Origin of the sequence: Nocardioides sp. NPDC057767 (assembly GCF_042798275.1) — a bacterium.
In the GTDB taxonomy this organism is placed as follows: domain Bacteria; phylum Actinomycetota; class Actinomycetes; order Propionibacteriales; family Nocardioidaceae; genus Nocardioides.
In genome coordinates this window covers 1-45,235 of the sequence record NZ_JBHVKJ010000047.1, presented here as the reverse complement: position 1 = coordinate 45,235, position 45,235 = coordinate 1, and the positions used below count along the sequence as shown (strand labels likewise).

Sequence of the window (45,235 nt, the reverse complement as noted above, 5' to 3'; positions counted from 1 at the left end):
CGACAGTTTCGTCGCCCACAACTGCATTCTCGGCCTCCGAAAGTGAAGTCTCGGCGACTGCGTTAGGCGGCCTCGCCCTGCTCGAGCGTGCGGCGCAGCGCAGCAACATCCACGCCGAGGGCCCGTAGTGCAGCATGTCCTTCCCCTTCCGCCCGCAGAATGCCGAGCAGGATGTGCTCGGTGCCGATCGAGCGGTCCTTGAGCCGGATCGCCTCGCGCAGCGAGAGCTCGAGGGTCTTCTTGGCCTCCTTGGAGAACGGGATGTGCCCGCCACGTCGCCGTGGTCCGCCCTTGTCCAGGGCTCCGGGACCGAAGGCCTCCTCGACCTTCTCCCTGACGGCATCGAGATCGATCCCGAGGGCGGCGAGCGCCTCGGCGTCGTCGGGGCCGAGGTGGCCGTGGGCTTTCGCGATCTCCGCGCGCAGCCGATCGCGGTCGATGCCTGCCTCGAGCAGCGCCCGAGCGGCGGGCTGCTCGGGGTCGCCCATGATCGCCAGCAGCAGATGGTTGGTGTCGATCTGCATGTGGTCCAGCTCCCGGGCGACACCCTGCGCCTCGACCACGACCAGCTGGGCCTGCTTGGTGAACCTCTCGAACATCACAGCTCCTTCGCGTACTTCTTGTGGACCGCCTGCCGGCTGACCTCCAGCGCGTCGGCGATCTCCTGCCAGGCCCACCCCTGTCGTCGGGCGTTCGCCACCTGCAGCCGCTCCAGGGAGTCGGCGAGGCGACGCAGCGCGAGCGCGGCTCGCAGTCCGGTGCGTGGGTCGGCGCTCGCGGCCGACTCGGCGAGATCCTTGGCATCCGTCATGATGTCAATATAGGTTGACAACTCGCGTGTGTCAACCATAGTTGACACACGCGAGTGGAGCGGGACCCGAGTCACACCGATTCGCGGAATAGCCCCCAAATCGCCGAAGGTTAAGCAGTAGTGACCGACACCGCCAGCACCGAGACCGCCCTGAGGCAGGTCACCCCCGTCCGGTTCGCGATCGCCATGATCGCCCTCGCGACGGGTGGTTTCGCGATCGGTACGACGGAGTTCGTCACCATGGGCGTGCTGCCCGAGATCGCCGAGGGCGTCGGTGTCGGCACCTCCACGGCCGGTCACCTGATCAGCGCCTACGCGGTCGGGGTGGTGGTCGGCGTACCGATCCTCTCCTTCTTCGTCGCCCACCTTCCGCGCAAGGGGCTGCTGCTGTCGCTGATGGCGGCCTACGCGTTGTTCAACGTGCTCAGCGCCGCTGCGGTCGACTACCAGATGCTCCTGGTCGCGCGGTTCCTCGACGGACTGCCGCACGGCGCTTACTTCGGTGTCGCGACCATCGTCGCGACCTCGATGGCCGCCCCGAAGCACCGCGGCCGGGCAGTCGCCCTGGTGATGCTCGGGCTCTCGGTCGCCAACGTGATCGGTGTCCCGTTCGCCACCTGGCTCGGCCAGACCGCAGGCTGGCGGGCCCCGTACGCAGCCGCAGCCGGCCTCGCCCTGCTGACCGTGGTCCTGGTGCAGTTGTCGGTGCCGCACTTCCCGGGCGACCCCAACGCGACCGGCCGCAGCGAGGCCGGCCGGTTCTTCACCAACACGCAGGTCTGGCTGACCATGCTCGCCGGCGCGATCGGATTCGGCGGCATGTTCGCGGCCTACTCCTACATCGCGCCGATCGTCACCGGCACGGCCGGTCTGGCCGAGGGGGCGGTGCCGTGGTTCGTCTTCGCGTTCGGTACCGGGATGGTCGTCGGCACCTGGATCGCGGGGGAGCTGGCGCGCTGGTCGGTGATGGGATCGCTGCTGGCCAGCAGTCTCGGCATGATCGCGGTGCTCACGCTCTTCTGGCTGGTCGCTCCGGCCGGCTGGTGGCTCGCGCCGGTCGCCTTCTTGACCACAGCGGTGGCATCGGTGCTGGTGATCAACCTGCAGGTGCGCCTGATGGACGTCGCCGACGACGCGGTGACCCTCGGTGCCGCGATGAACCACGCGAGTCTCAACATCGCCAACGCGCTCGGCGCGTTCGCCGGTGGCATCGCCCTCGACGTCTGGAGCGTCCGCGAGGCGCCGCTGGTCGGCGCCGGCCTGGCTGCTGCCGGGATGCTGGTGCTCCTGTGGAGCACCAGCATCCACCGCCGCCGCGCCTAGAAGCACGCCGAGTCGGCCCATCTTGACGCAAAACGATGCCGAGTCGGCCCGTCATGACGGGCCGACTCGGCGAATCTCTTAGAGCTCCGCCTCGGCGCCAGGTGCGTCGGAGCTGGCCGCCTCGACCGCGGCGAGGAACCCGTCGGCCCAGGCCTTGGAGTCGTGGTGGCGGATGGTGTCCCACAGCCCGCGCATCCGGTCCTTGGCCTCGGCCTCGTCCATGTCGACGGCCTGGAGGAAGACCCGAACCATGTCGGAGACGTCGTGGGGATTGGTCAGCACCGCGCCACGCAGCTCGGCGGCCGCCCCGGCGAACTCGGAGAGCACGAGCGTGCCGCTCGTGCCGCGGAGACCGTGGACCGCGGCGTACTCCTTCGCGACCAGGTTGAGGCCATCGCGCAGCGGGGTGATCCACATGACGTCTGCGTTGGCGTAGTAGGCCAGCAGCTCCTCGAACGGGATCGGCCGGAAGTAGAAGTGGACCGGCATCCAGCCCATCCGCGAGAACCGGCCGTTGATCCGCCCGACCGCCTGCTCGATCTGGTTCTGCAGGGTCTTGTAGACGGTCATCTCGCCGGCAGCGGGCACGCACACCAGCACCAGGGACAGCTCGCCCAGCAGCGACGGGTCCTCGAGCAGTGCCCGCTCGAAGGCCTCGAGCTGCTGGAGCACGCCCTTGGTGTAGTCGAGCCGCGAGACGGCCAGCGCGATCCGCTGACCCTCGAACTCGTCCTTGACCCGAGCGATCGACTTCTGCACCGCTGGCGAGGCGAGGGTGTCCTCGATCCGCCTGGTGTCGACACTGACCGGGTTGGCGCCCAGGTGGACGCGACGCCCACCGACATCGATCACCGACGGCATGGTGTCCAGGCCGAGGGCGAAGCCGTAGGTCCGGAACCGGGGCGCCGAGTCCTCGGTCTCGACGACCTCGACCGGTGCCACGCCGCGAGCCACGTCGACGAAGTTCTCGACCTGGCGGGGGATGTGGAACGAGATGTAGTCGCACTGCAGCAGCGAGCCGATGATCTCGCGGCGCCACGGCACCACGTTGAACACGTCCGCGCCGGGGAAGTGGGTGTGGTGCAGGAAGGCGATCTTCACGTCGGGCCGCAGCTCACGCAGGTAGGCCGGCACCATCCACAGGTTGTAGTCGTGGATCCAGACGATGCCGCCGTACGCCGCCTCGGCCGCCGCCTGCTCGGCGAAGGCCTTGTTGACCCGGCAGTAGACCTTCCAGTCCTCCTCCTTGAACTTCGCGCGTTCCCAGAAGGTGTGCAGCAGCGGCCAGAACGCCTCCTTGGAGAAGCGTTTGTAGAAGACGTCGACGTCCTTCTTCGACAGCGGCAGCCGGGAGGCGACCAGGCCGGGGTAGAGCTTGGGGTCGACGACCGTGTGGGTCGCGAACTTGCCGCGTTTGGGGTCGTCGATCGACCAGGCGACCCAGGATCCGGTGCGCTCGGTGAAGAAGGAGAGCAGCGTCGGGATGATGCCGTTGGGTGACTTCGGACGGCGGCGCTTGACCTCTCCATCCTCGATCACCTCGTCGTAGGGGAGCCGGTGGTAGACCATGACGAGGTCGGACTTGCCCGGGTCGTCGGCGTCGTTCTCGGGGTCGTAGATGTGCTCGTCGTCGAGCAGGTTGAAGTGCCGGATCGCCTGCAGGATCCCGCCGGTGCCGGGGGAGGTCGCGTGGAACGTACGCCCCTTGCCGCGGGTCGCGTCCAGGAGCAGGTCCTCGGCCTCGCCGACGCAGACACCCGGGAACCCGATGTCGTACATCGACAGGTCGTTGAGGGTGTCACCGGCGACCAGGACGCGGTCCTTCGGGATGCCGAGGTGCTCGACGAGCTTGGTGACGGTGTGGCCCTTGTTGATCCCACCGGGCAGCACGTCGAGGTAGTGGCTGGCGGAGTAGAGCAGGTCGCAGCCGATCTCCGCCACCAGCGGCGCGAGGTCGTCGGTGACGGCCTCGGGGTCGCAGAAGTAGGAGACCCGGCGGTCCTGGGGAACGTTCTGCCGCACCAGCCCTGGCCGGTCGCCGATCTTCTCCAGCACGGTGAGCTCACCGGGCCACTTGGCCGCGATGTCCTGCTGGATGGGCTCGACCGCGAGCAGGTCGTGTCCGGTCACGATCGTGGCGCCGACGTCGCAGATGATGAAGTCGGGTGTCGGGATGGTCGGGTCGGCCAACAGCGGCAGCACCGACTCCAGCCCACGCCCGGTGACGAAGGACAGGAGTACGTCCTCGCGCCGGCTCAGCGTCTGGTAGAGCTTGACCTTCGCCTCGGGGTCGCCGGCTAGGAAGGTCCCGTCCAGATCGGTCGCGAGCAGCATGCGCGCGTTGGCAGCGGACGTGTGGTTCACAGATCTCCTCGGGGGTCGCCTGGCCTCGAGGCCGATTCGGCAGCTGGCCCGAGGCTGCGGACCCCTTGGAGGATCCGCGGGTCGACCAACCAGGCTAACAGGGGCACGTGTCGTGCAGGGAAAGGGCACTTGACGGACCATCGAATCCGCACTGAGTAGAGCCTCTCAGGAGGTCCACAAACTCGTAAGAAATTGGATGCACTTCTCCGGTAACCCAGCCGATGATCCGTCGTTGATGGGTCATGCGGATCCTGCTCGCGGACTTCCAGACTGCGGGCGACCATGGTCCTCGACGTTGATCACGGGGGGCGCCGAGGCCCATGGCCGGCACGCAGATCAGTGCCGCGGGCAGGATCCACTGTCATTTCGAGCCTTTCGACGACCGGCTGACAGAATGCGCACATGACCGGCAGCACCGCTCCCACGACTCGGCCAAGGGTCCTTTCCGGCATCCAGCCGACCGCGGACTCCTACCACCTCGGCAACTATCTCGGCGCGGTCCGACAGTGGGTCAATCTGCAGGAGGAGTACGAGCCGTTCTTCTTCATCGCCGACCTGCACGCGATCACGGTCGAGCAGGACCCGAAGGTGCTCCGGGAGCGTACGCGTCGGGCTGCCGCCCAGCTGCTGGCCGCCGGCGTCGACCCGGAGCGGTCCGCGATCTTCATCCAGTCCCACCTTCCCGAGCACGCCCAGCTCGGCTGGGTGATGCAGTGCATCACCTCCTTCGGTGAGGCCCGCCGGATGACCCAGTTCAAGGACAAGTCCGCCAAGGGCGGCGAAGGCGCGGCCTCGGTCGGTCTCTTCTCCTACCCGATGCTGATGGCCGCCGACATCCTGCTCTACCGCCCGGCGTACGTCCCGGTCGGCGAGGACCAGCGGCAGCACCTGGAGCTGACCCGTGACCTGGCGCAGCGGTTCAACAGTCGTTACAAGAAGACCTTCCGGCTCCCAGAGCCCTACATCCTCAAGGAGGTCGCGAAGATCTACGACCTCCAGGATCCGACGATCAAGATGTCCAAGTCGGCCTCGAGCCCGAGCGGCCTGATCGACATGCTCGACGACCCGAAGGTCTCGGCGAAGAAGATCCGCTCCGCGGTCACCGACTCGGAGATGGAGATCCGCTTCGACGAGGAGGCCAAGCCCGGTGTCTCCAACCTGCTGCGGATCTACTCCGCGCTGACCGGTGCCGACATCGACACCCTGGTCGGCAAGTACGCCGGCAAGGGATACGGCGATCTCAAGAAGGACCTCGCCGAGGTCGTCGTCGACTACGTCACGCCGTTCCGGGAGAAGACCTTCGAGGTCCTCGAGGACCGGGACTACCTCGACGGCATCCTGAGGCAGGGCGCGGAGAAGGCGGGCGCGGTTGCCCGCAAGACTCTGGCCGACGTCTACGAGCGGGTTGGCTTTGTGGCCCCCGCGGCGCCTCTGGGCTAGTAAGGTCGGCGCATGCGCACCATCGGTGTTGCCATCGCTATCCCGGAGCCATGGGCAAGTCAGCTCCAGGACTACCGGACGTCTCTCGGGGACGCGACGGCGACCATGATCCCGACGCACATCACGCTTGTGCCACCGACGGAGATCCACGAGGATCTGCTGCCGGACATCGAGAGCCATCTCGAGTCAGCGGCCTCGAGGGTCGCTCCCTTCGGTGTGCACCTACGCGGCACCGGCACCTTCCGGCCGGTCTCGTCGGTGGTGTTCGTGGCTGTGGTCCAGGGCATCTCGGGATGCGAGCAGCTGGCCAACACGGTCCGGCAGGGTCCGCTCGACCAGAAGCTCACGTTTCCCTATCACCCGCATGTCACGATCGCCCACGACCTTCCCGACGCTAGCCTCGACAAGGCTTTCGGTGAGCTGGCCGATTTCGAGTGCGAGTGGTCGGTCGAGGAGTTCCACCTCTATGTCCACGACGACGCGGACGGTTGGCGCCCGACCCGCGAGTTCGCACTGAGAGCAGCACTGACCGGTTGAGGCGGGCTCGGGTCCGCCCACGAACGACGGATGGGGACCTCGGGATGCTCAACAAAGAAAAGATCAAGGCGAAGATCGCCGAGCTGCGCGCTCGCTTCCCGGCGCTGGACCGGGTGGTGCGTACGCAGGAGCACTACGGCGAGGTGGGGGCCGCCCAGCAGGCCGGCGCGATCACCTACTTCGGCTTCCTGTCGACCTTTCCGATCCTCGCGCTCGCGTTCTTCGCCGTCGGCCAGATCGCCAAGGTGTACGCCGGTGCCGAGAGCGACCTCGTCGAGGCGATCGACCAGGTCCTGCCCGGCCTGGTCGGGGACAGCCCCGGCCAGCTGAAGATCGCCGACATCGAGCGCGCCGCCGGTGCCGTCGGGATCGTCGGTGCCTTCGGTCTGCTCTACGCCGGACTGGGCTTCATCGACGGGCTGCGCAAGGCCCTCGAGGCGGTCTTCCTGGTACCCGAGGAGGAGCAGCCGGGCTTCCTGATGGCCAAGGCCCGCGACCTGGCCGCGCTGATCCTGCTCGGGGCGATCATGCTGGTCGCGGTGGCGTTCACCGGCCTCATCCGCACCTTCTCGGTCAACGTCCTGGACTGGATCGGTCTCGACGAGGGCTTCAGCTGGCTGATCGTCCTGCTCACCCTGGTGCTCGGCTTGGGGGCCAACACCGTGCTCTTCTTCGCGATGTTCCATCTCGCGCCCCAGAAGGACACCCCGAAGCGTCCCCTGTGGGCGGGTGCGGTGCTGGGTGCGATCGGCTTCGAGGTTCTCAAGCAGGCCTCGACCCTGCTGCTGAACGCCACCCAGGGCCAGCCCGCCTTCCAGGCCTTCGGCATCGCCCTCATCCTGGTCGTCTGGATCCACTACACCTCGATGGTGATCCTGTACGCGGCCTCGTATGCGCATGTGAGGGCGACTCCGGCTGACTCAGACGGGTAGTCCAGGGAGTTTCCGTCGGTTTACCCATGAGTAACCGACGGAAACTCCCTGGACTACCCCGGGCGGAGGAGTGTTATCCACAGGACCGGGTTATGCAGATGCGGAACGTCTGGGGGTGGCGCACGCTCCTGGAGTGGTTCGACGACGCCCGCATTTCATGCCTGTGCCGCAGCGGCGGCGGGGGCTGGAGCTCGTGCGTCCGGTGCGAGTCGACCCGTCCGGCGAGGCCGGACCGACCGAGCGCCAGGCGCGCGGTCGGGGATGGCGGGCGGAGCAGCCGAGGGCTCTACGTACCTGCAGGGGTTGATGGTGACCTTGCGCAACAGCGGGTGCTGGAGGCGGCGACCGCGGTATCGGACGGCTACATCACAGGGTGGGCGACGTTCGCGTGGTCGGGGGCGCGGTGGTTCGACGGCACCGACCGCGATGGACAACCGGTTCCGGTGCCGATCGTGGTCCACGCACATCGCAGAGACCCTCAGCCCGGTTATGTGATCACGCAGGAGCGTCTCGCGCTCCGCCACTGTCGAGAGCTGGACGGGGTACGTGGCACCGATCCGACCCGTTCGATCGCGTTCGAAGCGCGCTATGCCCCCGATCTGGTCAGTGCCGTGGTCGCTCTCGACATGGCGATGAAGACGGACCTGGTCTCGAAGGTGGAGGTCGCCACCTATGCTGCTTCGCTCAACGGCTGGACTGGCGTCCCGCTGCTGCGCGAGGCCATTCCGTACGTCGTCGAGAACAGTTGGTCGCCGATGGAGTCCGAGATGCGCCTTCTCTGGGAAATCGAGCTCGGCGTCAACCGGATCGCCTGCAACCACCCGGTCTTCGACCTGGCCGGCAACCACATGGGTACGCCCGATCTCCTGGATCTCGAGGCGGGTGTCGTGGGGGAGTACGACGGCGCCGTTCACCTCGCCGGCAAGCAGCGATCGCGAGACATCGAGCGCGAAGGAGACTTCCGTCGTCTGGGCCTCGAGTACGTGACGATGGTCGCCGGTGATCGGCGCGACCCTTCGGGTTTCCTGCAACGTACGCACGATGCGAGGCGGCGCGGGTGGCAGAAACTCGGCCCACGACAGTGGACCATCACGCCACCGGCATGGTGGACGCCGACCACGACGGTCGAGCAGCGTCGCGCCCTGAGTGCCGATCAGCGTGCCCGCTACCTCCGCCTCCGGTCGGCATAAGGCCCGGAACAGCCCTGAGTTGGGATAGTCCAGGGAGTTCTGGTCGGTATACCGGGCAGTAATGGACGGAAACTCCCTGGACTATCCCGACCCGGGCCGCCCGCCAGGACCACGCCTGCGGATGAGAGAGTCGTGCCCATGAAGCTCGAGAAGACTGAAGGCGCGCTCCTCCTGGTCATCGGGATCTGGACGATCGCGATCTGGACCAACTTCGGCCGCAACCTCGTCAAGACGGCCACGGACCCGGAGCAGACCCGGCCGAAGCCCTACTACGTCGCTCACGCGGTGCTCGTGGTGGTCGACGTCCTTCTCGGGGGTCTGCTGGTCAAGCTCGGCGTGCAGCGGCTGCTGACCAGGGGATAGGCCTCACGCGGAGTCGGCCGTGTCGAGGTGGTCGACCAGCTCGGTGAGCTGGTCGCGGAGCGCGAGCGCCTCGTCACGGGTGATTCCCATCGACTCGCCCAGCTGCTGCGGCACCCCTGAGACCTGCTCCTCCAGCGCCCTGCCCTCGTCGGTCAGGCTGACCAGCACCCGGCGCTCGTCGCCGGGGTCGCGGTCGCGGCTCACCAGCCTCGCGGTCTCCAGCCGCTTGAGCAGCGGCGTCAGCGTGCCGGAGTCGAGCCGCAGGCGCTGGCCGAGAGCGGTCACCGAGAGTGGTTCCTCGCTCTCCCAGAGCACCAGCATCACCAGATACTGCGGATAAGTCAGCCCGGTCCCCTTGAGCAGCGTCACGTAGCGCTTCGTGACGGCTCGGGTCGCTGCGTACAGCGGGAAGCAGAGCTGCAGGTCGAGCGCGAGCTGCGGATAGGTACGTCCGGACACATCCATCAGTCTACTCCCTTGCGCTATTAAGTTGTGCGCAATATAGTTGCGCACATGACACCTCTCTACACAGCCACCGCAGTCAGCACCGGCGACGCCCGCAACGGCCACGTCCAGTCCACCGACGGTCTCATCGACGCCGACGTCCGCGTCCCCAAGGAGATGGGTGGCGAGGGCGGTGCCACCAACCCCGAGCAGCTCTTCGCCGCCGGCTACGCCGCCTGCTTCCACTCGGCGCTCAAGCTGGTGGCCGGCAAGGCCAAGGTCGACATGACGGACTCCGAGGTCGTCGCCGACGTCAGCATCGGCAGCAACGGTGAAGGTGGCTTCGGCCTCGCGGTGCAGCTCGAGGTCACCATCCCCGGCGCCGACGCCACGACCGCGCAGCAGCTCGCCGAGCAGGCCCACCAGGTCTGCCCCTACTCCAACGCCACTCGCGGCAACATCGAGGTCAAGCTCACCGTCGCCTGAGTTGCTGTTCGTCTAGGTATGCAGGCGAAGCGACACATCCCATGCGGAGTTCCGCATGGGATGTGTCGCTTGTGCTGCATACCTAGACGAAGGGACACACTGATCTCGACACGTGGCGGCGTCGCAAAGCGCATTGGGCCGCCCTCCAGACGGAGGGCGGCCCAATGACGTTCGAACCTGGGTGTCAGCCGAGGATCATCGACTTGCGCAGGTCCTTGTTGAGCTGCGAGATCACGTCGAGCGGGATCTCCTTGGGGCACGCGGCGGCGCACTCACCGATGTTGGTGCAGCCACCGAAGCCCTCGGCGTCGTGCTGGCCGACCATGGACTGCACGCGGGAGTAGCGCTCCGGCTGGCCCTGCGGCAGCTCACCGAGGTGGGTGATCTTGGCGCCGAGGAACAGCGAGGCCGAGCCGTTGGGGCAGGCGGCGACGCAGGCGCCGCAACCGATGCAGGTGGCCGTGTTGAACGCCCGCATGGCCTTGTCGCGCGGAGCCGGCACCGAGTTGGCCTCGGGGGCCGAGCCGGTGTTGGCCGAGATGTAGCCACCGTTCTGGATGATCCGGTCGAACGCCGAGCGGTCGACGATCAGGTCCTTGACGATCGGGAACGACGCGGCGCGCCACGGCTCGATGGTGATCGTGTCACCGTCGTTGAACGAGCGCATGTGCAGCTGGCAGGTCGTGGTGACCTCCGGGCCGTGCGCCTGGCCGTTGATCATCAGCGAACACATGCCGCAGATGCCCTCGCGACAGTCCGAGTCGAACGCGACCGGCTCCTCGTCGTTGTGCAGGAGCTGCTCGTTGAGCAGGTCGAGCATCTCGAGGAAGGACATGTCCTGCGAGACGCCGTCCAGCTCGTACGTCTTGAGCGCACCCTTCTCGGACGCGTTGGCCTGCCGCCAGATCTTGAGGGTGAGCTTCACTTGTACGACCTCTGCTTCATCTCGATGGCGGTGTAGATCAGGTCCTCCTTGTGGAGGATCGGGGCGCCGTCCTCGCCACCGAACTCCCAGGCCGCGACGTAGGCGAACTCGTCGTCGTGACGCAGCGCCTCGCCGTCCTCGGTCTGGGACTCGGCACGGAAGTGGCCGCCGCAGGACTCGCGCCGGTTGAGCGCGTCGATGCACATCAACTCACCGAGCTCGATGAAGTCGGCGACACGGCCGGCCTTCTCGAGGTCCTGGTTGAGGGAGTCGGCCGAGCCGAGGACCTTGACGTTGGTCCAGAACTCCTTCTTGAGCTCACGGATCAGGCCGATGGCCTTCTTGAGGCCCTCCTCGGTCCGCTCCATGCCGCAGTACTCCCACATGATCAGGCCGAGCTCCTTGTGGATCGACTCGACCGAGCGGGTGCCGTTGATCGACATGAACTTGTCGATCCGCTCCTGGACCGACTGCTTCGCCTCGACGACCGCCGGGTGCTCCTCGGAGATCGGCTCGAACGGGCCGTCGGCGAGGTACTCGCGGATGGTGTTCGGCAGCACGAAGTAGCCGTCGGCCAGACCCTGCATCAGCGCCGAGGCACCGAGGCGGTTCGCGCCGTGGTCGGAGAAGTTGGCCTCACCGGTGCAGTAGAGACCCTCGATGTTGGTCGAGAGCTCGTAGTCGACCCACAGGCCGCCCATCACGTAGTGGACGGCGGGGTAGATGCGCATCGGCAGCTCGTAGGGGTTCTCACCCGTGATCCGCTCGTACATGTCGAGGAGGTTGTCGTACTTCTCCTCGATGGCGGCCTTGCCGAGGCGCTCGATCGCGGCACCCAGGTCGAGGTAGACACCGCGGCGGAACTTCTTCACCGAGCCGTCGGGCTGGGTCTCCTCGACCTCAGGACCGACGCCGCGGCCCTCGTCGCACATGTACTTCGCGGCACGCGAGGCGATGTCGCGGGGGACCAGGTTCCCGAAGGAGGGGTAGATCCGCTCCAGGAAGTAGTCGCGGTCCTCCTCGGGGATGTCGCGCGGGTCCTTGGCGCAGTCCTCGGCGTTCTTGGGCACCCAGATGCGGCCGTCGTTACGCAGCGACTCCGACATCAGGGTCAGCTTCGACTGGTGGGCGCCGGTCACGGGGATGCAGGTCGGGTGGATCTGCGTGTAGCAGGGGTTGGCCATGTAGGCGCCCTTGCGGTGCGCGCGCCACGTGGCGGTGACGTTGGACCCCATCGCGTTGGTCGAGAGGTAGAAGACGTTGCCGTAGCCGCCGGTGGCGAGCACGACGACGTCGGCCAGGTGGGTCTCGATCTCGCCGGTGACCATGTCACGGGCGATGATGCCGCGGGCCTTGCCGTCGGCGACGATCAGCTCGAGCATCTCGTGACGCGTGAACTGCTCCACCGTGCCGGCCGCGACCTGGCGCTCCATGGCCTGGTAGGCGCCGATGAGGAGCTGCTGCCCCGTCTGGCCGCGGGCGTAGAACGTACGCGACACCTGCACGCCACCGAAGGAGCGGTTGTCGAGCAGACCGCCGTACTCGCGGGCGAACGGAACGCCCTGCGCCACGCACTGGTCGATGATGTTCACCGACTCCTCGGCGAGGCGGTAGACGTTGGACTCGCGGGCGCGGTAGTCGCCGCCCTTGACCGTGTCGTAGAAGAGCCGGTAGGCCGAGTCGCCGTCGCCCTTGTAGTTCTTGGCGGCGTTGATGCCGCCCTGGGCGGCGATCGAGTGGGCGCGACGCGGGGAGTCCTGGTAGCAGAACGACTTCACGTTGTAGCCGGCCTCGCCGAGCGTCGCGGCGGCGGCGCCGCCAGCCAGGCCGGTGCCGACGATGATGATCGACAGCTTGCGGCGGTTGGCCGGGTTGACCAGGCGGTTCTCGAACTTGCGGGTCGTCCAGCGCTCCTCGATCGGACCGGTCGGAGCCTTCGGGTCGACGAGCTTGTCGCCGAGCACGTAGTAGCCCGCGGCGTCGTCGGATTTCTGGACCGGTGCCTCGTTGGTCGGGGTGAGGCCGGGCAGGTAGTGGGTTCCAGCAGCCATGTGTCAGATGTCCTTACGAGATGACGCCGAAGACGGTGAACAGGGGGACCAGCGAGAAGCCGCCGGCGACCACGATCGCGACGACCCAGCCGGCGACGCGGGCCCTGGCACGCGACTCAGCGGTGTTGGTGAACCCGAGCGTCTGGATGGCGCTGAAGGTGCCGTGGTGCAGGTGGAACGCGAGCGCGAGCATCGCGAGCAGGTAGATGATCACCATCCACCACTGCTCCGGCTGGAAGGCGTTGATCAGCAGCCGGTAGGGGTTCTCGGTGACGTCGGCAGCCTGTCCGCCCGCACCCACGTTGATCTTCACGATGGTGAACTGGAGCAGGTGCCAGACGAGAAAGAGGAACAGCGCCACGCCGCCCCAGCGCATGGTGCGCGAGGAGAGCGACGAAGCCTTGTTCTTCTTCACCGCGTACTTCACCGGGCGCTGCGTGTGCGCACGCTTCGTGAGCGCGATCGCCGCGCCGACGTGCGCCACCAGCGAGGCCAGCAGCACCACGCGAATGATCCAGAGGAGGCCGCCGTACGGCAGCATCGGCTCCCCGAACGTACGCAGGTGCTCGGCGTACTCGTTGAAGGCAAGCTCGCCGCTGAAGGCTTTGAGGTTGCCGTACATGTGCACCAGCACAAACAGGATGAAGACGATGCCGCTGGCCGCCATAAGGAGCTTCAGGGCGATCGTCGAGCGCGTCGACCGCGCGCCTTTGATCAGAGTCGTGGTTGCCACGGCACGCACGCTACTACCCCTCAGACCCGAACTTGTACGCAGGGAGTATGTGACATTGTCGTCTCTACCTGGGCGGGCGAGGTTACCGATGAGTATCGTTATTGTGAGTTAGGCAAGCCTAACAGCAGGTCCCGCGCTCTCGGTGGCGACGGCGTGAGATTGTGAGGTCCGGGCGTCGTCCAGTGTGACCAGACGGGTCAAGAGCTCGTCGACGGCATCGGTCCACGCGCGGGTCGCGGCCAGCTCTCGACCGCGGTCGCCGAGCATGCGTCGACGGGGGTCGGAGACCACCGAGGCCACCGCGTCGGCGAGCTCCCGGCCACGCGCCGGGTCGTAGAGCACGCCGGTCTCCAGGTGCTGCACGATCTCGGCCGCGGCGCCGGCGCGCGGAGCGACCACCGGGAGCGCGCTGGCCGCGGCCTCACGCAGGATGTGGCCGCATCCCTCCTCCTCGCCGGGGTGCACGAGCACGTCGAGCGAGGCCAGTGCGATGGCCAGGTCTCCGGTGCCCAGCGGCCCGGTCAGCTTCGCCTGCGGGACCCGCTGCTGGAGCCAGTCGCGCTGAGGTCCGTCGCCGATGATGACGAGGCGGATGCCGGGCACCGCGGTGAGCTCGGCGAGGCGGCGTACGCCATGGCTCTTGGCCAGGTTTCCGGCGTACCCGACCACGACCAGAGGGGTGGGGCGAGACTTCGCCCTGGACCAGCGGCGGTGGAGCCAGTCGTCGCGCAGGCTGGGGGAGAAGGCGGCCGTGTCGACCCCCGGCTCCCACACCTCGGTGTGGACGTCGATCGCCGCGAGCACCCGGCGGAGCCATTCGCTTGTGACAAAGATCTCATCCGCGTACGCGGCGATCGAGGCGCTCCAGGTGAGCGCCGCCTTGGGCGAGATCGGGGACTGCTGGACGACCAGCGTGGTCGCCTCGGCGGCCGTCGGCGAGGCCAGCGCCCTGCGGCCCAGGCGCCCCGGGTCGAAGCTGACCACGACGTCCGGCTCGAAAGACTCCAGGGCGCTGCGTACCTGCTTGCCGGTCTTGGCGATCGGCGAGACCCGGACGACCCGGCTGTTGCGGTAGACCGAGAGGCCGGGGCCGGGCGCGATGAAGCGCACCTCGTGACCCGACTCGATCATGCGGTCGGCGATGGCCTTCACCGTGGTTGTGACACCATCGATGGTAGGAAAGAAGCTCTCGGTGACCAGCGCCATCTTCATGGGACCAGCGTCCTGCCCGGGGATGGCGAGTGCGCGACACGTGCGTTGATCTGGGATGAACCATCGGCATAGTGGCAGGCTTTCGCGCGACCGGGCGGGCCCAGTCATGGCGACCAGTAGATGACCAGTGTGATGAGGACAATCAGTGGCGGTATCCAGACGCGTCCGGGCGTTTTCGGCGGCACTCGCGGTGGCCGGAGTCGTGGGGATGTCGGGCTGTGGCCATGCGCCGACCCAGCGGCCGTCCGGCGACGGGGAGTCCAACCAGCCCGCGACGGCCACACCGGCCTTCGAGATGCCGGTGGAGAAGCCCAACCTGCTGATGATCACCGTCGACGACCTCGCCACCGTCGACATGGACTACCTGCCGAGCGTCGAGAAGCTTGTCGGTGAGAGCGGTGTGACCTTCACCGACGCGGTCGCGCCGACGCCGATCTGCGTTCCGGCCCGAGCCTCGCTGCTCTCGGGGCAGTACGCCCACAACCACGGTGCCCACACCATCCACGGCCCCGAGGGCGGCTACCCGTCCTTCGACGACTCCGAGACCCTGGCCACCTCGCTGCAGGACGCGGGCTACACCACGCTGTTCACCGGCAAGTACCTCAACGAGTACGGCGAGGCGGGCAGTGAGCTCGACATCCCTCCCGGGTGGGACGAGTGGCGCGCGACCGTCGACCCGTCGACCTACAACTACCTGGGCGCGAAGTTCAACGTGAACGGCCGCCTGGTGAGGCCGAAGGGCTACTCGACCACCGTCATCACCCAGCAGGCGCAGGCGGCGCTGCGGACTGTGCAGAACGATGGGAAGAAGCCCGGGGCCACGGCGAAACCGTGGTTCCAGTGGGTCAACTACGTGGCGCCGCACATCGGCGGCCCGACGGAGAAGGGCGACCCCAAGCAGCGCTTCCCCGGCACCAAGGGCGCGATCGGCGTACCGGTGCCGGACCCGCAGGACCGGGACGCGTACGCCGACAAGCCGATCCCGCAGCAGCCGAACCTGTTCCCGGAGGGACGCAAGCAGTTCCCCAAGGGGTCGCCGTCACGGAAGAACCCCTCGCAGGTCGAGAAGGACGCCTACGAGCTCTCCTACCAGCGGCGGATCGAGTCGGCGCGCAGCCTCGACCGCAACATCGCCTCTCTGCTCGGTGGGCTGAAGAAGAGCGGCGAGCTGGCGCGCACGCTGGTCGTCTTCACCTCTGACAACGGGTTCTCGAACGGCTACCACAACTTCAACGGCAAGCTCTGGTACTACGAGGAGTCGCTGCGCATCCCGGTCCTGATGAGCGGGCCCGGCGTGCCGAAGGGGCGCGAGGTCGCAACCACGCTCACCAACCCCGACATCGCCACGACGCTGCTCGCCGCCGCCGGCGCCGACGACCCGCACGAGCCCGACGGCGTCGACATCCTGCCGTGGCTGCGGGCGCCCGAACAGACGCGCGTGGTGCCGATCGAGGCGTGGCCGACCTCCGACGGCACCTCGCGACTCTGGTCCGGCGTACGTGTCGGGCGGTGGACCTACGTCGAGCTGACCACCGGTGGTGTCGAGCTCTACGACCGCACCACCGACCCCTACGAGATGAAGAACCTCGCCGAGGACCCGGGCCATGCCGAGACGGTCTCGCGGCTGGCCGACCTGACCGAGAAGTATCGCGACTGCGTCGGTGACGACTGCCCCAAGGAGATGTACGCCGCCGACCGGCCGCTCGACCTCGACGGCCTCTAGTCGCTCTTGGGTGATCCCCACCTGATCCCGATGTGGCAACCACGCCGGATTGCCGCATCGCGTCACGGATATTTCATCTGTCTGCCGTGGATTCGGGCTGCAGACGGACAATCACGCGCCACCTCGTTCGGATGGACTTGTCCAGACAAGTTCCCGGTGCCCGAGCACCGTGACCGAGACGAGGAGACCGATGATTCCCATCAGACGATCGTGGGGTGCGCGGCTTGCCGCAGGCGCCCTCGTGACTGTCGCGATCGCGGGTGGCAGCACCGTCGTCGCCCAGGAGCGCGCCGAGGCCGACGGCCCGGCCTTCGCGCTGCTCGACGAGCAGGTGCGGCTGCAGGACGCCCCCAAACCCAAGGCCGCGGTCGGTGAGACCTTCCGCATCCCCGAGCCCGTCCCCACCGAGGAGAGCAGCTCCTTCCGGGCCGGCGACTACGTCGTCTCGGTGACCTCGCCCGACGGTGTGACCGCGGAGATCTCCCCGACCGGCTCCGTGAGCGACCCGGTCTACGAGTTCACCCCGCAGACCCCTGGTGACTACCGGATCAGCTACTCGGCCGTCGGCGAGAACGGCGCCGTCGACTTCGAGGACTTCGAGGTCGTCGCCGGGAACGACGCCGAGGTCGAGAAGGCTCGTGCCGAGGCCGCGCGGCGCACCGCCAACGACAACCAGCCGCAGGTGACCTTCGGCTCGATCGGCGACATCCACAACGAGTGGGGCGACCTGGACAAGGCCTTCGACCTCTACCACGCGCAGGACCTCGACGCCGCGCTGTTCGTCGGCGACCTGACCAACAACGCCACCGCGGGCGAGTACGCCGGCCTGAAGGAGGTGCTCGACCGCCGTCTCGACGAGAACGGCGACGGCAAGGACGACATCTCCCTGGTCGCCGCGCTGGGCAACCACGACGTCGGCTCGGGCATGACCGGCTACGACCTCTTCACCCAGTCGACCGGTGGTCAGCGGCCCAACGCCGACTACGTGATCAACGGCTACCACTTCATCACGGTCTCGCCCGGCTCCGGAGAGCTCGACGAGGAGACCGGCCGGCCGACCCAGCGCAGCACGGGCAACTACGCCTACGCGCGCGACTGGCTCCACACCCGCATGGCCGCCGCGACCGCCGAGCACCCCGACCGCCCGGTGTTCGTGCTCGTGCACCACCCCCTCAAGTGCACGCACTACGTCTCGAACGAGTGGTACGGCGCCGGCCTCTCGGAAGGCTGCGGCGACACCTTCGAGTCGGTCTTCGACAACTTCCCCCAGGCTGTCGTCTGGGGCGGGCACATCCACACGCCCAACAACATCTCCACCTCGATCTGGCAGGACGGCGGCTTCACGACCGTGAACGCCCCGCCGCTGGCGTACTTCGAGATGGAGAGCGGCGTCGACAACGACACGACCCCGAACGACGCGGGCGACAACGCACAGTCCTCGGTGGTCGAGGTCAACGGCAGCGTCGTCAAGGTCAAGAACTACGACCTGCAGGCTGGCCAGTGGATCGACCAGACCTGGACGTGGGACGTCGAGGAGGCGGTCAAGAACCCGCAGCGCAACTTCCCCTACACCGACCGGCGTGCAGCCAAGACGGCTGGCCCGAAGTGGCCTGCCGGGGCGGCGGTGACCGTGTCCGACATCAAGGAGGACACCGCGCAGGTGTCGTTCCCGCAGGCGGAGCCGGCGGCCAACGACGTCCAGGACATCGTGCACCTGTACCGCTACCAGGTCGTCGACAAGGCCACCGGTGCCACCGTCGCCGACTTCAAGCAGTGGTCGGGCTTCTACATCGTTCCGCTGCCGGCCTCCCGTGGCCACGCCCTCCGCAACCTGAAGGGCGACACGGCCTACGAGGTGCGCGTGACGCCGTACAACACCTGGGGCAAGGCGGGCGGATCGATCTCGGCCAGCTTCAAGACCGCTCCGCCGCCGCCTCCGGTCGACCCGGCCGACTACCTCGACTACCAGGACTTCGAGTCGGTGGTGCCTCACCTCCAGACCGGGGTCGAGCACAACATGCCGGCGAACGCGAACGTCCTCGGCTGGACCAAGACGACCCCGGCGGGCTGGACGATCACCAACTCCCCGGACATGCCGACGGGGACGCAGGAGATGAACGGCTGGTCGCTGATGACCAAGGCGTTCTGGCAGAACGGTGACGACCAGGACCGCAGCGGCTTCACGCTCGGCCGCAACGTCGTGGCCGTGGCCGACCCCGACGAGTGGGACGACGTCAACGACCCGGAGAGCCGTGGCCGCTTCGACTCGACGCTCACCACGCCGAGCGCGCCGATCCCGGCCGGGACCTCCCGTGTCTACCTCGCCTGGGACAACCACTACCGCGAGGAGGAGCCGCAGGAGGCCGAGGTCACCGTCGAGTACGACACCGGCCAGAAGGTGCAGCTCGTCCACTGGACGCCGGCCAACACCCCCGACCTCAGCCAGGGCAACAAGACCGTCAACCTGCCGGTCGACGTGCCGGCGGGCGCGACCTCGATGAAGGTCAGCTTCCGGCTCTTCAACGCCATGAACGACTGGTACTGGGCCATCGACCACGTCCGGCTCGACACCGAGCCGATCATCTGACCCGCGGGAGGTCCGCCCGGTATCTGCCGGGCGGGCCTCCCTTCCCCCACTTTCGGATCGAGGATCCCGATGACCGTTCCCACCGGCGTACGTCTTCTCGCCGCTGCCGCGCTGGCGATGCTCGCGCCGATCCTGCTGATGCTCCCGGCCTCCGCCCACGGCTTCACCTCCACCGTCTATGCCGAGCTGACCGAGCGCGCCGACGGTGTCCTGAGCACCGAGCTCGAGATGGAGTACGTCCTCCTGGTCAGGTCCGTGGCCAAGGCCGAGGCCGATCCCGGGCTGGAGAGCGAGGCCAAGGCCGCGTTCCAGACCTCCGGCGCCGACGTCGGCCTGATCGAGGAGCACCGGGACGCGGTGCTGGGCTACCTCGGTGACCGCTTCCGCGTCTCCGTCGACGGCCGGGACTGTGTGCCGTCGCTGGCCGACGAGCTCCGGACCACCGAGCGCGACGGCGTGCCGCACCTCGTGGTGACCCTCGACCATGCCTGCCCCCAGGTGGCGGACGACGTGGCGTACGAGGTCTCCAGCGAGCTGTTCCCCGAGTCGGAGGGCTTCGTCGGCAGCACCGAGACGATCCTGGAGTACTCGCTGCCGGAGGCTTCCGGCAACACGGTCCTCACCGCCGAGGACCCGAGCTTCTCCACCGACGAGTCGTCGCCGACGAGGCTCCTGGACTTCTTCGTCCTCGGTGCCGGGCACCTGCTCTTCGGCATCGACCACATCCTCTTCCTCGTCGCGCTCATCGTCGGCGCCCGCCGTCCGCGCGACATCCTGCTGGCTGCGACGGCGTTCACGGCGGCGCACTCGGTGACCTTCATCCTCGCGAGCCTCGGTGTGGTGTCGGTCCCGGCCGCGATCGTCGAACCCGTGATCGCGCTGTCGATCGCGGCGGTGGCGGTCAGGCACGTATGGATCTCGTGGCGCGACGGTCGCCCGGGCTCGGCTGCGGCGTCCCGTGCTGCCTCGAACGGCATCGACCCGGCGCCCGTCCCGGCCGGTGGGGGTGCCCTCGCCCTGGCCGTCCGTACGTCGATCGACACTGCTCCGAGGACGGCGGGGGAGAAGGTCCGGCTCGCGGTGGTCTTCGGGTTCGGCCTGATCCACGGCCTGGGCTTCGCCGGTGCCTTCGGGATCGACGAGCCGTTCTCGTGGCGGCTGCTGGGCTCCCTGCTCGTCTTCAACCTCGGCATCGAGGTCGTGCAGCTGGTGGTCATCGCCCTGGTCTTCCCGGTGCTCCTGGTCCTGCGGCGCCGGCAGCCGGTGATCGGCTGGTGGCTCGGTGTCGCCGCGGCCACCGGGGTCGCGGTCGTGGGTCTCTACTGGTTCGTCCAACGGGTCCTCGGGGTCGGGTGACCGATGCGGGAGTCGAAGGCATTGCGCCGCTACCACGCCGTCGCGGACACGCTGGAGGGGCGGATCCGGGCCGGCGAGTACCCGGCCGGCCGTCCGCTCCCGGCGGTGTCCTGCCTGGCCCGGGAGTTCGGCGTCGCGCGCGGCACCGTGGAGCGTGCGCTCGTGCGCCTCGAGACCGACAGCCGTCTCGTCTCCCATCACGGCCGGCACTGGCACGCGCACGTCCCCACGCGTCTGCAGACCCTCGGCGTGCGCTCGTTCGCGCAGTGGGCGGCCGCGTCCGGGTTGACGCCCGGCGGCCGGTTCGTCGACATGGCGCGTGGACGCGCCACCGCTTCGGAGGCGCGCGAGCTCGGCGAGAGACCCGGAAACCCGGTGCTGCGGGTGGTGCGGATGCGCTCCCTCGACGGGTCGCCGGCCATGGTCGAGCACACCGTGTTCCCGGGCTGGCTCTCCGCGACCATCGAGTCGCTGCCCGTCGACGCACCCTCGATCGTCGACGTCGCCGAGGCCGAGCTCGGCGTCCGTCTCGCGCATGCCGAGCACCGGATCGAGGCTTTCGCGGCCTCGGCGATGGACGGTCGCCTGCTCGGGGTTCCGCGGGGCAGCCCGCTGCTGCGGGTCGTACGCACCGCGCGCTTCGCCGACGGGCGCTCGTTCGAGCTCAGCGACGACCGCTACCTCCCCGGCGTCGTGTCGCTCACGTTGGTCACCACGAGCTGAGAGCGTCGCGTTAAAGTAGACTAAACAACTCATATTACTTGAGGAGTGTTTGGTCATGCCGGTCAGCAACCTGTTCACCCGCCGCAGGCGGGCAGCCGTGGCGACGGCTGCGATGAGCGCCCTCGCGGTGACCGGCCTGGTGCACGAGCCGGCCGCCGTGGCGGCGGCCCCGACGCGTACGCCTGCCCTGGAACGGCCGGTGAAGAAGCCGAACCTGCTGCTGGTCACGGTCGACGACCTCTCCTATCTCGACATGGACCACCTGCCGCAGGTGCGGAAGCTGGTCGAGCGGACCGGCGTCTCCTTCTCCGAGGGGATCGCGCCGACGCCGATCTGCGTGCCGGCGCGGGCCTCGCTGCTGACCGGGCAGTATGCGCACAACCACGGCGCGCGCACGATCGAGGGGCCCTACGGCGGCTATCGGGCCTTCGACGACTCCTCGACGGTCGCGACCTCGCTGCAGGACGCGGGCTACTCGACGATCCTGGCCGGGAAGTACCTCAACGGCTACGGCGAGGGCGCGACTCGCGGCGACGTGCCGCCCGGGTGGGACCAGTGGCGCGCGACCGTCGACCCGTCGACCTACAACTTCCGCTCGCCGAAGTTCAACGTCAACGGCGAGACCATCAAGTCGAAGGGCTACTCCTCGACCGTCATCACCGAGCACGCGAAGGCCGGGATCGCGGCGGAGCGCCGGTCGGGGAGGCCGTGGTTCACCTGGGTCAACTACGTGGCGCCGCACCACGGCGGGCCGTCAGGGCCCGATGACCCGAAGAAGATCTACCCCGGCACCGACGCCGCGCTGTCGGTGACCGTGCCGGACCGGCAGGATCGCGGGTTCTACGACAACGTGCCGATCCCGGCGCGACCCAACCTCTTCCCCGAGGACACCTCCGGCTATGCCAAGGGCTCGCCGGGTCGTGGGAAGTTCAACCCACGGAAGAAGGACGCACTCCGGATCGCCTACCAGCGCCGGCTCGAGGCGATCCGCAGCCTGGACCGCAACATCGCCTCGCTCCTGGTGGGGCTGAGGAAGAGCGGTGAGCTGAAGCGCACGCTGGTCGTCTTCACCTCCGACAACGGCTTCTCCAACGGCTACCACAACCTCAACGGCAAGCTGTGGCACTACGACGAGTCGCTCCGGATCCCGGTGCTGATGAGCGGTCCTGGAGTGCCCCGCGGCCGGACGGTGCGGACCCCGGTCACCAACCCGGATCTCGCCGCGACCCTGCTCGCGGCGGCCGGCGCCCGGCCTCCGCGGGCGCTCGACGGGATCGACATCATGCCGTGGCTGCGCGCGCCCGAGCAGGTCCGCGCGATCCCGATCGCCGGCTGGCGGGTCGCCGACGGGAGCAGGCAGCTGTGGTCCGGCGTCCGCGTCGGCTCCTGGACCTACGCCCGCCTGCACACCGGCCAGGTCGAGGTCTACGACCGGTCCTCGGATCCTTATGAGCAACACAACCTCGCCGCCGACCCCGCGTCCGCGGAGGCCGTCAAGACGCTCTCCCGGCTGGCTTCTCGCTACCAGGACTGCGCCGCCTCGACCTGCCCGAAGGACCTGTACGCCGCCGGCCGGGCCCTCGACCTCGAGGGCCTGTGATGCGGGTCGGCGACCTCGAGCGTGAGGCCGCGCGGGCGCGGCTCGTCGAGGCGTACGCCGCGGGGCGGATCGACGCGCCCGAGCTGGAGTCGCGTGCCGAGGCGGTCTGGGGTGCGGCCCGGTCCGCCGACCTCGCCGCGGTGGTCGACGACCTGGGTGAGGATCCTGCCTCGCCGGGCGGGGCAGGCTCGCGCTTCGTACGGGATCTTCTGGTGTTCCTGATCTGCGGTGCGATCGCCGTCGCTGCCTGGCACCTCACCGAGCGAGGCTTCTTCTGGCCGGTGTGGGTGCTCGTCTACACCGGCCTGCCGCTGCTGCGGTTCCTGATCCCTAGGAGCGCCACGCACACCTGATGTGCCTCACGCTCCTGGGGTCCGGGTGGCCTTCGTGGGATTACTGGACCATGGGGGTCTCGGGGGAGCTTCGTGTGGACGACGACGGTGAGGATCGCGGGGTGACCCGGTGGACCTGCCCGCCCGGAGCGCGTACCTTCACTGCGGTGAACCTGGTGCTGCGTCTCAGTTAGCGGTTGTAAACCTCACACTTTGTGGTCACCGCCACTTCATCCGCCTAAGGTTCGATCCATGAACGACGCCGCTCGCGCCGACTCGTTGCGCCTTGCCCAGCCGGCGGATGCCCATTCCCAGGCAGAGTGGGAGGCGGCGACCGCTGCCGTCCTCCGCAAGAGTGGTCGGCTGAGTGCCGACGACGCCGACGCCCTCGTCTGGGACAAGCTGACCCGCACCTCTCTCGACGGACTCCGGATCGCCCCGCTCGGGCTGCCCGGGGAGTCCTACGCCGACGAAGCCCGTCCGACGCGCTCCGGCGCCTGGGACATCCGCTCGCTCGTCTCCGGTCTGTCCGGGGTGGACGCGAAGGTGGCCAACGAGGCGGCTCTCGTCGACCTCGACGGCGGGGTTTCCTCGCTGTGGGTCGCCGCCGACGAGACCACTGACCTCGCGGTGCTCCTCGACAAGGTGCTCCTCGACCTGGCTCCGGTCGTGCTCGACGCGCCGATCGGTGCGGTCAAGGTCGCCCAGAACCTGCTCGCGCTGATCGCCGAGCGCGGCACCGGGCTGCATGCCGAGACGAACCTGGGTGCCGACCCGATGGGCGCGCTGCTGCGCGACCTCCCGCTGGCACCCGACGAGGCGTTCGCCGAGCTGGTCGACCTGGCCCGCCTGGCCCAGGGGATCGGGGTGCGCGCGATCGTCGTCGATGCCACCGCCGCCCACGACCTCGGTGCCTCCGACGTCCAGGAGCTCGGCTGGTCGATCGCGGTCGGCGTCGCCTACCTGCGGGCGCTGACCGAGGCCGGGTTCTCTCCGGCCGTCGCGGCGAGCCTCATCGACTTCCGCTACGCGGCCACCGACGAGCAGTTCCCCACGATCGCCAAGCTGCGGGCCGCCCGGCAGCTGTGGGCACGCGTCCTCGAGCTCTCCGGGGCCGAGGCGGTGGAGATGCGCATCCACGCGGTGAGCTCGCGGCCGATGCTGTCGAAGTACGACCCCTACGTGAACATGCTGCGCGGCACCGTCGCGGCCTTCGCCGCCGGCGTCGGCGGGGCGGACGCGGTCACCGTGCTGCCCTTCGACTCCGCCAACGGGGTGCCGGACGGGTTCGGTCGGCGGATCGCCCGCAACGTGTCCCACCTGCTGATCGACGAGTCCCACGTCGCGGCCGTCGCCGACCCCGCCGGCGGTTCCTACGCCGTCGAGCAGCTGACCGCCGACATGGCCGCCGCCGGCTGGGAGGCGTTCATCCAGCTCGAGGAGGAGTGGACCGGGGCGAACGCCGTCGGTGGCCACGACTTCTCGCCCTTCCGCGACCGGATCGCCGCGGTCTCGGCGGCGCGGGAGAAGGCGATCGCGCGCCGCAAGCGTCCGATCACCGGGCTCACCGAGTTCCCCAACCTCGCCGAGACGCTGCCCGAGCGGCCGGTCGACCCGCTCAGCGAGCGGGTGGTGCGCTACGGCGCCTCCTTCGAGGCCCTGCGCGACACCCCCGCCACGGCTCGCGTCTTCCTCGCGACCCTCGGCACCGTCGCCCAGCACACCGCCCGGGCGACCTTCGCGACCAACCTCCTCGCCGCCGGCGGCATCGGCGTCGAGGTCGCGGGCGCGACCGCTGATGCCGAGGACCTGGCCGGGAAGTACCGCGGGGCCGGCGCGCCGCCGGTCGTCTGCCTGGCCGGTTCGGACAAGGCGTACGCCGAGTGGGGCGCGGCCGCGATCGCGGCCCTCCGCGAGGCCGGCGCCACGCACGTGATCATCGCCGGGAAGCCCGACGCCGTCGACGCCGAGGTGGACGACGCCGCCTCGATGGGTGTCGACGCGCTCGCCTTCCTGACCGCTACGAGGGAGAAGCTCTCATGACGATTCCCGGCTCCTTCAAAGGAATCCCGCTGAACGGCGAGAGGGGTCCGGCGGGCGCCCCGACCGTGCCGACCGGCGAGGGGTGGCTGAGCCCCGAGGGCATCGAGATCAAGCCGGGCTACGGCCCCGCGGACCTCGAGGGCCTCGACGCGCTCGACACCTTCCCCGGCCTGAGCCCGTTCCTGCGCGGGCCCTATCCGACGATGTACACGACCCAGCCGTGGACGATCCGGCAGTACGCCGGGTTCTCGACCGCGGAGGAGTCCAACGCGTTCTACCGGCGCAACCTCGCTGCCGGCCAGAAGGGCCTGAGCGTCGCCTTCGACCTCGCCACCCACCGTGGCTACGACTCCGACCACCCGCGGGTCCGCGGTGACGTCGGCATGGCGGGCGTCGCGATCGACTCGATCTACGACACCAGGACGCTGTTCGACGGCATCCCGCTGGACCAGATGTCGGTCTCGATGACCATGAACGGTGCGGTGCTGCCGGTGCTGGCGCTCTACATCGTGGCTGCTGAGGAGCAGGGGGTTCCGCCCGAGAAGCTGGCCGGGACCATCCAGAACGACATCCTCAAGGAGTTCATGGTCCGCAACACCTACATCTACCCGCCGGCGGCGTCGATGCGGATCATCGGCGACATCTTCTCCTACACCGCCGCGAAGATGCCCCGGTTCAACTCGATCTCGATCTCCGGCTACCACATGCAGGAGGCCGGGGCGACGGCCGACCTCGAGCTCGCCTACACGCTGGCGGACGGGGTGGAGTATCTCCGCACCGGTCTCGCCGCCGGGCTCGACGTCGACGCGTTCGCGCCGCGCCTGTCGTTCTTCTGGGCCATCGGGATGAACTTCTTCATGGAGGTCGCCAAGATGCGCGCGGCCCGCGCGCTGTGGTCGCGTCTGGTGTCGCAGTTCGACCCGTCCAACCCGAAGTCGCTGTCCCTGAGGACCCACTCGCAGACCTCCGGCTGGTCGCTGACCGCCCAGGACGTCTTCAACAACGTCGGCCGCACCGCGATCGAGGCGATGGCCGCGACCCAGGGCCACACCCAGTCGCTGCACACGAATGCGCTGGACGAGGCCATCGCGCTGCCGACCGACTTCTCGGCCCGGATCGCCCGCAACACCCAGCTGCTCCTGCAGCAGGAGTCCGGCACGACCGAGATCATCGACCCGTGGGGCGGCTCCTACTATGTCGAGAAGCTCACCCACGACCTCGCCGAGCGCGCCTGGGCCCACATCCAGGAGGCCGAGGCGGCCGGCGGGATGGCCAAGGCGATCGAGCAGGGCATCCCGAAGATGCGCATCGAGGAGGCGGCCGCCCGCACTCAGGCGCGCCTCGACTCCGGTGCTCAGAAGCTGATCGGCGTCAACACCTTCCGGCTCCCCTCCGAGGACCCGCTCGACGTCCTCAAGGTCGACAACGACCAGGTCTACAAGCAGCAGGTCGCCAAGCTGGAGCGGCTGCGCGCGGAGCGCGACGCCGAGGACGTACGCCGGGCCCTGGAAGCCATCACCACTGCGGCCGGCGCGACGAGCAAGCCCAGCGGCACCGGCAACCTGGACGGCAACCTGCTCAAGCTGGCCGTCGACGCGGCGCGGGCGAAGGCGACCGTCGGCGAGATCTCCGACGCGATGGAGAAGGCCTGGGGACGGCACCAGGCCGTCATCCGTACCATCTCCGGTGTGTATCGGGACGAGGCGACGACGTCGGGTGACTCCAAGGTCACCGAGGTGCTGAAGGCGACCAAGGAGTTCGAGGAGGCCGAGGGGCGCCGCCCGCGCATCCTCGTCGCGAAGATGGGCCAGGACGGTCACGACCGTGGCCAGAAGGTCGTGGTCTCGGCCTTCGCCGACCTCGGCTTCGACGTCGACGTAGGCCCGCTGTTCTCCACGCCTGAGGAGGTCGCGCAGCAGGCGGTCGACGCCGACGTACACATCGTCGGGGTCTCGTCGCTGGCTGCCGGTCACCTCGCACTGCTCCCCGCGCTGAAGGCGGCGCTGGAGGAGCAGGGGCGCCCGGACATCATGATCGTCATCGGCGGCGTCATCCCGCCCGACGATGTGGCGACGCTCGAGCAGATGGGCGCGGCCGCGGTCTTCCTTCCGGGCACCGTCATCGCCGACTCCGCCCTCGATCTGCTCGGTCGTCTGCGGGAGCAGCTCGACCACTGACCGCTTCGCTGGTCGAGCCGGATTCGTGAGGAACGAACGAATCCGTGTCGAGACCAACACGGCTCGTCGGCGCTCGATGGGACTGTGTTGGTCTCGACACGCTCGCTGGCGCTCGCGGCTTGACCAGCGGCGGAGCGGATACCCTCGCAGGTGTGACGGACCTACGCCCCGGGTGGGCATCCGGGGACGGGCTGGTGAGGGTCGGGGCCTACGAGCTCCTCACCAAGCTCGGTGAGGGCGGCATGGGTGTCGTCCACCTGGCCCGCCACGAGGAGACCGGCGAGCGGGTGGCGCTGAAGGTGCTGCGTACGCATGTCGTGGGGGACGAGGAGACCCGTGCGCGGCTGGAGCGCGAGGTCAGGTCCCTGCGACAGGTGCGCAGCCCGTGGATCGCCGAGATCGTCGACGCGGACCCCTATGCGGACCTCCCCTACGTAGCGACCCGCTACGTGCCTGGGTCGACGCTGCACGACCGGATCAAGGACGACGGGCCGGTCCTCGGCGAGGACCGGTTCTGGCTGGCCCGCTGCCTCGCCGACGGCGTCGCCGCCTGCCACGACGCCGGCGTGCTGCACCGGGACGTGAAGCCCTCCAACGTGGTGATGGAGGGACGTACGCCGGTGCTCATCGACTTCGGGCTGGCCCGGGTCGCCGACGACCCCCAGATCACCCTCACCGGTTGGCTGGTCGGGACGCCGGGCTACCTGGCGCCGGAGATCCTGGAAGGGACGCCCGCGTCGCCGGCCAGCGACGTGCACTCGTGGGCGGCGACCACCGCCTATGCGCTGCTGGGCAGGCCTCCGTTCGGGACCGGGCCGTCGATGGCCGTCCTGGATCGCGTACGCCGCGGCCAGCACGATCTCGACGGGATCGAGGGGTCGATGCGGGAGGTGCTGACGGCCGCGCTGGCGACGGATCCCGCGGACCGGCCGGGTCTCGAGGAGCTGCAGGAGTGGCTGATGGAGCCCGAGGTGCCGTGGTCCGGGGGCGACGCCGCGGCGGTGACGAAGGTGCTGCCGCTGACGATGCCGCTGGCCGCCGCACCCATGAACGCAGGGCTGAAGCCGACGCTGGTAGACCCCGACGCGGCCGGCGACGCGGTGACGGAGGTGGCGACTCCTGCCGTCGAGGAGGTGCCGCCGACCGCGGTCACCGTCGCCGACGCCCCGGCCGATCCTCTGGTGGTGCGTCGGTTCGATCCGCACGCACCGCCGCCACCTGCTCCGCAGCCCGAGCCCGGTTGGAGCCCGCCCAGCGCGCACTCCAAACTCAAGCGCTGGCCTGGCCCGATGCACTTCCTGATCCTGGTCGCGCTCGCCGCGATCCTGGCCGGGGTCGTCGCAGCGTACCCGTTCCTCGGCGTCGCCCTGCTCGGCCTCGGTGTCTGGCTGCTGCGGGCCGCATCGCTCGCCTCCGACCACCTGTCGAAGCGCCGCGAGGCGCGCGGACGGAAGTGGTACGACGGGCCGTGGGCGCTCATCCGCTCGCCGTGGGACCTGGTGCGCGCCATCCCTGGCACGGCAGCGCTGACCGTGCTGACCGGCGTGATCGCGGCCGCCGCCGGCGTGGGATTCCTGGCGCTGGGCGTGCCACTGAGCGCCGTGCTCTACGCCGCCGCGATGACTTTCATGTCCGCCGCCTGGCTCGCCTCTCAGCGGGTCCGGGACACCGTCGGTCCAGTCGCCCGCGCCGCCTCGTCGCCTTCCCAGCGATGGGTCATCGCCGTCGTCGGCCTGGCGATCATCGCCGCCGCCGTCGGTTGGTACGCGCTGCAGGTGGGTGTCTCCTGGATGCCCCTGGACGACGCCCGGTCGAGCCGGCTGCCCGACGTCCTCTACGACATCCTGCGGCGTGCTCGGTGATCAGGGCGCGGCCGCCCGGAGCCGCTCGAGCAGCGGCCGGGCGGCCTCGGCGAGGAACCTGTCCTGGGTGTCGCCGCCGATCTGCACCAGCGCGACGTCGGTGAAGCCTGCCTTCCAGTAGGCCGAGACCGCCTCGACGATCGCATCCAGGTCGGGACCGCACGGCACCGACCGGGCGACGTCCTCGGGACGGACGAGCTGGGTGGCCGCGGCGAAAGCGGCCGGCGTGGGCAGGTTGGCGTTGACCTCCCAGCCGCCGCTGAACCAGCGCATCTGCTCGTGCGCACGGCGCACGGCAGTCTCCTTGTCGGGGTCCCAGCAGATCGGGATCTGGCCGATCGCGCGAGCCCCGGTGCCGATCCGCTTGGCGCCCTCGACACCGTTCCAGGTGTCGACCAGTGACGCCTCGGGCTCGACGGCGATGAGGTGGTCGGCCAGCGGCGCGAGCTCCTCGATGGCGCGTTCGCCGCCCACGGCGAGCCCGATCTCGACGGGCTCCTCGGGGAGGTCCCAGATCCGGGCGGAGTCGACCTGGAAGTATTCACCGCGGTGGTCGACCAGCTCGCCGGTGTGCAGGTCGCGGATGATCCCGACCGCCTCGCGGAGCATCGCGTGCCGTTCCTGGACCGAGGGCCAGCCTTGGCCGACGACGTGCTCGTTGAGGCTCTCGCCGGAGCCGAGGCCGAGCCGGAAGCGCCCCTCGGCGAGCAGCTGCACGGTGGCGGCCTTCTGCGCCACCACAGCGGGGTGGTAGCGGAGCGTCGGGCAGGTGACGTACGTCATCAGGCCCACGCGCGAGGTGGCATGGGCGACCGCGCCGAGCACGCTCCAGGCGTACGGTGCGTGCCCCTGCTCCGTCAGCCACGGCGAGTAGTGGTCGCTCATCACCTCGAAGTCGAAGCCGGCCTCCTCGGCGGAGGAGGCGTAGCGCACGAGGTCGCGAGGTCCGCTCTGCTCGGTGAACAGGGTGTAGCCGAGATCCGTCATGCCTGTTCGGTACCCATGTCCTGGGTGGCCATTCGTGCAGTCACAGTCGCGCCAAGAGCGCTCCACCGTGGATGCCGACGACCTGTCCGGTGGTGAACCCGGCCTCCGGTGAGACGAGGTGAGCCACGAGTGCGGCGACCTCCGCAGGCCTACCGGGCCGGCCGATCGGGATCCGGGAGGTGCGTTCCTCGATCAGCTCGGGGCTGCGGCGGGAGTCCCAGAACTCGGTGTCCGGGACGAAGCCGGGAGCGACCGCGTTGGCGGTGATGCCGTCGGCCGCGACCTCGGCGGCGAGCCCGGTGATCCAGGTGTTGATGGCGCCCTTGGAGGCTCCGTACGAACCGTGGCCGCGCAGTGCGGAGATCGAGCTCATCGCGACGATCCGGCCGCCTGGACGGGCCAACCCGGGCAACAGCGCCTCGACCGGGAGCACCGCGGTGAGCACGTTGAGCCGGTAGTCGGCCGCCCAGTCGCGCGCCAGTGCCTCCAGGTCGTCGCCGGTCGCGGGGGCGTTGCCGCCGGCGTTGAGGACGAGCACGTCCAGGCGGTCCGGGCAAGCAGCGGCCAGTGCGCGTACGTCGCCCGGATCGGCGCAGTCGGCGACGACGTACGTCACCCGGTCGGCGCCGACGGCGGCGTTGACTTCCTTGGTCGCGGTCTCGAGCACCTCCGCCCGGCGACCGACGATGGTCACCTCGAGCCCGTCCGTCGCCAGCCGATGGGCGATGACGCGTCCCAGTCCGGTTCCGCCGCCTGTCACCACCGCTGTTCTCGTCATCTCGGTCACGTCGGTCGAGCGTACCGGCGCTCGCCAGGCTCCGCTGGTCGAGCCGGGCCGCGCGGTGCCGGGTGTCTTGGCTAAGGTGCTGGCCATGCCAGGGCCCGACGTACAAGACCTCCTCGACGGCATCAGCGACGGCAAACGGGCGGCGGTGTCACGAGCCATCACCTTGGTGGAGTCGACCAAGCCCCAGCACCGCGACATCGCGCGCGAGCTGCTCACCAAGCTCCCCGCGGGCGACACCGTGCGGGTCGGGATCTCCGGCGTTCCCGGGGTCGGCAAGTCGACCTTCATCGAGGCGCTCGGCAGCCGGCTGACCGCCAACGGCCTCAAGGTCGGGGTGCTGGCCGTCGACCCGTCCTCCGTACGCACCGGCGGCTCCGTCCTGGGCGACAAGACGCGCATGCAGCGGCTCTCGGTGGACCCCAACGCCTTCATCCGGCCCTCGCCGAGCGCGGGGACGCTCGGCGGGGTCGCCCGGGCGACCGTGCAGGCGATGGCCGTGCTCGAGGCGGCCGGCTACGACGTGATCCTCGTCGAGACTGTCGGGGTGGGGCAGTCCGAGGTGACCGTGGCGGGGATGGTGGACACGTTCCTGTTCCTCACCATCGCGCGCACCGGAGACCAGCTGCAGGGGATCAAGAAGGGCATCCTGGAGATCTCCGACGTGATCGCGGTCAACAAGGCCGACCCCGACGACCCCAACCGTGCCCAGGAGGCGCGTGCGGCCGCACGCGAGCTCGCCGGCGCGCTGCGGCTGGTGCGCTCGCGTGAGGAGTGGGCACCACCGGTGATCACCGCCTCGGCACTCCACGACGACGGGGTCGACTCGGTGTGGGAGCAGGTGATGGCGCACCGCGCCCACCTCGGCGAGGACGGCCTGCGCACCAAGCGTGCCGAGCAGCAGCTCGACTTCACCTGGGCGCTCGTCCGTGACGAGCTCGACCAGCGACTCAAGCACTCTCCGGGCGTCAAGGCGATCCGTGATCAGATCCGCGGTGAGGTGCTTTCCGGCGAGCTTCCCGCGACCGTGGCGGCGGACAGGATCCTGGCCGCCTACGACAAGGATTAGTCTGGCGGGACCATGCTGGAGCCTGCTGCCTTCCTCGCCGAGCGAGTCGACGCCTACGATGCCGAGCTGATCGACCTGCGCCGGGACATCCATGCCCACCCGGAGCTGTCCTGGCAGGAGCACCGCACCACAGAGCTGATCGCCGAGCGGCTGGAGAAGGCGGGTTGGCAGGTCGACCGGCCCTCTGCGACCGGTCTCATCGCTGATCTGGGCGAGGGGGAGAACGTCGTCGCGCTGCGAGGTGACATGGACGCGCTGCCCGTAGACGACGTCACCACCGATGTCTGGACGAGCACCGTCCCCGGGGTCGCCCACGCCTGCGGCCACGACGTGCACACCACGGCGCTGCTCGGCGCCGGCCTCGCCCTGGCCGACCTGCACCGCGAGTCACCGCTTCCCGGCGGCGTACGCCTGCTGTTCCAGCCTGCCGAGGAGGTCATGCCGGGCGGGGCGCTGCACCTGATGAGCCTGGGTGCGCTCGACGACGTGGAGCGGATCTTCGCGCTGCACTGCGACCCGACCGTGGACGTCGGACGGGTCGGGCTCCGCTCCGGCGCGCTGACCAGCGCGGCCGACATGATCGACGTCCACCTCAGCGGCACCGGCGGTCACACCTCGCGCCCGCACCTGACCGGCGACCTGGTCTTCGCGCTCGCCAAGGTGACCACCGAGCTGCCCGTGATCCTGAGCCGGCGGATGGACCCCAGGGCCGGTGTGAGCGTGGTCTGGGGCAAGGTCACGGCCGGCCAGATCCACAACGTGATCCCCGCTCACGGCTCGGTCGGGGGCACCGTACGCATCCTCGACAGTGACGCCTGGAGCGAGGTCGAGCACGTGGTGCGCGAGGTGGTCGCCGAGATCATCGCGCCCTATGGCGTGACGGCCGCCGTCGACTACACGCGGGGCGTCCCGCCGGTGAGCAACGACGAGGGGTCCCACCAGATCCTCGTCGACACGGTCCGGGACGTCCTCGGTGAGCGTGGCGCGGTCGTCTCCGCGCAGAGCCTCGGCGGCGAGGACTTCGGGTGGTACCAGGAGCAGGTGCCGGGGTCGATGTTCCGGCTCGGCGTACGCACCCCCGGTGGTCCCACCTACGACCTCCACCAGGGCGACCTGCGCATCGACGAGCGTGCGGTGGGCGTCGGCGCCAAGGTGCTTGCCGCCGCCGCCCACCGCACACTGAGCAGGCCCAGCTAGCCCTTCCGGTACGGCACGCCGTCGGCAGCCGGGGCACGTGAGTGCCCGACGAGCCCGGCCACGGCGAAGATGGTCACGACGTAGGGCAGCATCAGCATGAACTGGGACGGCACCGGCGAGCCGATGACCGAGAGCACCGACTCGACGTTGGTCGCGAAGCCGAAGAGCAGCGCCGCCAGCGTCGCCTTGATCGGGTCCCACTTGCCGAAGATCACCGCCGCCAGCGCGATATAGCCCGCACCGCCGGTCATCTCACGTCCGAAGGACGGCACCGAGACGAGCGTGTAGGTCGCGCCGCCGATGCCCGCGATCGCGCCGGCGAGCAGCACGGTGCGGTAGCGGGTGGCGATCACGTTGATGCCGACCGTGTCGGCGGCCTTCGGGTGCTCGCCGACCGCGCGGACCCGCAGTCCCCACTTGGAGCGGTAGAGCGCCCACGCGATCAGGACGACCGCGGCGTACATCAGATAGACCAGCACGGTCTGGCGGAAGAAGATCGGGCCGATGACCGGGATGCCGGACAGCAGCGGGATCTCCAGGCGTGGGAAGTGGGGCGGGTTGTTGAGGGCAGCCGCGTTCTCCGAGAGGACCTGGGAGAACATGAAGCTGGTGAAGCCGATGACCAGCACGTTGAGGACGACACCGACGATGACCTGCTCCACCCAGTAGGTGATCGCGAAGAGGCCGAGCAGCAGCCCGATGAGCATGCCGGCGAGCATCGCCGCGACCAGGCCCGCCCACGGCGAACCCGTGAGCGAGGCGGTGATCGCCGCGCCGAAGGCGCCGAAGAGCAGCTGGCCGTCGATGGCGATGTTGACCACACCCGCCCGCTCACCGAGTACGCCGCCGAGGGCACCGAAGACCAGCGGAACCGCCAGCGCGAGGGCGCCGGCGAGCAGGCCGACCACGGGAAGCGTCTTCCCCGCGACCGCCCAGGCGAGGAAGCCGGACACCGCGACGACCGCGAACGCGGCGACCGCGACCAGGTGCGTCTTGCGGCCGGAGTAGGCGTTCCACGCTGCGTGCGCGGTGCCGAGGAGACACAGGACCACGGCCGTCCAGACGATGGCGTTGGCGGGCAGCGCGATGTCGGGGATCGTGAACCAGTCGCCGTCGCGGCTCCACCGGAAGGTGGAGTCACCGGAGCGGGGACGTACGAGGACGAGCAGCGCCACCAGCACGGTGAACGCAGCCATCACGCCGGGCGTCTTCCACACGCCCGGAATGCGCTCGGCGACGGCGGGTGCGTCGGAGTTGACCGGAAGATCGACAGTGGACACGGTCAGGCCTCCTTGGTGGGGAGTCGGAAGATCGCCTTCACCAGAGGCGGTGCGGCGAGGAAGAGCACGATCAGGGACTGGATGACCAGCACGATGTCGACCGGGATCCCCTCGGAGGCCTGCATGAAGAAGCCGCCGGACTTGAACGCGCCGAACAGGATGCCGGCGGCCAGGATGCCGAAGGGACGCGAGCGGCCCAACAGCGCGACGGTGATCGCGTCGAAGCCGATCCCGGCGTCGAGACCGCTGGTCGCGCCGTCGGTCACCGAGCCGAGCACCTGGTTGACCCCGGCCGTCCCGACCAGCGCGCCGGAGATCAGGAACGCGCTGAAATAGGTGCCACCGACGTTGATGCCCGCCGCCCGTGCTGCGGACGGGTTCTCGCCGACCGCCCGGAACCGGTAGCCCAGCGAGGAGCGGTTGAGGATCCACCAGACCAGGAACGTCGCCAGCACCGCGAGCAGGAACCCGGCGTGCAGGTTGAACTGCGGGCCGAGCAGGTCCGGCAGGATCGCCGACTCCGGCATCGGCGAGGACTTCGGGTTGCCCGAGCCCGGTGCCTGGAGCAGCGACTTGCGCGTCAGCGCGTAGAAGACCAGGTAGTAGCCGACGTAGTTGAGCATGATCGTGACGATCACCTCATGGGCACCGGTGAGGGCCTTGAGGAGGCCGGCGATGCCGCCCCACAGGGCAGCGACCAGCGCGCCGACGAGGATCGCCAGCGGCAGGTGCACGATCATCGGCAGGTCGAGCCTGACTGCCACGAACGCGGCCGCGGCGCCACCGAGCAGCATCTGACCGCGCCCGCCGATGTTGAAGAGACCGGCCCGGAAGGTCAGGCCGATGCCGAGCCCGGCCAGCGTCAGCGGCGCGGCGAACTTCAGCGTCTCGGTGATCGGCTTGACCTGCTGGACGAACGTGCTGCCCAGATCGTTGTACACCGCACCTCGCCACAGCGAGACGTACGCCCCGGAGATCGCCTCCCACGCGTAGTAGAACGTGTCGGAGGGGCGGGCGAAGAAGTAGGAGAGCCCATAACGGACGTCCTCGTCGGTGAAGAGGATCATCAACGACCCGAAGAACATCGCGAGCACGACCGAGAGCACCGCGACCAGCGCGTTGCCTGCGGTGATCTCGCGCATCGCCAGGTGCCAACGGCTAGCCTCGGGCACCCGGTCGGTGTCGGAGGCAGCCGGTTCTGTCGGCTCGGCCGGCTCCGTCGGCTCCGTCGTCTCGGCCGGCTGATTCTCCGGCCCCTTCTCGCTCACGCTTCGCTCCCTTCAGGAGACTCGCCGGCCATCATCAGGCCGAGGGTTTCGCGGGAGGTGTCGGCGGGCACGATGCCCACGACCCGCCCGCGGTAGAGGACCATGATCCGGTCGGCGAGAGCGGCGATCTCGTCGAGCTCGGTGGAGACCACGAGCACCGGGACGCCGGTGTCGCGCGCGGCCACGATCTGCTGATGGATGAACTCGATCGAGCCGACATCGACGCCGCGCGTCGGCTGTGCCGCGACGAGAAGTCGCAGGTCGCGAGAGAGTTCTCTGGCGACGACGACCTTCTGCTGATTGCCGCCAGACAGCTGCCCGGCCAGGGTCGAGACCCCGGGGGCGCGTACGTCGTACTCGGCCAGCTTCTCCTTGGCGAAGGTGTCGAGCTTCTTGAGGTTCAGCGAACCGCGCGAGACGAAGGGCTCCTCGTGGCTGCGGTTGAGCATGAGGTTCTCGGCGATGGTGAAGTTGCCGACCAAACCGTCGACCTGGCGGTCCTCGGGGATGAACCCGATCCCCGCCTCGAGCGCTTTGCGCACCGAGCGGCCCACGATCTCGTGGCCGTCGAGCTTGATCGAGCCCTCGACGTGCGGAGCCAGGCCCACCATGGCTTCGGTGAGCTCGGTCTGGCCGTTGCCCTGGACCCCGGCGACGGCGAGGATCTCACCGGCGTCGATGTGGAAGCTGATCGAGTCGACGTGCACACGGCCGTCCTCGTCGGCCACCGTCAGGTCGGAGACGACGAGTGCGCGTTCGCCCGGCTGCGCCGGGTCCTTGTGCACCTTGAGCTCGACCGGCCGCCCGACCATGAGGGCCGCGAGCTCTGCGTTGGAGGCCTCCGGGGAGGCCTCGCCGACGACCGCACCCCGGCGGATGACCGTGATCCGGTCGGCCACCTCGCGCACCTCGCGAAGCTTGTGGGTGATGAACACGATGCCCGTGCCCGATGCCTTGAGCTGGCGCATGATCGCCATCAGGTCATCGGTCTCCTGCGGGGTCAGTACGGCGGTCGGCTCGTCGAACACGAGCACCTCGGCGTCACGCGAGAGCGCCTTGATGATCTCGACCCGCTGCTGGACGCCGACGGGAAGGTCCTCGACAAGTGCGTCGGGGTCCACCTGGAAGCCGAAGCGCTCGGAGATCTCCCGGACGCGCTTACGGGCGGCGTCGAGGTCGAGGCTGCCGGCGAACCCGGTGGCCTCGTGGCCGAGCATGACGTTCTCCGCGACGGTGAAGACAGGGATGAGCATGAAGTGCTGGTGCACCATGCCGATGCCGGCGGCCATCGCATCGCCGGGACCCTTGAAGCGCTGCGGCTCGTCGTCGATGAAGATCTCGCCCTCGTCGGCCTGGTAGAGGCCGTAGAGCACGTTCATCAGCGTGGACTTGCCCGCACCGTTCTCACCGAGCAGGCAGTGGATTTCGCCCGGCTCGACGGTCAGGGATATGTGGTCGTTGGCGACCAGGGAGCCGAAGCGCTTGGTGATGTCGCGAAGCGCGAGTCTCATGGCACGGATCATTCCTTGCAGGGGTGGAGAAATTCCGAAAGTACGTGGCGAGGGGGCCGGGTGCGTCCGGCCCCCTCGTCGTGGTGGTCCCGACGGGCGGGACCACCGGGTGGGTCACTTCGCGAGGTAGGAGTTGACCTTGATCGAGCCGTCCTTGATCCCGGCGGTGACCTCCTCGATCTCGGCGGGGAGGGTCTCCGACACCTTCGACTCGAAGTTGTGGAACGGCGCCAGGCCGACCCCGTCGTTCTCCAGCGTGCCGACGTAAGGCGTCGCGTCGAACTTGTCCTCACCCGCGGCGAGGATGACATCCGTGGTGGAGGTCTTCATGTTCTTCAGGATGGAGGTGAGCACGACGTCCTGGGTGTTCGGGTCGGTCTCGTAGAAGTCGGCGTCGACACCGATCAGGGCCACGTCCTTGCCGGAGTCGTCGATCGCGGTGAGCGCGCCCTGGTAGATCGGGCCGCCGACCGGCAGGATCACGTCCGCGTTCTGGTCGATGATCTGACGGGCGGTGTTGGTGGCCTTCTCGTTGGCGACGAACTCGCCGGTGAAGGAGCCCTTCTCGCCGCCCTCGTAGCCGACGACCTTGACGTCCTTGTTCTTGGTCTTCGCGTAGTACTCGACGCCCTGCTTGAACCCGTCCATGAAGATCGTCACGGTCGGGAACGGCTGACCGCCGTAGGTGCCGACGACGCCGGTCTTGGTGTAGTCCGCGGCGACGTAGCCGGCCAGGAACGCGGCCTGGGCGGTGTCGTAGAGGATCGGCTTGATGTTCTCCGCGTCGGTCTTGCCGTCGAAGTCGGCGTCGGCCGCGTCATCGATCAGGACGTACTCGGTCTCGGGGTTGGCCTTCGCGGACTCGATGGTCGCAGCGGAGAGGGCGAAGCCGACGGTCACGATGGTGTCGCAACCCTGCCCGACCAGGCTCTCCAGGTTGGAGGTGTAGTCGTTGGGGCTGTTGGATTCGACGTCCTTGAACTTCGAGCCCAGCTCATCGGCGGCTTCCTTCACGCCCTCATAGCTGAGCTGGTTGAACGACTTGTCGTCGAAGCCGCCCTCGTCGGAGACGATGCAGGGAAGGTAGTCGCTGTTCCCCTCCCCGGCGCGCTCGGCAGGCGCCTCTCCGCACGCGGCGAGCGCGGCAGCGGTCAGGACCGCGGCGAAGCCGCCGGCGGCGGCCTTCTTGATGTTGTTCTTCACTGGTGCCTCCAGGTCGTTGCTCCGCGAATCACGGCGCAAAGGACATTCATGTCCGAACGTTCTCCCCAAAGACCGAGCATTGCCAGGGATTACGCGAACGGTTACCAACTTTTGATCTCGACGAAGCCTAAGCCTCGTAGGTTGCGCTTGGTTGTCCGGACAGGCTTTAAGGTCGAACCATGACCGAGAAGCAGACGTACGTCGCAGAGGGCTTTGACTGGGAAGGCCTGCGTGTGCAGGCGGTCGAGGCCGCAAAACATGCGTATGCGCCCTACTCCGACTTCCGCGTCGGAGTGGCCGGAATCGCCGACGACGGGCGCCTTCTCCAGGGGTGCAACGTGGAGAACGCGGCCTACGGGGTCACGCTGTGCGCCGAGTGCGGCCTGGTCTCCTCGCTGCACATGACCGGCGGCGGCCGGCTCACCCACGTCGTCTGCGTCAACGGCTCCGGCGAGGTCATCATGCCGTGCGGCCGCTGCCGCCAGCTCCTGTGGGAGAACGGCGGCCCCGAGCTGCTGCTGATGACCGTCTCCGGCGTGAAGCCGATGTCGGAGGTCCTTCCCGACGCCTTCGGTCCGGAGGCCCTGGCGTAACCGGCCGGACGACGCCCGGTGGGGGACCGCGGCAGTCGCGCTTTACGCTGTCCGTATGGCGGAACATGATGCGGTCGAGGTGATCCTCGCCAAGCGCGACGGTGGCGAGCTCAGCGACTCGCAGATCGACTGGATGATCGCGGCCTACACGGCCGGAGTCGTGGCTGAGGAACAGATGTCGGCGCTCAACATGGCGATCCTGCTCAACGGGATGTCCCGGCGCGAGATCGCGCGGTGGACGGCGGCGATGATCGCGTCTGGGGAGCGGATGTCGTTCGACTCCCTGGACCGGCCGACGGCCGACAAGCACTCCACCGGCGGCGTGGGCGACAAGATCACACTGCCGCTGGCGCCGCTGGTCGCCGCCTGCGGAGTGGCGGTGCCGCAGCTGTCCGGACGCGGGCTCGGCCACACCGGTGGCACGCTCGACAAGCTCGAGTCGATCCCCGGGTGGCGCGCGTCGCTGTCCAACGAGGAGATGCTCGCCCAGCTCGGGTCGGTCGGCGCGGTGATCTGCGCGGCCGGTGAGGGGCTGGCCCCGGCCGACCGAAAGCTCTACGCGCTGCGTGACGTCACCGGGACCGTCGAGTCGATCCCGCTGATCGCCTCCTCGATCATGTCCAAGAAGATCGCCGAGGGCACCGGTGCGCTCGTGCTCGACGTCAAGGTCGGCGCCGGCGCCTTCATGAAGACTCTCGCCTCCGCGCAGGAGCTGGCGCGCACCATGGTCGACCTCGGCACCGACGCCGGGGTCAACACGGTCGCGCTCGTGACCGACATGGCCACGCCGCTCGGCCTCACCGCCGGCAACGCGATCGAGGTGACCGAGTCCGTCGAGGTCCTCGCCGGCGGTGGCCCTGCCGACGTCGTCGAGCTCACCGTCGCGCTCGCCCGGGAGATGCTGACGGCCGCCGGTGTGTCCGGCCCGGATCCTGCCGACGTACTCGCCTCGGGAAAGGCCATGGACGCCTGGCGGGCGATGATCTCGGCCCAGGGCGGTGACCCCTCGGCGCCGCTGCCGGTCGCACGCGAGACCCACGTCGTCACCGCACCTTCGTCGGGCGTGCTGACCCGGCTCGACGCGATGGCCGTCGGCCTCGCCGCCTGGCGCCTCGGTGCCGGGCGCGAGCGCAAGGAGGACGCCGTCCAGGCCGGCGCCGGGGTCACCTGGCACGCCCGCCCGGGCGACGAGGTGACGGCCGGTGCGCCGCTGTTCACGCTCCACACCGACACGCCCGAGCGCTTCGACCGGGCTCTGGCCGCGCTGGAGGGTGGCTACGAGATCGGGGACGGGGCCGCGTACGAGGCGACGCCGCTGATCCTCGACCGCATCAGCTAGCCGCGGAGGAGTCCGGCGGGGGTCGTGTTCGTCGGTCTCCGCGAGCTGTAACACGTCGTTCGTAGCACTACTCGCCCTATTCGAACGACCGGATAGACCGTGTAACAGCGTGTTACACCTCGCCGGCGGGCCGGACCGATAACAGTTCGCATCGCATGCCGGCCGACGGCCAGACTTCCTCCATGGAGATCGTCAAGCCACCCAAGGCCGTCGCGGGCGACAAGGTCGCCGTGCTGTCACCCTCGTTCGCCGCGCCGGGGGTGGCGCCGGCGATCCACGAGCAGGCGCTGGCGCGGCTGGCCGAGGTGACCGGGCTGGTGCCGGTGGAGTACCCGACGACCCGGAAGCTGGGCGCGTCGGCGCAGGAGCGCGCGGCGGACGTGAACGCGGCGTTCGCCGACCCGGAGATCCGGGCGGTCCTGGCGACCATCGGTGGCGAGGACCAGATCACCGTGATCCCGCACCTCGACCCCGACCTGGTCCGGAAGGACCCGAAGCCCTTCCTCGGCTACAGCGACAACACCAATCTGCTCAACTGGCTGTGGACCAGCGGCGTCGCCGCGTTCCACGGCGGCTCGACCCAGGTCCACCTCGGTCCGGGGCCGGCGCTCGACCCGATCCACGAGGCCTCGCTGAAGGCGGCTCTCCTCACCGGCGAGACCCTCGAGATCACCGAGCCGGGGGAGTCCGAGGACATCGGCCGCGACTGGAACGACCCGCGGGCGCTGACCGAGTACGGCGAGCGGGAGGCGACCGAGCCGTGGACCTGGGCGGGCCCGGCTCGCACCGTGACCGGCCGCACCTGGGGTGGCTGCATCGAGATCCTCCAGTGGGCGCTCACAGCCGGACGCTTCCCGGCCGACCCGGGGGTGGTGGCGGGCGGCGTACTTCTGCTCGAGTCCTCCGAATTGCGCATCCCGGCGCGCGAGTTCGCCTGGATTACCCGATCCCTGGGCGAGCGCGGGCTGCTCGAGGCGATCGACGCGGTGGTCGTCGCGCGTCCGCCGACGTCGGACTTCGAGCACCGCCCGAGCGCCGAGGAGCGGGCCGCCAAGCGCGCCGAGCAGCGGGACGCGGCGATCGAGACCGTCGCCCGCTACAACCCCGATGCGGTGGTCGTCGTCGGCCCGCCGTTCGGGCACACCCGACCGCAGTGGGTCCTGCCGTACGGCGGCGAGATCACCGTCGACGGCAGTGCCCGGCGGCTGTGGGCCGACTACTCCTGAGATTCAGTCTTCGAGGAGCAGGACGACTGACTCCGCGACGCATGCCGGCTTGGCGGAGCCCTCGATCTCGATCGTGGTCTTCACGACGAGCTGCAGCCCGGTGGGGAGCTCGGTGACCTCGCCGAACGAGACGACCGGGCGGATCCGGGAGCCGACCAGGACCGGGGTGGGGAACCGGACCTTGTTGAGGCCGTAGTTGAGCTTGGCGCCCGGAGTCTCCAGCGAGTAGACACTCACGCCGAGGTAGGGGATCAGCGACAGAGTCAGGTAGCCGTGGGCGATGGTGCCCCCGAAGGGGCCCTCCTTGGCCCGCGCCTCGTCGACGTGGATCCACTGGTGGTCGCCGGTGGCGTCGGCGAACGCGTTGACGCGGTCCTGGTCGACCTGGAGCCATTCGCCGGTGCCGATCTCGGTGCCTGCGGCGTCGGAGACTTCTTCGAGAGTGGTGAATTTGCGCACCCCCGGAATCTAGTCCGATAGGGAACAATAGGCCCATGGAACCGTCCGACATGCAGATCAAGGCGGCGCCGAAGGTGCTGCTCCACGACCACCTCGACGGTGGCGTACGTCCCTCGACCCTCATCGAGCTCGCCGCCGAGGTTGACCACCAGCTGCCCGAGGGGACCCAGGACGATCCGGTCGCGCTGGAGGAATGGTTCGTCACCAGCGCTGACTCGGGCTCGCTGGAGCGCTACCTGGACACGTTCGCGCACACGCTGGCGGTCATGCAGACCCTGCCCGCGCTGACCCGGGTGGCTCGTGAGTGCGTCGAGGATCTCGCCGAGGACGGCGTCGTCTACGCCGAGGTCCGCTGGGCGCCCGAGCTCCACCTGGCCAACGGTCACGAGCCGGAGGAGGTCGTCGCGGCCGTCCAGGCCGGGTTCGACGAGGGCACGGCAGCCGTCGCCGCGACCGGGAAGAAGATCGTCGTACGCCAGCTGCTGACCGCGATGCGGCAGGCCGCTCACGCCACCGAGATCGCCGACCTCGCGGTGGCCTGGCGCGACCGTGGGGTCGCCGGGTTCGACATCGCCGGGCCGGAGAAGGGCTTCCCGCCGAGCCGGTTCCTGGCGGCGTTCGAGCACCTGGCAGCGGAGAACATGCGTTTCACCATCCACGCCGGCGAGGGCTTCGGGCTGCCCTCGATCTGGGAGGCCGTGCACCCCTGCGGCTGCGACCGGCTCGGTCACGGCGTACGGATCGTGGAGGACATCACGATCGAGGAGGGCGAGGCGCCGCGGCTCGGCCGGCTGGCTGCGTACGTCCGGGACCGGCGGATCCCGCTCGAGCTCTGCCCGCGCTCCAACGTCCAGACCGGGGCCGCGAAGTCGATCGCCGAGCACCCCATCGGGCTGCTCTACGACCTCGGCTTCCGGGTCACGATCAACACCGACAACCGGCTGATGTCACGCACCTCGATGTCGGCGGAGATGGCCGGGATCGTGGAGGCCTTCGGCTGGGGGCTGCCCGAGCTCCAGCGGCTGACGACCAACGCGATGAAGTCCGCGTTCATCCCCTACGACGAGCGGGTGGATCTCATCCACGAGATCAAGGACGCGTACGCGGCCCTGTGAGACGCTGAACGGCGACATAGCCGTGCTTCGGGTAGACCGCGGTGCAGCCCTTGGCGACCGCGTCCGCGACGACCTGCGGCTGCGCGCGCATCAGCGCCAGGCCCCGCTTGACCAGCACGTTCGGTGGCTTGCGGCGCTCGCGGAGGTCGCGCGTGAGCCGGCGCCAGAAGGTCACCGTCGGTGACTGGGTGACGCAGTAGGCGGCGGCCAGCAACCCCGCGTCGAGGCACTCGGCCACGATGTCCTGGGCGAAGATCCCCTCGGCGACGAAGAACGACTCGTCGCCGAGGGTGAGCTCCTGCCAGCCGGTGCGACCGTCGTGGGCGATGTCGTAGACGGGTACGTCGGCGGTGCCGGCCTCGCACAGCGCGGCGATCGCCTTCACCGCGTCATCCGGCAGCCAGGAGTCGGGGTGGTCCCAGTCGACCAGGCCCGCGTTCGGGCCCTCGGTGATCCGGGGGAGCGAGGGGTCGGAGCCGTCCTTGTAGAAGTCGTCCAGCCGGAGCACCGGCAGACCCAGCCGCTCGGCCAGACGGGACTTGCCGGCGCCGGAGGGGCCGGCGAGGACGATGACCTGAGCACGCACCGGAGCATTCTCCCCGAGAGTGCCCGAAACCGCGTAGCCGGCCTCAGTAGCCGGCGCCGGAACCCGATCCCGGCGCCCCGGCCAGCAGCGCGCGTGAGCCCGAGACGCCGAGCCGGTTGGCGCCGGCGGCGATCATCTGCTCGGCCTGCTCCATGGTGCGTACGCCGCCGGAGGCCTTGACGCCGACGTCAGGACCGACGGTCTGGCGCATCAGCTCCACCGCGTGGACGGTGGCGCCGCCGGCGGGGTGGAAACCGGTCGAGGTCTTCACGAAGTCCGCGCCGGCGCGGACGGCGGCCTGGCAGGTGCCGACGATCTCCTCGTCCTCGAGCGCGGCGGACTCGATGATCACCTTCAGCACCGTCGGCGCCGGAGCCGCGGCCCGGACGGCGGCGATGTCGGCCTCCACGTCGGTGTAGCGCTTCTCCTTCGCGGCGCCGATGTCGATGACCATGTCGATCTCGTCGGCACCGGCGTCGACCGCGGCCGCGGCCTCGGCGGCCTTGACCGAGGAGATGTGCTTGCCGCTCGGGAAGCCGCACACCGCGGCGAGCTTCAGCTCGGCCGGCGCGGCGACCGGCAGCATCGAGGGCGAGACGCACACCGAGTAGGTGCCGAGCTCGGCGGCCTCCACGATCAGCGCCTCGACGTCGGCGTGCGTCGCCTCGGGCTTGAGGAGGGTGTGGTCGATCAGCTTCGCGATCTCTGTGGAGGTAGGCACGGCCTCAGCATAGGCCTCTCGGGGTCGGGGGCTAATGTTTGCGCCGTGAATGACGACCAGCCCGAGGAGTGGTTCCGCAACTCCAGCAGCACCGCATGGGGTTTCCTCTCCGCAGGGGCCGCGATCGCGGTCATCGTGATCGACGCGGCCACCGGCTGGCACCCCGAGACGACGGCCGGCGGCGTGCTCTTCGTGCTGGTGGCGTACGCCGCCTTCATCCGCACCAAGGTCGGGGTCAGCGAGGGCGACTTCGTCCTCCACCACCTCTACTCCACCGTGCGCTTCCCGATGGCTGCGCTCGAGAGCGTCTCGGTCGGTCGCACCCTCGGCGCCTACGCCGGCGGCCGCACCTATGTCAGCGGTGCCGTCGGGCGTCCGATGCGCGAGGCGGTCAAGGGTGCCAAGCGCGATCACAAGCCACTGAGCAACCACGCCGACTTCATCGAGGACCGCCTCAACGCGCTGGCCCAGGACGCCCGCGACCGGCGCCGGATCAAGCGCGACTCCGACGAGCAGTTCGCGCTCGCCGAGGACGTACGCCGCAGCTGGGACTGGCCGCTGATCGGGGTCACTCTCGCAGTAGCGGTGGTGTTCGTGATTCTGCTCGTGGTCTGAGCGATCGGGGTAGTCCAGGGAGTTTCCGTCGGTCTACTCGCGAGTAACCGACGGAAACTCCCTGGACT

The 45,235-nt window shown here is 69.2% G+C and carries 40 protein-coding genes; 23 read left to right on the top strand and 17 right to left on the bottom strand.

Annotation, left to right across the window (positions count from 1 at the left end; genetic code table 11):
- Positions 1 to 62: 62 nt before the first annotated feature.
- Entirely contained in the window at positions 63 to 599 is a 537-nt protein-coding gene (locus tag ACFVDI_RS21690; protein WP_378910019.1) for a Clp protease N-terminal domain-containing protein, read from the bottom strand.
- Positions 599 to 811, bottom strand: coding sequence for a helix-turn-helix domain-containing protein (locus tag ACFVDI_RS21685; protein ID WP_008364037.1), 213 nt, complete (start codon positions 809 to 811; stop codon positions 599 to 601). Before ACFVDI_RS21685 ends, ACFVDI_RS21690 begins: the two co-directional genes overlap by 1 nt.
- 120 nt (positions 812 to 931) lie before the next feature.
- Here ACFVDI_RS21685 and ACFVDI_RS21680 point away from each other — a divergent pair, with 120 nt between their 5' ends.
- Entirely contained in the window at positions 932 to 2,134 is a 1,203-nt protein-coding gene (locus ACFVDI_RS21680; protein ID WP_378910016.1) for an MFS transporter, read from the top strand.
- A 78-nt stretch (positions 2,135 to 2,212) separates the two neighbouring features.
- Here the strand turns inward: ACFVDI_RS21680 and ggpS are convergent, their stop codons facing one another.
- Positions 2,213 to 4,498, bottom strand: coding sequence for a glucosylglycerol-phosphate synthase (gene ggpS / locus ACFVDI_RS21675; RefSeq protein WP_378910013.1), 2,286 nt, complete (start codon positions 4,496 to 4,498; stop codon positions 2,213 to 2,215).
- A 402-nt stretch (positions 4,499 to 4,900) separates the two neighbouring features.
- Between ggpS and trpS the strand changes: the two genes are divergently transcribed.
- The 5 genes from trpS (at position 4,901) to ACFVDI_RS21650 (ending at position 8,960) form a co-directional block, all read left to right on the top strand.
- Positions 4,901 to 5,938 carry a tryptophan--tRNA ligase gene (trpS, locus tag ACFVDI_RS21670; protein ID WP_378910011.1) on the top strand — a complete coding sequence of 346 codons (1,038 nt, stop codon included), beginning with the start codon at positions 4,901 to 4,903 and terminating at the stop codon, positions 5,936 to 5,938.
- Between the two features lie 12 nt (positions 5,939 to 5,950).
- Complete coding sequence (locus ACFVDI_RS21665) at positions 5,951 to 6,475, top strand: 2'-5' RNA ligase family protein (protein ID WP_378910009.1); 525 nt, start codon at positions 5,951 to 5,953, stop codon at positions 6,473 to 6,475.
- Positions 6,476 to 6,519: 44 nt separating this feature from the next.
- A complete protein-coding gene (locus ACFVDI_RS21660; RefSeq protein ID WP_378910006.1) occupies positions 6,520 to 7,407 on the top strand; it encodes a YihY/virulence factor BrkB family protein in 888 nt (295 codons plus the stop codon).
- 491 nt (positions 7,408 to 7,898) lie between these two features.
- Positions 7,899 to 8,597: a hypothetical protein gene (locus ACFVDI_RS21655; protein ID WP_378910001.1), complete on the top strand. Its 699-nt coding sequence runs from the start codon at positions 7,899 to 7,901 to the stop codon at positions 8,595 to 8,597.
- 138 nt (positions 8,598 to 8,735) lie between these two features.
- On the top strand, positions 8,736 to 8,960 hold the full coding sequence (locus tag ACFVDI_RS21650; protein ID WP_378910000.1) for an SCO4848 family membrane protein: 225 nt from the start codon (positions 8,736 to 8,738) through the stop codon (positions 8,958 to 8,960).
- 3 nt (positions 8,961 to 8,963) lie between these two features.
- Here ACFVDI_RS21650 and ACFVDI_RS21645 read toward each other — a convergent pair whose 3' ends face one another.
- On the bottom strand, positions 8,964 to 9,425 hold the full coding sequence (locus ACFVDI_RS21645) for a MarR family winged helix-turn-helix transcriptional regulator (RefSeq protein WP_378909997.1): 462 nt from the start codon (positions 9,423 to 9,425) through the stop codon (positions 8,964 to 8,966).
- Between the two features lie 48 nt (positions 9,426 to 9,473).
- Here ACFVDI_RS21645 and ACFVDI_RS21640 point away from each other — a divergent pair, with 48 nt between their 5' ends.
- Complete coding sequence (locus tag ACFVDI_RS21640) at positions 9,474 to 9,890, top strand: organic hydroperoxide resistance protein (RefSeq protein ID WP_378909994.1); 417 nt, start codon at positions 9,474 to 9,476, stop codon at positions 9,888 to 9,890.
- Positions 9,891 to 10,074: 184 nt separating this feature from the next.
- On the opposite strand, the gene ACFVDI_RS21635 is transcribed toward ACFVDI_RS21640, so the two are convergent.
- The 4 genes from ACFVDI_RS21635 to ACFVDI_RS21620 all read right to left on the bottom strand — a co-directional run bounded on the left by ACFVDI_RS21635 (position 10,075) and on the right by ACFVDI_RS21620 (position 14,811).
- The gene (locus ACFVDI_RS21635; RefSeq protein ID WP_378909991.1) at positions 10,075 to 10,815 is read right to left on the bottom strand and encodes a succinate dehydrogenase/fumarate reductase iron-sulfur subunit; all 741 of its coding nucleotides are present in this window, start codon (positions 10,813 to 10,815) and stop codon (positions 10,075 to 10,077) included.
- Positions 10,812 to 12,866, bottom strand: coding sequence for a fumarate reductase/succinate dehydrogenase flavoprotein subunit (locus ACFVDI_RS21630; protein WP_378909989.1), 2,055 nt, complete (start codon positions 12,864 to 12,866; stop codon positions 10,812 to 10,814). The genes ACFVDI_RS21635 and ACFVDI_RS21630 overlap by 4 nt, the downstream gene beginning before the upstream one ends.
- A 13-nt stretch (positions 12,867 to 12,879) precedes the next feature.
- Positions 12,880 to 13,599 (bottom strand): succinate dehydrogenase cytochrome b subunit, encoded by a 720-nt coding sequence (locus tag ACFVDI_RS21625; protein ID WP_378909986.1) that lies wholly within the window; start codon positions 13,597 to 13,599, stop codon positions 12,880 to 12,882.
- A 108-nt stretch (positions 13,600 to 13,707) separates the two neighbouring features.
- Positions 13,708 to 14,811 carry a glycosyltransferase gene (locus ACFVDI_RS21620; protein WP_378909984.1) on the bottom strand — a complete coding sequence of 368 codons (1,104 nt, stop codon included), beginning with the start codon at positions 14,809 to 14,811 and terminating at the stop codon, positions 13,708 to 13,710.
- A 145-nt stretch (positions 14,812 to 14,956) separates the two neighbouring features.
- On the opposite strand from ACFVDI_RS21620, the gene ACFVDI_RS21615 reads away from it, so the two are divergent.
- The 9 genes from ACFVDI_RS21615 (at position 14,957) to ACFVDI_RS21575 (ending at position 29,214) form a co-directional block, all read left to right on the top strand.
- Positions 14,957 to 16,534, top strand: coding sequence for a sulfatase-like hydrolase/transferase (locus ACFVDI_RS21615; RefSeq protein WP_378909982.1), 1,578 nt, complete (start codon positions 14,957 to 14,959; stop codon positions 16,532 to 16,534).
- Between the two features lie 241 nt (positions 16,535 to 16,775).
- The gene (locus ACFVDI_RS21610) at positions 16,776 to 19,121 is read left to right on the top strand and encodes a hypothetical protein (RefSeq protein WP_378909979.1); all 2,346 of its coding nucleotides are present in this window, start codon (positions 16,776 to 16,778) and stop codon (positions 19,119 to 19,121) included.
- Positions 19,122 to 19,190: 69 nt separating this feature from the next.
- Positions 19,191 to 20,477 (top strand): HupE/UreJ family protein, encoded by a 1,287-nt coding sequence (locus ACFVDI_RS21605; RefSeq protein ID WP_378909976.1) that lies wholly within the window; start codon positions 19,191 to 19,193, stop codon positions 20,475 to 20,477.
- Positions 20,478 to 20,480: 3 nt separating this feature from the next.
- Positions 20,481 to 21,200, top strand: a complete 720-nt coding sequence (locus ACFVDI_RS21600; RefSeq protein WP_378909974.1) for a GntR family transcriptional regulator — start codon at positions 20,481 to 20,483, stop codon at positions 21,198 to 21,200.
- 55 nt (positions 21,201 to 21,255) lie between these two features.
- A complete protein-coding gene (locus ACFVDI_RS21595; RefSeq protein WP_378909971.1) occupies positions 21,256 to 22,800 on the top strand; it encodes a sulfatase-like hydrolase/transferase in 1,545 nt (514 codons plus the stop codon).
- A complete protein-coding gene (locus tag ACFVDI_RS21590; RefSeq protein WP_378909968.1) occupies positions 22,800 to 23,153 on the top strand; it encodes a DUF1707 domain-containing protein in 354 nt (117 codons plus the stop codon). The genes ACFVDI_RS21595 and ACFVDI_RS21590 overlap by 1 nt, the downstream gene beginning before the upstream one ends.
- Positions 23,154 to 23,384: 231 nt before the next feature.
- Positions 23,385 to 25,175, top strand: coding sequence for a methylmalonyl-CoA mutase family protein (locus ACFVDI_RS21585; protein ID WP_378909965.1), 1,791 nt, complete (start codon positions 23,385 to 23,387; stop codon positions 25,173 to 25,175).
- Positions 25,172 to 27,352, top strand: coding sequence for a methylmalonyl-CoA mutase (gene scpA, locus ACFVDI_RS21580; RefSeq protein WP_378909962.1), 2,181 nt, complete (start codon positions 25,172 to 25,174; stop codon positions 27,350 to 27,352). The genes ACFVDI_RS21585 and scpA overlap by 4 nt, the downstream gene beginning before the upstream one ends.
- 152 nt (positions 27,353 to 27,504) lie before the next feature.
- Positions 27,505 to 29,214: a protein kinase gene (locus ACFVDI_RS21575; RefSeq protein WP_378909959.1), complete on the top strand. Its 1,710-nt coding sequence runs from the start codon at positions 27,505 to 27,507 to the stop codon at positions 29,212 to 29,214.
- Here the strand turns inward: ACFVDI_RS21575 and ACFVDI_RS21570 are convergent, their stop codons facing one another.
- Together ACFVDI_RS21570 and ACFVDI_RS21565 are read right to left on the bottom strand one after the other, a co-directional pair.
- Complete coding sequence (locus tag ACFVDI_RS21570; RefSeq protein ID WP_378909952.1) at positions 29,215 to 30,201, bottom strand: LLM class F420-dependent oxidoreductase; 987 nt, start codon at positions 30,199 to 30,201, stop codon at positions 29,215 to 29,217.
- A 40-nt stretch (positions 30,202 to 30,241) separates the two neighbouring features.
- Positions 30,242 to 31,075 (bottom strand): SDR family NAD(P)-dependent oxidoreductase, encoded by an 834-nt coding sequence (locus tag ACFVDI_RS21565; protein WP_378909949.1) that lies wholly within the window; start codon positions 31,073 to 31,075, stop codon positions 30,242 to 30,244.
- Here ACFVDI_RS21565 and meaB point away from each other — a divergent pair.
- Positions 31,056 to 32,054: a methylmalonyl Co-A mutase-associated GTPase MeaB gene (gene meaB, locus ACFVDI_RS21560; protein ID WP_378909945.1), complete on the top strand. Its 999-nt coding sequence runs from the start codon at positions 31,056 to 31,058 to the stop codon at positions 32,052 to 32,054. The two genes, ACFVDI_RS21565 and meaB, sit on opposite strands and share 20 nt — an antisense overlap.
- 12 nt (positions 32,055 to 32,066) lie before the next feature.
- The gene (locus ACFVDI_RS21555; protein WP_378909936.1) at positions 32,067 to 33,251 is read left to right on the top strand and encodes an amidohydrolase; all 1,185 of its coding nucleotides are present in this window, start codon (positions 32,067 to 32,069) and stop codon (positions 33,249 to 33,251) included.
- On the opposite strand, the gene ACFVDI_RS21550 is transcribed toward ACFVDI_RS21555, so the two are convergent.
- The 4 genes from ACFVDI_RS21550 to ACFVDI_RS21535 form a co-directional block, all read right to left on the bottom strand.
- Positions 33,248 to 34,531 (bottom strand): ABC transporter permease, encoded by a 1,284-nt coding sequence (locus ACFVDI_RS21550; protein WP_378909928.1) that lies wholly within the window; start codon positions 34,529 to 34,531, stop codon positions 33,248 to 33,250. The two genes, ACFVDI_RS21555 and ACFVDI_RS21550, sit on opposite strands and share 4 nt — an antisense overlap.
- Positions 34,532 to 34,533: 2 nt before the next feature.
- Positions 34,534 to 35,799 (bottom strand): ABC transporter permease, encoded by a 1,266-nt coding sequence (locus tag ACFVDI_RS21545; RefSeq protein WP_378909925.1) that lies wholly within the window; start codon positions 35,797 to 35,799, stop codon positions 34,534 to 34,536.
- Positions 35,796 to 37,310: an ABC transporter ATP-binding protein gene (locus ACFVDI_RS21540; protein WP_378909920.1), complete on the bottom strand. Its 1,515-nt coding sequence runs from the start codon at positions 37,308 to 37,310 to the stop codon at positions 35,796 to 35,798. Before ACFVDI_RS21540 ends, ACFVDI_RS21545 begins: the two co-directional genes overlap by 4 nt.
- A gap of 114 nt (positions 37,311 to 37,424) precedes the next feature.
- A complete protein-coding gene (locus tag ACFVDI_RS21535) occupies positions 37,425 to 38,513 on the bottom strand; it encodes a BMP family protein (RefSeq protein ID WP_378909917.1) in 1,089 nt (362 codons plus the stop codon).
- 179 nt (positions 38,514 to 38,692) lie between these two features.
- On the opposite strand from ACFVDI_RS21535, the gene ACFVDI_RS21530 reads away from it, so the two are divergent.
- From ACFVDI_RS21530 to ACFVDI_RS21520, 3 genes are all read left to right on the top strand, one after another.
- Positions 38,693 to 39,106, top strand: coding sequence for a cytidine deaminase (locus ACFVDI_RS21530; protein ID WP_378909914.1), 414 nt, complete (start codon positions 38,693 to 38,695; stop codon positions 39,104 to 39,106).
- A gap of 55 nt (positions 39,107 to 39,161) precedes the next feature.
- Positions 39,162 to 40,445, top strand: a complete 1,284-nt coding sequence (locus ACFVDI_RS21525; protein WP_378909911.1) for a thymidine phosphorylase — start codon at positions 39,162 to 39,164, stop codon at positions 40,443 to 40,445.
- 182 nt (positions 40,446 to 40,627) lie between these two features.
- Positions 40,628 to 41,671 carry a S66 peptidase family protein gene (locus tag ACFVDI_RS21520; protein ID WP_378909908.1) on the top strand — a complete coding sequence of 348 codons (1,044 nt, stop codon included), beginning with the start codon at positions 40,628 to 40,630 and terminating at the stop codon, positions 41,669 to 41,671.
- Between the two features lie 3 nt (positions 41,672 to 41,674).
- On the opposite strand, the gene ACFVDI_RS21515 is transcribed toward ACFVDI_RS21520, so the two are convergent.
- Positions 41,675 to 42,130, bottom strand: a complete 456-nt coding sequence (locus tag ACFVDI_RS21515; RefSeq protein ID WP_378909905.1) for a MaoC family dehydratase — start codon at positions 42,128 to 42,130, stop codon at positions 41,675 to 41,677.
- Between the two features lie 35 nt (positions 42,131 to 42,165).
- On the opposite strand from ACFVDI_RS21515, the gene ACFVDI_RS21510 reads away from it, so the two are divergent.
- The gene (locus ACFVDI_RS21510) at positions 42,166 to 43,245 is read left to right on the top strand and encodes an adenosine deaminase (RefSeq protein WP_378909902.1); all 1,080 of its coding nucleotides are present in this window, start codon (positions 42,166 to 42,168) and stop codon (positions 43,243 to 43,245) included.
- Here ACFVDI_RS21510 and ACFVDI_RS21505 read toward each other — a convergent pair.
- Positions 43,220 to 43,831: a uridine kinase gene (locus ACFVDI_RS21505; RefSeq protein ID WP_378909899.1), complete on the bottom strand. Its 612-nt coding sequence runs from the start codon at positions 43,829 to 43,831 to the stop codon at positions 43,220 to 43,222. The genes ACFVDI_RS21510 and ACFVDI_RS21505 overlap by 26 nt on opposite strands.
- A 43-nt stretch (positions 43,832 to 43,874) precedes the next feature.
- The gene (deoC, locus tag ACFVDI_RS21500) at positions 43,875 to 44,552 is read right to left on the bottom strand and encodes a deoxyribose-phosphate aldolase (protein ID WP_378909896.1); all 678 of its coding nucleotides are present in this window, start codon (positions 44,550 to 44,552) and stop codon (positions 43,875 to 43,877) included.
- Positions 44,553 to 44,597: 45 nt separating this feature from the next.
- On the opposite strand from deoC, the gene ACFVDI_RS21495 reads away from it, so the two are divergent.
- Positions 44,598 to 45,167, top strand: coding sequence for a hypothetical protein (locus ACFVDI_RS21495; protein WP_378909893.1), 570 nt, complete (start codon positions 44,598 to 44,600; stop codon positions 45,165 to 45,167).
- Positions 45,168 to 45,235 lie beyond the last annotated feature (68 nt).

Coding starts and splice junctions, on each gene's coding strand:
- ACFVDI_RS21540 (WP_378909920.1), bottom strand. CDS start 37,310: ATGAGACTCGCGCTTCGCGACATCACCAAGCGCTTCGGCTCCCTGGTC.
- ACFVDI_RS21645 (WP_378909997.1), bottom strand. CDS start 9,425: ATGGATGTGTCCGGACGTACCTATCCGCAGCTCGCGCTCGACCTGCAG.
- ACFVDI_RS21590 (WP_378909968.1), top strand. CDS start 22,800: ATGCGGGTCGGCGACCTCGAGCGTGAGGCCGCGCGGGCGCGGCTCGTC.
- trpS (WP_378910011.1), top strand. CDS start 4,901: ATGACCGGCAGCACCGCTCCCACGACTCGGCCAAGGGTCCTTTCCGGC.
- ACFVDI_RS21660 (WP_378910006.1), top strand. CDS start 6,520: ATGCTCAACAAAGAAAAGATCAAGGCGAAGATCGCCGAGCTGCGCGCT.
- ACFVDI_RS21685 (WP_008364037.1), bottom strand. CDS start 811: ATGACGGATGCCAAGGATCTCGCCGAGTCGGCCGCGAGCGCCGACCCA.
- ACFVDI_RS21640 (WP_378909994.1), top strand. CDS start 9,474: ATGACACCTCTCTACACAGCCACCGCAGTCAGCACCGGCGACGCCCGC.
- ACFVDI_RS21630 (WP_378909989.1), bottom strand. CDS start 12,866: ATGGCTGCTGGAACCCACTACCTGCCCGGCCTCACCCCGACCAACGAG.
- ACFVDI_RS21510 (WP_378909902.1), top strand. CDS start 42,166: ATGGAACCGTCCGACATGCAGATCAAGGCGGCGCCGAAGGTGCTGCTC.
- ACFVDI_RS21530 (WP_378909914.1), top strand. CDS start 38,693: ATGACCGAGAAGCAGACGTACGTCGCAGAGGGCTTTGACTGGGAAGGC.
- ACFVDI_RS21620 (WP_378909984.1), bottom strand. CDS start 14,811: ATGAAGATGGCGCTGGTCACCGAGAGCTTCTTTCCTACCATCGATGGT.
- ACFVDI_RS21585 (WP_378909965.1), top strand. CDS start 23,385: ATGAACGACGCCGCTCGCGCCGACTCGTTGCGCCTTGCCCAGCCGGCG.
- ACFVDI_RS21595 (WP_378909971.1), top strand. CDS start 21,256: ATGCCGGTCAGCAACCTGTTCACCCGCCGCAGGCGGGCAGCCGTGGCG.
- ACFVDI_RS21565 (WP_378909949.1), bottom strand. CDS start 31,075: ATGGCCAGCACCTTAGCCAAGACACCCGGCACCGCGCGGCCCGGCTCG.
- ACFVDI_RS21570 (WP_378909952.1), bottom strand. CDS start 30,201: ATGACGGATCTCGGCTACACCCTGTTCACCGAGCAGAGCGGACCTCGC.
- ACFVDI_RS21665 (WP_378910009.1), top strand. CDS start 5,951: ATGCGCACCATCGGTGTTGCCATCGCTATCCCGGAGCCATGGGCAAGT.
- ACFVDI_RS21520 (WP_378909908.1), top strand. CDS start 40,628: ATGGAGATCGTCAAGCCACCCAAGGCCGTCGCGGGCGACAAGGTCGCC.
- ACFVDI_RS21650 (WP_378910000.1), top strand. CDS start 8,736: ATGAAGCTCGAGAAGACTGAAGGCGCGCTCCTCCTGGTCATCGGGATC.
- ACFVDI_RS21690 (WP_378910019.1), bottom strand. CDS start 599: ATGTTCGAGAGGTTCACCAAGCAGGCCCAGCTGGTCGTGGTCGAGGCG.
- ACFVDI_RS21605 (WP_378909976.1), top strand. CDS start 19,191: ATGACCGTTCCCACCGGCGTACGTCTTCTCGCCGCTGCCGCGCTGGCG.
- scpA (WP_378909962.1), top strand. CDS start 25,172: ATGACGATTCCCGGCTCCTTCAAAGGAATCCCGCTGAACGGCGAGAGG.
- ACFVDI_RS21525 (WP_378909911.1), top strand. CDS start 39,162: ATGGCGGAACATGATGCGGTCGAGGTGATCCTCGCCAAGCGCGACGGT.
- ACFVDI_RS21600 (WP_378909974.1), top strand. CDS start 20,481: ATGCGGGAGTCGAAGGCATTGCGCCGCTACCACGCCGTCGCGGACACG.
- ACFVDI_RS21555 (WP_378909936.1), top strand. CDS start 32,067: ATGCTGGAGCCTGCTGCCTTCCTCGCCGAGCGAGTCGACGCCTACGAT.